The sequence below is a fragment of the Streptomyces sp. NPDC049970 genome (genome assembly GCF_040660235.1).
Classification (GTDB): domain Bacteria; phylum Actinomycetota; class Actinomycetes; order Streptomycetales; family Streptomycetaceae; genus Streptomyces.
Genome location: NZ_JBFALP010000025.1, coordinates 1 through 57,490, shown reverse-complemented (window position 1 = coordinate 57,490; position 57,490 = coordinate 1). Strand labels below are relative to the sequence as shown.

49 protein-coding genes and 1 pseudogene (1 of these 50 cut by a window edge) are annotated in these 57,490 nt (G+C 69.6%); 20 read left to right on the top strand and 30 right to left on the bottom strand.

Annotation, left to right across the window (positions count from 1 at the left end; genetic code table 11):
* The 15 genes from AB0I83_RS29235 to AB0I83_RS29165 all read right to left on the bottom strand — a co-directional run.
* Nucleotides 1-1,098 carry the 5' portion of a dipeptide ABC transporter ATP-binding protein gene (locus AB0I83_RS29235; protein ID WP_363306788.1) on the bottom strand. The gene continues 159 nt to the left of window position 1, outside the view, so only the first 1,098 of its 1,257 coding nucleotides appear in the window; its start codon is at nt 1,096-1,098; the stop codon falls past the left edge of the window.
* Nucleotides 1,088-2,065: an ABC transporter ATP-binding protein gene (locus AB0I83_RS29230; RefSeq protein ID WP_363306787.1), complete on the bottom strand. Its 978-nt coding sequence runs from the start codon at nt 2,063-2,065 to the stop codon at nt 1,088-1,090. Before AB0I83_RS29230 ends, AB0I83_RS29235 begins: the two co-directional genes overlap by 11 nt.
* Nucleotides 2,066-2,078: 13 nt before the next feature.
* Nucleotides 2,079-3,071, bottom strand: a complete 993-nt coding sequence (locus AB0I83_RS29225; protein WP_363306786.1) for an ABC transporter permease — start codon at nt 3,069-3,071, stop codon at nt 2,079-2,081.
* Nucleotides 3,064-3,987: an ABC transporter permease gene (locus AB0I83_RS29220; RefSeq protein ID WP_356844256.1), complete on the bottom strand. Its 924-nt coding sequence runs from the start codon at nt 3,985-3,987 to the stop codon at nt 3,064-3,066. The genes AB0I83_RS29225 and AB0I83_RS29220 overlap by 8 nt, the downstream gene beginning before the upstream one ends.
* A 97-nt stretch (nt 3,988-4,084) precedes the next feature.
* Nucleotides 4,085-5,716, bottom strand: coding sequence for an ABC transporter substrate-binding protein (locus AB0I83_RS29215; RefSeq protein WP_363306785.1), 1,632 nt, complete (start codon nt 5,714-5,716; stop codon nt 4,085-4,087).
* A gap of 190 nt (nt 5,717-5,906) precedes the next feature.
* On the bottom strand, nt 5,907-7,046 hold the full coding sequence (locus AB0I83_RS29210) for a dipeptide ABC transporter ATP-binding protein (protein WP_356535751.1): 1,140 nt from the start codon (nt 7,044-7,046) through the stop codon (nt 5,907-5,909).
* Nucleotides 7,039-8,097, bottom strand: coding sequence for an ABC transporter ATP-binding protein (locus AB0I83_RS29205; protein ID WP_356535750.1), 1,059 nt, complete (start codon nt 8,095-8,097; stop codon nt 7,039-7,041). The genes AB0I83_RS29210 and AB0I83_RS29205 overlap by 8 nt, the downstream gene beginning before the upstream one ends.
* 11 nt (nt 8,098-8,108) lie before the next feature.
* Nucleotides 8,109-9,050, bottom strand: a complete 942-nt coding sequence (locus tag AB0I83_RS29200; RefSeq protein WP_356535749.1) for an ABC transporter permease — start codon at nt 9,048-9,050, stop codon at nt 8,109-8,111.
* Nucleotides 9,043-9,972: an ABC transporter permease gene (locus tag AB0I83_RS29195; protein ID WP_356535748.1), complete on the bottom strand. Its 930-nt coding sequence runs from the start codon at nt 9,970-9,972 to the stop codon at nt 9,043-9,045. Before AB0I83_RS29195 ends, AB0I83_RS29200 begins: the two co-directional genes overlap by 8 nt.
* Before the next feature lie 119 nt (nt 9,973-10,091).
* The gene (locus tag AB0I83_RS29190) at nt 10,092-11,720 is read right to left on the bottom strand and encodes an ABC transporter substrate-binding protein (RefSeq protein ID WP_363306784.1); all 1,629 of its coding nucleotides are present in this window, start codon (nt 11,718-11,720) and stop codon (nt 10,092-10,094) included.
* A gap of 441 nt (nt 11,721-12,161) precedes the next feature.
* On the bottom strand, nt 12,162-14,036 hold the full coding sequence (gene typA / locus AB0I83_RS29185; RefSeq protein ID WP_356535746.1) for a translational GTPase TypA: 1,875 nt from the start codon (nt 14,034-14,036) through the stop codon (nt 12,162-12,164).
* 335 nt (nt 14,037-14,371) lie between these two features.
* On the bottom strand, nt 14,372-16,618 hold the full coding sequence (locus AB0I83_RS29180; protein WP_363306783.1) for an ABC transporter family substrate-binding protein: 2,247 nt from the start codon (nt 16,616-16,618) through the stop codon (nt 14,372-14,374).
* A 195-nt stretch (nt 16,619-16,813) separates the two neighbouring features.
* Nucleotides 16,814-17,365, bottom strand: coding sequence for an isochorismatase family protein (locus AB0I83_RS29175; RefSeq protein ID WP_363306782.1), 552 nt, complete (start codon nt 17,363-17,365; stop codon nt 16,814-16,816).
* Nucleotides 17,366-17,442: 77 nt separating this feature from the next.
* Entirely contained in the window at nt 17,443-18,879 is a 1,437-nt protein-coding gene (locus AB0I83_RS29170; protein WP_363306781.1) for an MFS transporter, read from the bottom strand.
* Nucleotides 18,876-19,343 carry a MarR family transcriptional regulator gene (locus AB0I83_RS29165; protein ID WP_363306780.1) on the bottom strand — a complete coding sequence of 156 codons (468 nt, stop codon included), beginning with the start codon at nt 19,341-19,343 and terminating at the stop codon, nt 18,876-18,878. The genes AB0I83_RS29170 and AB0I83_RS29165 overlap by 4 nt, the downstream gene beginning before the upstream one ends.
* Nucleotides 19,344-19,564: 221 nt before the next feature.
* Here AB0I83_RS29165 and AB0I83_RS29160 point away from each other — a divergent pair, with 221 nt between their 5' ends.
* Entirely contained in the window at nt 19,565-20,617 is a 1,053-nt protein-coding gene (locus AB0I83_RS29160; RefSeq protein WP_356535742.1) for a LacI family DNA-binding transcriptional regulator, read from the top strand.
* 23 nt (nt 20,618-20,640) lie between these two features.
* Here AB0I83_RS29160 and AB0I83_RS29155 read toward each other — a convergent pair whose 3' ends face one another.
* Nucleotides 20,641-21,621, bottom strand: a complete 981-nt coding sequence (locus tag AB0I83_RS29155; protein ID WP_363306779.1) for an acetylxylan esterase — start codon at nt 21,619-21,621, stop codon at nt 20,641-20,643.
* A gap of 251 nt (nt 21,622-21,872) precedes the next feature.
* Here AB0I83_RS29155 and AB0I83_RS29150 point away from each other — a divergent pair, with 251 nt between their 5' ends.
* From AB0I83_RS29150 to AB0I83_RS29120, 7 genes are all read left to right on the top strand, one after another.
* A complete protein-coding gene (locus AB0I83_RS29150; protein WP_363306778.1) occupies nt 21,873-23,120 on the top strand; it encodes a sugar ABC transporter substrate-binding protein in 1,248 nt (415 codons plus the stop codon).
* Nucleotides 23,121-23,122: 2 nt separating this feature from the next.
* Complete coding sequence (locus tag AB0I83_RS29145; RefSeq protein ID WP_363306777.1) at nt 23,123-24,091, top strand: sugar ABC transporter permease; 969 nt, start codon at nt 23,123-23,125, stop codon at nt 24,089-24,091.
* A complete protein-coding gene (locus AB0I83_RS29140; RefSeq protein ID WP_363306776.1) occupies nt 24,088-24,963 on the top strand; it encodes a carbohydrate ABC transporter permease in 876 nt (291 codons plus the stop codon). Before AB0I83_RS29145 ends, AB0I83_RS29140 begins: the two co-directional genes overlap by 4 nt.
* Nucleotides 24,964-25,044: 81 nt before the next feature.
* Entirely contained in the window at nt 25,045-26,247 is a 1,203-nt protein-coding gene (locus AB0I83_RS29135; protein ID WP_363306775.1) for a family 1 glycosylhydrolase, read from the top strand.
* Nucleotides 26,248-26,433: 186 nt separating this feature from the next.
* On the top strand, nt 26,434-27,936 hold the full coding sequence (locus tag AB0I83_RS29130) for a glucoamylase family protein (RefSeq protein WP_363306774.1): 1,503 nt from the start codon (nt 26,434-26,436) through the stop codon (nt 27,934-27,936).
* 114 nt (nt 27,937-28,050) lie between these two features.
* Nucleotides 28,051-30,165: a TPM domain-containing protein gene (locus tag AB0I83_RS29125; protein ID WP_363306773.1), complete on the top strand. Its 2,115-nt coding sequence runs from the start codon at nt 28,051-28,053 to the stop codon at nt 30,163-30,165.
* 130 nt (nt 30,166-30,295) lie between these two features.
* Nucleotides 30,296-31,009: a PspA/IM30 family protein gene (locus AB0I83_RS29120; RefSeq protein WP_356535734.1), complete on the top strand. Its 714-nt coding sequence runs from the start codon at nt 30,296-30,298 to the stop codon at nt 31,007-31,009.
* 115 nt (nt 31,010-31,124) lie between these two features.
* Here the strand turns inward: AB0I83_RS29120 and AB0I83_RS29115 are convergent, their stop codons facing one another.
* The 6 genes from AB0I83_RS29115 to AB0I83_RS29090 form a co-directional block, all read right to left on the bottom strand.
* Nucleotides 31,125-33,719, bottom strand: a complete 2,595-nt coding sequence (locus tag AB0I83_RS29115) for a SpoIIE family protein phosphatase (protein WP_363306795.1) — start codon at nt 33,717-33,719, stop codon at nt 31,125-31,127.
* 193 nt (nt 33,720-33,912) lie between these two features.
* Nucleotides 33,913-34,350, bottom strand: a complete 438-nt coding sequence (locus tag AB0I83_RS29110) for an ATP-binding protein (protein WP_363306772.1) — start codon at nt 34,348-34,350, stop codon at nt 33,913-33,915.
* Nucleotides 34,351-34,778: 428 nt separating this feature from the next.
* Nucleotides 34,779-35,183, bottom strand: a complete 405-nt coding sequence (locus tag AB0I83_RS29105) for a (deoxy)nucleoside triphosphate pyrophosphohydrolase (RefSeq protein ID WP_356535732.1) — start codon at nt 35,181-35,183, stop codon at nt 34,779-34,781.
* Nucleotides 35,184-35,232: 49 nt separating this feature from the next.
* Nucleotides 35,233-35,415, bottom strand: coding sequence for an SPOR domain-containing protein (locus tag AB0I83_RS29100; RefSeq protein WP_363306770.1), 183 nt, complete (start codon nt 35,413-35,415; stop codon nt 35,233-35,235).
* A 210-nt stretch (nt 35,416-35,625) separates the two neighbouring features.
* Nucleotides 35,626-37,368, bottom strand: coding sequence for a hypothetical protein (locus tag AB0I83_RS29095; RefSeq protein ID WP_363306769.1), 1,743 nt, complete (start codon nt 37,366-37,368; stop codon nt 35,626-35,628).
* A gap of 182 nt (nt 37,369-37,550) precedes the next feature.
* Nucleotides 37,551-38,303: a GntR family transcriptional regulator gene (locus tag AB0I83_RS29090; protein ID WP_356535729.1), complete on the bottom strand. Its 753-nt coding sequence runs from the start codon at nt 38,301-38,303 to the stop codon at nt 37,551-37,553.
* Between the two features lie 306 nt (nt 38,304-38,609).
* On the opposite strand from AB0I83_RS29090, the gene AB0I83_RS29085 reads away from it, so the two are divergent.
* Nucleotides 38,610-39,983: a glycoside hydrolase family 18 protein gene (locus AB0I83_RS29085; protein WP_363306767.1), complete on the top strand. Its 1,374-nt coding sequence runs from the start codon at nt 38,610-38,612 to the stop codon at nt 39,981-39,983.
* Nucleotides 39,984-40,152: 169 nt separating this feature from the next.
* Entirely contained in the window at nt 40,153-41,268 is a 1,116-nt protein-coding gene (locus AB0I83_RS29080; protein WP_363306766.1) for a pyridoxal-phosphate dependent enzyme, read from the top strand.
* Between the two features lie 18 nt (nt 41,269-41,286).
* On the opposite strand, the gene AB0I83_RS29075 is transcribed toward AB0I83_RS29080, so the two are convergent.
* Entirely contained in the window at nt 41,287-41,769 is a 483-nt protein-coding gene (locus tag AB0I83_RS29075; protein ID WP_363306765.1) for a cupin domain-containing protein, read from the bottom strand.
* A gap of 306 nt (nt 41,770-42,075) precedes the next feature.
* Between AB0I83_RS29075 and AB0I83_RS29070 the strand changes: the two genes are divergently transcribed.
* From AB0I83_RS29070 to AB0I83_RS29060, 3 genes are read left to right on the top strand one after another with little or no spacing between them, the layout of a single operon-like run.
* Nucleotides 42,076-44,490, top strand: coding sequence for a glycoside hydrolase domain-containing protein (locus tag AB0I83_RS29070; RefSeq protein ID WP_363306764.1), 2,415 nt, complete (start codon nt 42,076-42,078; stop codon nt 44,488-44,490).
* 20 nt (nt 44,491-44,510) lie between these two features.
* Nucleotides 44,511-44,948 carry a hypothetical protein gene (locus AB0I83_RS29065; protein WP_363306763.1) on the top strand — a complete coding sequence of 146 codons (438 nt, stop codon included), beginning with the start codon at nt 44,511-44,513 and terminating at the stop codon, nt 44,946-44,948.
* Complete coding sequence (locus AB0I83_RS29060) at nt 44,932-45,618, top strand: hypothetical protein (protein ID WP_363306762.1); 687 nt, start codon at nt 44,932-44,934, stop codon at nt 45,616-45,618. Before AB0I83_RS29065 ends, AB0I83_RS29060 begins: the two co-directional genes overlap by 17 nt.
* Nucleotides 45,619-45,738: 120 nt before the next feature.
* Here the strand turns inward: AB0I83_RS29060 and AB0I83_RS29055 are convergent, their stop codons facing one another.
* Nucleotides 45,739-46,002 (bottom strand): Txe/YoeB family addiction module toxin, encoded by a 264-nt coding sequence (locus AB0I83_RS29055; RefSeq protein ID WP_363306761.1) that lies wholly within the window; start codon nt 46,000-46,002, stop codon nt 45,739-45,741.
* A 52-nt stretch (nt 46,003-46,054) separates the two neighbouring features.
* A complete protein-coding gene (locus AB0I83_RS29050) occupies nt 46,055-48,235 on the bottom strand; it encodes a DEAD/DEAH box helicase (RefSeq protein WP_363306760.1) in 2,181 nt (726 codons plus the stop codon).
* Between the two features lie 247 nt (nt 48,236-48,482).
* Here AB0I83_RS29050 and AB0I83_RS29045 point away from each other — a divergent pair, with 247 nt between their 5' ends.
* The 3 genes from AB0I83_RS29045 (at nt 48,483) to AB0I83_RS29035 (ending at nt 50,318) form a co-directional block, all read left to right on the top strand.
* Nucleotides 48,483-49,247: a class I SAM-dependent methyltransferase gene (locus AB0I83_RS29045; protein ID WP_363306759.1), complete on the top strand. Its 765-nt coding sequence runs from the start codon at nt 48,483-48,485 to the stop codon at nt 49,245-49,247.
* Between the two features lie 391 nt (nt 49,248-49,638).
* Nucleotides 49,639-49,914, top strand: coding sequence for a hypothetical protein (locus AB0I83_RS29040; protein WP_363306758.1), 276 nt, complete (start codon nt 49,639-49,641; stop codon nt 49,912-49,914).
* Entirely contained in the window at nt 49,911-50,318 is a 408-nt protein-coding gene (locus AB0I83_RS29035) for a PIN domain-containing protein (protein WP_363306757.1), read from the top strand. The genes AB0I83_RS29040 and AB0I83_RS29035 overlap by 4 nt, the downstream gene beginning before the upstream one ends.
* A gap of 238 nt (nt 50,319-50,556) precedes the next feature.
* Here the strand turns inward: AB0I83_RS29035 and AB0I83_RS29030 are convergent, their stop codons facing one another.
* Together AB0I83_RS29030 and AB0I83_RS29025 are read right to left on the bottom strand one after the other, a co-directional pair.
* Nucleotides 50,557-51,870, bottom strand: a complete 1,314-nt coding sequence (locus AB0I83_RS29030; RefSeq protein ID WP_363306756.1) for a replication-associated recombination protein A — start codon at nt 51,868-51,870, stop codon at nt 50,557-50,559.
* Between the two features lie 100 nt (nt 51,871-51,970).
* Complete coding sequence (locus AB0I83_RS29025) at nt 51,971-52,267, bottom strand: MmcQ/YjbR family DNA-binding protein (protein ID WP_363306755.1); 297 nt, start codon at nt 52,265-52,267, stop codon at nt 51,971-51,973.
* Between the two features lie 26 nt (nt 52,268-52,293).
* Between AB0I83_RS29025 and AB0I83_RS29020 the strand changes: the two genes are divergently transcribed.
* From AB0I83_RS29020 to AB0I83_RS29010, 3 genes are all read left to right on the top strand, one after another.
* Nucleotides 52,294-52,563, top strand: coding sequence for a type II toxin-antitoxin system Phd/YefM family antitoxin (locus AB0I83_RS29020; RefSeq protein WP_356535716.1), 270 nt, complete (start codon nt 52,294-52,296; stop codon nt 52,561-52,563).
* The gene (locus tag AB0I83_RS29015; protein WP_073736679.1) at nt 52,556-52,819 is read left to right on the top strand and encodes a type II toxin-antitoxin system RelE/ParE family toxin; all 264 of its coding nucleotides are present in this window, start codon (nt 52,556-52,558) and stop codon (nt 52,817-52,819) included. Before AB0I83_RS29020 ends, AB0I83_RS29015 begins: the two co-directional genes overlap by 8 nt.
* 105 nt (nt 52,820-52,924) lie before the next feature.
* Nucleotides 52,925-54,262 carry a hypothetical protein gene (locus AB0I83_RS29010; protein ID WP_363306754.1) on the top strand — a complete coding sequence of 446 codons (1,338 nt, stop codon included), beginning with the start codon at nt 52,925-52,927 and terminating at the stop codon, nt 54,260-54,262.
* An 85-nt stretch (nt 54,263-54,347) separates the two neighbouring features.
* Here the strand turns inward: AB0I83_RS29010 and ychF are convergent, their stop codons facing one another.
* A complete protein-coding gene (gene ychF / locus AB0I83_RS29005) occupies nt 54,348-55,436 on the bottom strand; it encodes a redox-regulated ATPase YchF (protein WP_356843577.1) in 1,089 nt (362 codons plus the stop codon).
* Nucleotides 55,437-55,688: 252 nt separating this feature from the next.
* Here ychF and AB0I83_RS29000 point away from each other — a divergent pair, with 252 nt between their 5' ends.
* The gene (locus AB0I83_RS29000; RefSeq protein ID WP_356535701.1) at nt 55,689-56,297 is read left to right on the top strand and encodes a DUF6542 domain-containing protein; all 609 of its coding nucleotides are present in this window, start codon (nt 55,689-55,691) and stop codon (nt 56,295-56,297) included.
* A 66-nt stretch (nt 56,298-56,363) separates the two neighbouring features.
* Here the strand turns inward: AB0I83_RS29000 and ppgK are convergent, their stop codons facing one another.
* Both ppgK and AB0I83_RS28990 read right to left on the bottom strand, forming a co-directional pair.
* On the bottom strand, nt 56,364-57,101 hold the full coding sequence (ppgK, locus tag AB0I83_RS28995) for a polyphosphate--glucose phosphotransferase (RefSeq protein ID WP_363306753.1): 738 nt from the start codon (nt 57,099-57,101) through the stop codon (nt 56,364-56,366).
* 172 nt (nt 57,102-57,273) lie between these two features.
* Nucleotides 57,274-57,490 (bottom strand): annotated as a pseudogene (locus AB0I83_RS28990) (4-hydroxy-3-methylbut-2-enyl diphosphate reductase); the annotation flags it as partial.

Here is a 57,490-nt window from a genome sequence, read left to right as displayed (position 1 = left end):
CTCCTCCGCGAAGTGGCAGGCCGAGTCGTGCCGGGCCGGTGTCCGCGAGTCCCGGAAGACCGCCGGCACGGCCAGCAGCGGCACCTCCAGCGCGCAGCGCTCCTGCGCCTTCCAGCACCGGGTGCGGAAGCGGCAGCCCGACGGGATGTTCGCCGGGGAGGGCACGTCACCGTGCAGGAGGATCCGCTCGCGGTACTCGCGGGCCGTCGGGTCGGGCACCGGGACCGCGGAGAGCAGGGCCTGCGTGTAGGGGTGCGTGGGGTGGTCGTAGATCTCCTCGTCCGTGCCGGTCTCGACGATGCGGCCGAGGTACATGACGCCGACCCGGTCGGAGATGTGCCGGACGATCGAGAGGTCGTGCGCGATGAACAGGAAGCTCAGGCCGAACTCGGCCTGCAGCCGGTCCAGCAGGTTGACGACCTGCGCCTGGACGGACACGTCGAGCGCGGAGACGGGCTCGTCCGCCACGATGATCTCGGGGTTGAGCGCGAGGCCGCGGGCGATCCCGATGCGCTGGCGCTGTCCGCCGGAGAACTGGTGCGGGTAGCGGTTGATGTACTCCGGGTTCAGACCGACGACGTCCAGGAGGTCCTGCACCCTCTGCCGGCGGCTCCCCTTGGGCGCCACCTCGGGGTGGATCTCGTACGGTTCGCCGATGATGTCGCCGACCGTCATGCGCGGGTTCAGCGAGGTGTACGGGTCCTGGAACACCATCTGGATGTTGCGGCGCACGGCCTTCAGCGCACGGCCGGACAGCTTGGTGACGTCCTCGCCCTTGTAGCGGATGACGCCCCCGGTGGGCGGCTCCAGGTGCACCAGCATCTTCGCCACGGTCGACTTGCCGCAGCCGGACTCCCCCACGATGCCGAGCGTCTCGCCCGCCGCCAGGTCGAAGTCCACGCCGTCGACGGCCTTGACCGCGCCGATCTGCTTCTTGAAGAGGATGCCCCGGGTGAGCGGGTAGTGCTTGACCAGGCCGCGCACCTCCAGGATCGGGTCCCCCTCGGCGTACGGCGGCCTGCGGTCGGCGCCGCGCGCCTCGGAGAGCAGTGTGGAGCCCCCTGCGGCGCCCTCGCGGCCCGTGTCCTCAACGTGCATCGAGCGTCTCCTTCCAGAAGTGGCAGGCGCTCCGGCGTTCCTCGTCCACGGTGTAGAGCGGGGGCACGTCCGTACGGCACACGGCCTGGGCCATCGGGCAGCGCGGGTGGAAGGCGCAGCCGGGCGGGATGTGCAGGAGGTTGGGCGGCAGGCCCTTGATCGCGTAGAGCTCCTGGCCCTTCTGGTCCAGGCGCGGGATCGACTGGAGCAGGCCCTTGGTGTACGGGTGGGCGGGGGCCTTGTAGATCTCGTGGACGGGCGAGGTCTCGACGATCCGGCCCGCGTACATCACGGCGATCTTGTCCGCGACGTCGGCGACCACGCCGAGGTCGTGCGTGATGAGGATCAGCCCCATGTTGAGCTCGCGCTGGAGCTCCGCCAGCAGGTCCATGACCTGGGCCTGCACGGTGACGTCGAGGGCGGTGGTGGGCTCGTCGGCGATGATCAGCGAGGGTTCGAGCGCCATCGCCATGGCGATCATGATGCGCTGGCGCATACCGCCGGAGAACTGGTGCGGGAAGTCCCCCACCCGGTCCCGGGCCGCCGGGATGCGCACCCGGTCCATGAGCTCGACGGCCTTGGCCTTGGCGTCCCCACGTGACATCCCCCGGTGCACGACGAACATCTCGCCGAGCTGCTGCCCGACGCTGAGCACGGGGTTCAGCGAGGAGAGCGCGTCCTGGAAGATCATGGCCATCTCCTGGCCACGGACCTTGCGGCGCGCCTCCGGCTTGGCCTTGAGCAGGTCGTGGCCCTTGAAGAGGATCTCGCCCCCGCTGATCCTCCCCGGCGGCATGTCGAGGATGCCCATGATCGCCTGAGCGGTGACCGACTTGCCCGAGCCGGACTCGCCGAGCACGGCGAGGGTCTCCCCCTCGGCGACCGAGTAGTTGACCCCGTTGACGGCCTTGGCCACACCTTCCCGGGTGTGGAACTCCACGTGCAGATCGCGCACTTCGAGCAACATGGCAGCGGGCTCCTCAGCGCAGCTTGGGGTCGAGGGCGTCGCGCACCGCGTCGCCGAGCATGATGAAGGCGAGCACCGTGATCGCCAGCGCTCCGGCGGGCCAGAGCAGCATGTGCGGTGCGTTGCGGACGTACTGCGACGCGGCGGAGATGTCGATGCCCCAGGAGACGGCGGGCGGTTTCAGGCCGACACCGAGGTACGAGAGCGTCGCCTCCAGCGAGATGAACGTCCCCAGGGCGATGGTCGCGACGACGATGACGGGGGCGATGGCGTTGGGCGTGATGTGCCGCAGCATCATCCGCGAGTCGGAGGCGCCCAGGGCCCGCGCCGCCTGGACGTAGTCGTTCTGTTTGGCGGTGATGACGGAGCCGCGGGCGATACGCGCGATCTGGGGCCACCCGAGCAGCACGATGAAGCCGATCACCGGCCATACGGTGGAGCTGGTCACCACGGAGAGGAAGACGAGTCCGCCGAGCACCACCGGGATGCCGAAGAAGACGTCCGTGATGCGGGAGAGGATCGCGTCCCACTTGCCTCCGTAGAAGCCGGCCAGGCCGCCGAGCACTCCGCCCAGCAGCGAGACGCCGAGCGTGGAGCAGACGCCGACCGTGACCGAGGTGCGCGCGCCGTAGACGGTGCGGGTGTAGACGTCGCAGCCCTGGCCGTCGTAGCCGAAGGGGTGGCCCGGCTGGGAGCCCTCCTGGGCCTTGCTCAGGTCGCAGTCGAGCGGGTCCTGGTCGGTGATCAGCTGCGGCCAGATCGAGATGACCACCAGGAAGAGGATGACCAGCGCGGAGATGATGAACACCGGGTTGCGGCGCAGGTCGCGCCAGGCGTCGGACCACAGGCTGCGCGGTTTGCCGGCGGGCCCCGTGCCGTCGGGGCCGCCGGGGGTCTTCTCCAGCGTGGTGCCCTCGTCCACGGCGAGGTCCATCGCCCCGCCCGCACCGGCCCCCGAGATCGCTCCGCTCCCCGTAGCGTCGTCCCACGGCTGCTGCTCAGGCATAGCGGATCCTCGGGTCGAGTACGGCGTACAGGAGGTCGACGATCAGGTTGGCGGCCAGGAAGACCAGGACCAGGACGGTGACGAAGCCGACGACGGTCTGGGAGCTCTGGCGCAGGATGCCCTGGTAGAGCTGGTAGCCGACTCCGTGGATGTTGAAGATGCGCTCGGTGACGATCGCCCCGCCCATCAGGGCGCCCACGTCGGTGCCGATGAAGGTGACGACGGGGATGAGGGAGTTGCGCAGCAGGTGCCGCACGACCACCCGGCGCCGGGGCAGGCCCTTGGCTGTGGCGGTGCGGACGTAGTCGGCGCGGGCGTTCTCGGCGATCGACGTACGGGTGAGCCGGGTGACGTAGGCCAGCGAGACGGAGGCCAGGACGAGACCGGGCACGATGAGTTCGTCGAGCGGCGCCTCGGAGGAGACGGACGGCTTGATGACGCCCCACTCCACGCCGAGGAGGAGCTGGAGCAGCAGGCCGGTGACGAACGTCGGCACGGCGATGACGACCAGGGTCAGGATCAGCACCGAGGTGTCGACGGGCCGCCCTCGGCGCAGTCCGGTGACGACGCCGAGGCTGATGCCGATGACGATCTCGAACACGATCGCGACGATGGTGAGCCGGATGGTGATGGGGAAGGCGGTGGCCATCAGCTCGGTGACCGGCTGCCCGTTGAAGGCGGTGCCGAAGTCGCCGGTGAAGATGTTGCCCAGGTAGGTCAGGTACTGCTGCCAGACGGGCTTGTCGAGTCCGAACTCGGTGCGCAGCTGGGCGGCCGTCGCCGGATCGCACTGACGGTCACCGCAGAGACCGGCGATGGGGTCACCCATCACGTTCACCATGAGGAAGATCAACAGCGTGGTGCCGAAGAAGACCGGGATCATCTGCAGCAGCCGCCGGATCACATAACGTCCCATGAGGGGCTCCGGGGGTCGGGGTGAACGGACGGGCGTGGGGCCGGGAGGCCGGGCGGCCGGTGCGCGCGTTCGGCACCGGCCGCCCGGCCTCAGCGGGTCACTTGACCTTGATCTGGTCGTACACCGGGACGCTGAACACGTTCAGCGCGACGTTCTCGACCCTGTCCGAGTAGCCGGCGCTGCCGTTCTGGTACCAGAGCGGGATGACGGGCATCTGCTCGGCGAGGACCTTCTCCGAGTCCTGGAAGGTGCTGACGGCCTTGGCCTTGTCGGTCTCCGCGTTGGCCTTGTCCACCAGCCCGTCGAACTCCTCGTTGCTCCACTTGCCGTCGTTGGAGGAGGCGTTGGTGTAGTAGAGCGGCTGGAGGAAGTTCTGGATCAGCGGGTAGTCCATCTGCCAGCCCGCGCGCCAGGCCCCGGTGAGCTTCTGGGTGGACACCTGGCTGCGGAAGTCGGCGAAGGTGCCGACGGGCCCGCCGACGCACGCCTTGTTGTTCCCCATGACGTTGTTGATGCTGTTGCAGACCGCGTCGACCCACTCCTTGTGGGAGCCGGTGTCGGCGTTGTACGAGATCTTGAGCTGGCCGCCGGGGATGCCGCCGCCCTCCTCGATCAGCTTCTTGGCCTGCGTCTTGTCGTACTCGCAGGGGGAGCCGCAGAGCCCCTTCTTGAAGCCGCCCTCGGCTCCGAGGACCGGTGAGGTCCAGTCGGAGGCGGGGGTGCGGGTCTTCCGGAAGATCTGGTCGGTGATCTGAGCGCGGTTGATCGCCATCGACAGGCCCTGGCGGACCTTGACCGCGTCCGCGGTGTCCCACGCCTTGTCGTAGAAGGGGAAGGCGAGGGTCTGGATGATGCCGGCCGGTGTGTTGATGTACCGGTCGCCCAGGTCGGACTGGACGTTCTTGAGCTGCGAGGCGGGTACGTCGTCCACCAGGTCGAGGTTGCCCGCCGTCAGGTCGGTGTAGGCGGTGTTGTTGTCGGTGTAGACCTTGAGGTCGATCCCGCCGTTCTGCGCCTTGTCCGCGCCCGGGTAGTCGTCCCACCTGCGCAGGTTCATCGACGAGCCCTTGGCGTACTGGTCGATGGTGTACGGCCCGTTCCCGATCGGCTTGGACAGCCAGGCGTCGTGGTCCGAGTAGAAGGCCTTGGGCAGCGGCGCGAAGGCCGCGTAACCGAGGGTGTCGGGCCAGAGGGAGAACTTCTGGGACAGCTTGGCGGTGAACGTCGTGGGGTTGACGACCTTGAGGCCGGAGAGCTTGTCCCCGGTGGCCGAGCCCGACTCGGGGTGGACCTCGTCGTAGCCGTCGATGTACTGGAAGAAGTACGCGTTCTTCTGGTTGTTCTTCAGGGCCGCGCCGTAGTTCCAGGCGTCCACGAACGACTGCGCGGTGACCTTCTCGCCGTTGCTGAAGGTCCAGTTGTCCTTGATCGTGATCGTGAAGTTCTGCGAGTCGGTCGAGTCGATCTTCTCGGCGATCTCGTTCTTCGCCTCGCCGGTCTTGGGGTCGTACCGCACGAGTCCCCGGAAGACCATGTCGAGGACCTTGCCGCCCTGGACCTCGTTGGTGTTCGCCGGCTCCAGCGGGTTCTGCGGGTCCCCCCAGGAGGAGCTCACGATCCCGTCGGCGCCGCCACCGCCTCCACCGCTGTCCCCGCCGCCGCAGGCCGTGGCCGTCAGACCGACGGCCACGGCACATGCGGCCCACCTGGCTCGTGTGGCTCCGCGCATGGAGTGCCTCCTAGGTGTCCCTCTATGTGTCCCTTGAGTAGCTCAATGCCTCATACCACCCCATATGACACTCCGTCGCATGTTCATGTCCGCCGTACGTGGCCCCCCGGAACGCGAGGACGCCCGGCCCCTCGCGGGGGCCGGGCGTCCTCGTGCGTGCGGAGCGGCGGACTACGCCGCCTGGACCGGGCTAGCCGACCAGAACGGCCTTCTCCTCGGCGAAGTGGCAGGCCGACTCGTGCGCCGCGGGCGTCTCCGAGGCCTTGAAGCGCTCGGGGATCGCCAGCAGCGGCACCTCGGTGGCGCACTTGTCCTGCGCCTTCCAGCACCGCGTACGGAAACGGCAGCCCGACGGCGGGTTCGCCGGCGACGGGACGTCTCCGGCGAGGATGATCCGGTCACGGCCCTCACGCGCGTCGGGGTCCGGAACCGGTACCGCCGACAGCAGCGCCTGGGTGTAGGGGTGCGTCGGGTGCTCGTAGATCTGCGTGTCCGTACCGATCTCGGCCATCTTGCCGAGGTACATGACGCCGACCCGGTCGGAGATGTGCCGGACGATCGACAGGTCGTGCGCGATGAAGAGGTAGGAGAGGTTGAACTCGTCCTGGAGCTTCTCCATCAGGTTGATGACCTGCGCCTGCACCGACACGTCGAGCGCGGAGACCGGCTCGTCGCAGATGATGATCTCCGGGTTGAGCGCGAGGCCGCGGGCGATCCCGATGCGCTGGCGCTGACCGCCGGAGAACTGGTGCGGGTACCGGTTGATGTACTCCGGGTTCAGACCGACGACGTCCAGGAGGTCCTGCACCCTGCGGCGCCGGTCACCCTTCGGGGCCACCTCCGGGTGGATCTCGAAGGTCTCCCCGATGATGTCGCCGACCGTCATGCGCGGGTTCAGAGAGGTGTACGGGTCCTGGAACACCATCTGGATGTTGCGGCGCACGGCCTTCAGCGCACGGCCGGACAGCTTGGTGATGTCCTGGCCCTTGTAGAAGACCTCACCGGCGGTGGCCCGCTCCAGGGTCATCAGGAGTTTGGCGACCGTGGACTTGCCACAGCCGGACTCCCCCACGATGCCGAGCGTCTCGCCCTGGTAGAGGTCGAACGAGATTCCGTCCACGGCCTTGACCGCGCCCACCTGCTTCTTGAACAGGATTCCCTGGGTCAGCGGGAAGTGCTTGACCAGGTTGCGCACCTGGAGGATCGGCTCCCCCTGCGACGCCGGGGCGTCGAGGGCGGCCACCGCCTCGGTCTCGGTGACCGCGTTGAGCGTGGCCACCTCGGTGACGTTCGGGGTGGCGTCCACGGACTCCTTCTTGAGCTCAGCCATGGATCGTCTCCTTCCAGAAGTGGCACGCACTGCCGCGGCCGACCAGATCGGTGCCGTCCTGCTCGGTCACCGGGCGCAGGGCCGGGATCTCCGTACGGCAGATGTCCTGCGCCATCGCGCAGCGCGGGTTGAAGGCGCAGCCGGACGGCACGTGCAGGAGGTTGGGCGGCAGGCCCTTGATCGCGTAGAGCTCCTGGCCCTTCTGGTCCAGGCGCGGGATCGACTGGAGCAGGCCCTTGGTGTACGGGTGCGCGGGGCGCTTGTAGATCTCGTGGACCGGTGCGGTCTCGACGATCCGGCCCGCGTACATCACGGCGATCTTGTCCGCGACGTCGGCCACCACGCCGAGGTCGTGCGTGATGAGGATCAGCCCCATGTTGAAGTCGCGCTGGAGCTCCGCCAGCAGGTCCATGACCTGGGCCTGCACGGTCACGTCGAGCGCCGTGGTGGGCTCGTCCGCGATGATCAGGTCGGGCTCCAGGGCCAGCGCCATAGCGATCATGATGCGCTGGCGCATACCGCCGGAGAACTGGTGCGGATAGTCGTTGACCCGCTCCTTCGCCGCCGGGATGCGCACGCGGTCCATCAGCGCGATGGACTTGGCCTTGGCGTCCTTCTTGGAGAGGCCCTGGTGCACCCGGAACATCTCGCCGAGCTGGTAGCCCACGGAGAGCACCGGGTTCAGCGAGGAGAGCGCGTCCTGGAAGATCATGGCGATCTTCTGGCCGCGGATCTGCCGGCGCTCCTCGTTGGACATCTTGAGCATGTCCTGGCCGCGGAAGAGGATCTCACCCTGCGGGATACGCCCCGGAGGCATGTCCAGGATGCCCATGATCGCCTGAGCGGTCACGGACTTGCCGGATCCCGACTCGCCGAGCACGGCGAGGGTCTCGCCGGCGCTGACGCTGTAGTTGACTCCGTTGACGGCCTTGGCGACGCCGTCGCGGGTGTGGAACTCCACGTGCAGGTCGCGGACTTCGAGCAGCGGGCCGCTCTCGTCGTTCGAACCACGCGGAGCAGGAACATCCGCCGTCTTGTCGATGATGGTCATGTACGCCTCCCTCAGCGCAGCTTGGGATCGAGGGCGTTGCGTACCGCATCGCCGAGCATGATGAACGCCAGAACGGTGATCGACACCATGACCGACGGGATGATCAGCACGAACGCGGCGTTACGCAGCTGCTCCTGGCCGGAGGAGATGTCCACACCCCACGACACGGTCGGTTCGGCGAGGCCGATGCCCAGGAAGGACAGGGTGGCCTCGGCCGAGATGTAGCCGCCGAGCGCGATGGTCGAGACGACGATCACCGGGGCGATCGCGTTGGGCAGGATGTGCCGGAGCAGGATGCGGCTGGTCGAGGCGCCGAGCGCCTTGGCCGCCATCACGTAGTCCGCCTGCTTGATCGTCAGTACGGAACCGCGCGCGACACGGGCTATCTGGGTCCAGCCGAGGAAGGCCAGCGCCAGGATGACGACCCAGATCTTGCGCTCCTCGAACGAGGTCAGGACGACCATCGCGCCGAGGATGAACGGGACCCCGAAGAAGATGTCGGTGACCCGGGACAGGATCGTGTCGATCCAGCCGCCGAAGTAGCCGGCGAGCATGCCGACCACGGTGCCCAGGACCGTCACGAGGACGGTGACGACCACGGCGACGGTGATCGAGGCACGGGCGCCGTAGACGACACGCGCGTAGATCGAGCGCCCCTGGATGTCGTACCCGAACCAGTCCTCCTGGAAGAAGTTCCCCCACTTGGGCTTCTGCAGGTAGTGGTGGGCCAGGTCCGCGTAGCGCGGGTCGGCACCGGTGAACAGACCGGGGAAGACCGCCATCACCAGCAAGAACACGATCAGGATCGCCGAGACGACGAACAGCGGACTGCGCCGCAGGTCGTGCCAGGCGTCCGACCACAGACTGCGGGGCTTGCCGACCGGAGCGGCGACAACGGGTGCGACCACGGCGCCGGGCGTGTCCGGGGTGGCTTCCTTGAGTGTCTCAGGCATAACGGATCCTCGGGTCCAGGACCGCGTAGAGCAGGTCGACGACCAGGCTGGCGACGAGATAGACGATGACGATCAGCGTCACGATGCCGACGACGGTGGCGCCCTCGCGTTGCCGAAGCGCGCCGAAGACGGCGGAGCCGACACCCTTGATGTTGAAGATGCCCTCGGTGATGACCGCGCCTCCGAGCAGGGCACCGAGGTCGGTGCCGAGGAAGGTGACCACGGGGATCATCGAGTTGCGCATCAGGTGGACGCCGATGATGCGGCGGCGCGGCAGGCCCTTGGCCACAGCGGTGCGCATGTAGTCGGAGCGCAGGTTCTCGGCGACCGAGGTGCGGGTCAGCCGCGCGACGTAGGCGAGTGACAAGGACCCGAGTACGACAGCGGGCAGGATCAGCTCGTCCGCACTCGCTTCGAGGCTCACGTTGGGTTGGACCCAGCCGAGCTGGAATGCGAAGAAGTACTGGCAGAGGAAGCCGAGTACGAACGAGGGGACCGAGATCAGCAGGAGCGTCAGGACGAGCAGTCCGCGGTCGCGGAGCGTGTCGGCCTTCAGCCCGGCGAAGACGCCCATGGAGATACCGACGACGACCGTGAAGACGAAGGCAAACAGAGCCAGCCGGACCGTGATCGGGAATGATTCCGAGATGATGTCGGCGACCGGCCGGCCACTTGCGATCTGCGTACCGAAGTCACCCTGGAACAAGTTCACAAGGTAGTTCCAGTACTGGTGCCAGAGCGGCAGGTCGAGCCCGAGCTCCTTCTTCATTTCCGCGATCTGCGTGGGGTCGACTGCCTGCTCGCCGGCGAGTGCGCGCACGGGATCACCGGGCAGCGCGTACATCATGGAGAAGACCAGCAAGGTGGACCCGAGGAAGACCGGGATCATCTGGAGCAGTCGCCGCGCGACATAACGCCCCATGTTTGCCTCCGATTAGGGGTAATGCAGCCCAGGGGCCGCCCTCCGGATACGGAGAGCGGCCCCCGGGACCTACTGCCTGTGTGGGCGGCTGATGGCCGAGTGGGGGCCCTCAGGCGTTACTACTTGGCGACCGTCACTTCGGTGATGTTGTAGTCACCGTGGAAGTCGATCGTCACGTTGTCGACAGCCTTCGAGTAGCCACCGTTGGTCTTGTACTCCCAGAGCGGGATCGCCGGCATCTTCTCGAGGACGAGCTTCTCGGCATCCTGGTACGCCTTGATGGAGTCGTCCAGGGTCGCCGCGTTGTCGCCCTTCTTGAAGGCCGCGTCGACCTCCTTGTCGGAGAACCGGCCGTTGTTGGCCTCGGCGGTGGTGCCGTACAGCTCCCGCATGAAGTTGACGTTCAGCGGGTAGTCGGCCACCCAGCCACCGCGGTACATCGCCTTGACCTGGTCGTTGTCACGCGCCTCCAGGTCGGTCTGGAAGTCCGGCTTGGCGTCCGGGAGGCAGTCGACCCCGGTCGAGTTGCGGATGGACTCGCAGACCGCGGTCACCCACTCCTTGTGGCCACCGTCGGCGTTGTACTGGATCCAGATCTTGTTCTCCGGAACGCCGCCGCCGTCCTTGACGAGCTGCTTCGCCTTCGCCGGGTCGAACTTGAACACGTCGGTGCCCAGGTCCTGGTTACCGGCGACGCCCGGAGGCGTGAAGCTGGTGGCGGGCTTGCGGGTGCCGTTGAGCACCGTCTTGGTGATCGTGTCGCGGTCGATGCCCATCGACAGACCCTGGAGGACCTTCGGGTCGATGTCCTTGAAGGTCTTCGAGTAGAAGGTCGGGACGAGCGACTGGATCGCCGCGTACGGCTGGTCGATCGCACGGTCGCCGAGGTCCGTCTTGTACTTCGGCAGGTCCTTCGGGCCGACCTGGCGGATCATGTCCAGGTTGCCGGACAGGAGGTCCTGGTACGCGGCCTCGACGGTCGCGTAGTTCTTGAAGAGGACACCCTTGTTCTTGGCCTTGTTCGGACCCTGGTAGTCAGGGTTGGCCTTGACGCGGATGAGCTTCTTGTGGTCCCACTTCTCGAAGACGTAGGGACCGTTGCCGACCGGAGCCTGACCGAACGCCTTGGTGTCCTTGTAGAACACCTCGGGCAGCGGGGCGAAGGTGCTGTAGCCGAGCTTGTACTCGTAGTACGGCACCGGGTTGTTGAGCTCGATCGTGAAGGTGGTGTCGTCGACCGCCTTCAGACCGGACATCTCCGTGCCCTTCGGGTCACCCTTCTCGGGGTGGACGTCCGCGTAGCCCTTGATGTCCTCGAACCAGAACGCGTTCTGCTGGGCGTTCTTGACGTTGGCGTACCAGTTCCAAGCCTTGATGTACGACTCGGAGGTGACCGGAGTGCCGTCGTGGAACTTCCAGCCGGCCTTGAGCTTGACCGTCCACGTCTTGTTGTCCGTCGACTTCACGGACTCGGCGTTCGTGTAGACGATGTTGCCCTCGGAGTCGAAGTCCAGGAGCTGGGTGAACAGCGACTGGATGACATAGCTACCGAGGGACTCGTTGGTGTCGGCCGGAATCAGCGGCTTCTGCGGCTCACCGACGTCGATGGAGACGTAGCCCGCGGGCTTGCCCTTCTCCGTCGAAGCAGCGTTGTCGCCGTCGTCGCTGTCGCCCCCGCCACAAGCCGTCGCGGCCAGGGCGATGATTGCCGCTCCCGCGACCCACTTGGCGCTCTTGGCACCACGCATGGGTTTCCTCCTCATGAGTCCACTTTTGACTACAAGAGGGGCACTGGAGAGATCCACCGACACCCCTGACGGCGATCGTTTCAGTGCCCCGAGTGTGCTCGTGAGTCCGCACTCCCCATAGTGCGTCGACCCATTGACCCGAGCTCAATGGAGCCAACTATTAAGTAACACCGGGCTGTAAACCACACTTAAAGGGTCTCGGTTTGACAACATAGGTAAGCCACGGTTGCCCGAAATCCGGACAAAGGGATCCCAGACAGACACCCGCGAAACGGACCGTTAACACATGTTCCGGAGAGCGACGCACGATATGCGGACACGCCGACCACGAAAACGGGTTGACGAAAGGCCCGGGCCCCCACAGTGTCCGTGGGGGCCCGGGCCTCGTGTCAATGGCTCGTTCAGGCGGTTCGCCGGCGGGAGCCGTCGGTCCCGATCGGATCAGCCGTTCTTGGCGCGCGAGGCGGTGCGGCCGCGCTGCTTCTGGTCCAGGACGACCTTCCGGATACGCACGGTCTCCGGGGTCACCTCGATGCACTCGTCGTCGCGGCAGAACTCCAGCGACTGCTCCAGGGACAGCTTGCGGGCGGGCACCACGTTCTCCGTGGTGTCCGCGGAAGCCGCACGCATGTTGGTGAGCTTCTTCTCCTTGGTGATGTTCACGTCCATGTCGTCGGAGCGCGAGTTCTCACCGATGATCATGCCCTCGTAGACCTCGGTGGTGGCCTCCGTGAAGATGACACCCCGCTCCTGGAGGTTGACCATGGCGAACGGCGTCACGACGCCCGCGCGGTCCGCCACCAGCGAGCCGTTGTGACGGGTGCGCAGGTCGCCGAACCACGGCTCGTGGCCCTCGAACAGGGAGTGCGCGATGCCCGTGCCACGGGTCTGGGTCAGGAACTCGGTACGGAAGCCGATGAGGCCGCGGGAGGGCACGATCCACTCCATGCGGACCCAGCCCGAACCGTGGTTCGTCATCGTCTCCATGCGGCCCTTGCGGGTCGCCATCAGCTGCGTGATGGCACCGAGGTGCTCCTCGGGGGAGTCGATCGTCATGCGCTCGATCGGCTCGTGCGTCTTGCCGTCGACCTGCTTGGTGACCACCTGCGGCTTGCCGACGGTGAGCTCGAAGCCCTCGCGGCGCATGGTCTCGATGAGGATGGCCAGGGCAAGCTCACCACGGCCCTGGACCTCCCAGGCGTCGGGGCGCTCGGTCTCCAGGACGCGGAGCGAGACGTTACCGACCAGCTCCCGGTCCAGGCGGTCCTTGATCTGGCGGGCCGTGACCTTGTGGCCCTTGCCGCCCTTGCCGACGAGCGGCGAGGTGTTCGCGCCGATCGTCATCGAGATGGCCGGCTCGTCCACCGTGATCAGCGGCAGCGCGATCGGGTTCTCGGGGTCGGCCAGGGTCTCGCCGATCATGATGTCCGGGATACCGGCGATCGCGCAGATGTCGCCCGGGCCCGCCTTCTCGGCCGGCTTGCGGGTGAGCGCCTCGGTCATCAGGAGCTCGGTGATACGGACGTTGGACATGGTGCCGTCGCGCTTGATCCACGCCACGGTCTGGCCCTTGCGCAGCTCGCCCTGCTCGACGCGGCACAGCGCGATACGGCCGAGGAAGTTGTCCGCGTCCAGGTTGGTGACGTGGGCCTGCAGGGGCGCCGCGTCGTCGTACTCCGGGGCCGGGACGGCGGAGAGGATCGTGCTGAAGAACGGCTCCAGGCTGTCGCTGTCCGGCGGGACGGTGCCGTCCTCCGGCTTGGTCAGCGAGGCGACGCCGTCACGGGCACAGGCGTAGACGATCGGGAACTCGATCTGGTCCTCGTCGGCGTCCAGGTCCAGGAAGAGGTCGTACGTCTCGTCGATGACCTCGGCGATCCGGGAGTCCGGACGGTCCGTCTTGTTGATGCAGAGGATGACCGGCAGCTTGGCCGTCAGCGCCTTGCGGAGCACGAAGCGGGTCTGCGGCAGCGGGCCCTCGGAGGCGTCGACCAGCAGGACGACGGCGTCCACCATCGACAGGCCGCGCTCGACCTCACCACCGAAGTCGGCGTGGCCGGGGGTGTCGATGATGTTGATGGTGATGACGTCGCCGCCATCCTTGGGGTGGTACTTGACGGCCGTGTTCTTGGCCAGGATCGTGATGCCCTTCTCACGCTCCAGGTCGTTCGAGTCCATCATGCGTTCGTCGAGGTTCTCGGCGGCGTGCGCGGCGAAGGCGCCCGCCTGCTTGAGCATGGCGTCGACCAGCGTGGTCTTGCCGTGGTCGACGTGGGCGACGATGGCTACGTTACGGATGTCGTGGCGCGTGGGCATGGGTGGCTTGCGCTTCTCTCGGATCGTGGGATCAGGCGTCTCAGTCGGTCTCGAGTCCTCGTACGCCCGCCGGGCGGCACGCCACGGCTCGTCCAATGGTACGGGCCCGACGGGTCCGGGGCTTCCCGGCCCGATCCCCGGGACGGGACTCCGGCCACATTTCAGCCGATATTCAGCCGTTGTTGCGTCAACATCCAGCCGGTGTCCGGCGGAACGGCAAGCGGTGTGAGAAGGCGGGCGGACACGCTCCCGGCGGACATGGACCTGCCCGCCGGAGACCCCGGCGGGCAGGTGGACCGAGCTGCGACCCGGCTTCGAATACGACTCTTGACCTGCTACTTCCCACGGTTCGCGGGGGAACCTGCCGCCTCTCGTCCGGTGAAGCCGATGTCCTCGTAGCGAGGCGAGGCGAAGCCGAAGGCACCGATGTTCCCGAGCTTCTTGTCGACGGCGACCAGCTGTGGCCTCTGATACAGCGGAATCGATCCTGCGGCCGCCCAGATCCGGGCGTCGGCCTGCCTGAGCAGATCCCTGGACGCCTTGGCGTCGAGCTCCGAGACCGCACGGTCGAACAGCTGGTCGATATGGTCCGAGCCCACCCGCGTGTAGTTCTGCTCGACGAGCAGCGAGCCGTCCGTGGCGGGCTCCGGCTTGGCGAAGATGGGCCGTCCGTCGGTCGCCGGGTAGGCGGTGGCGGGCCAGGAGTACAGCGCCAGGTCGTAGTCCCCGGAGGCGACGTGGTCCTTGAAGTAGCTGTCGTCGGAGACCTTGGTGATCTGGGTGCCGATGCCGATCGAGTCGAGCATCTCGACGATCTTCGCGCCGACGGTGCGCAGCGACTGCGACCCGGGACCCGACGGAAGGACGAAGCGCAGCATCAGCGGCTTGCCGTCCTTGCCGAGGCGGCCCTTGACCGAGGCGGGGGCGGGTGCCGCGGTACCGGCGGGGGCGTACGCGCCGGCGGCGCCGCCGGGCTGCTTGTCCTGCGCGGTGATCCCGATGTCACCCGCCGGGCGGTCGCCCGGCTTGTCGTCACCGACGACGTACGTGCCCTCGTCGCGCGAGGCCTTGTCGTCCTTCTCGGCGTCCGCGGACTCCTCGGCCTTCTTCTCCTTGTCCGTCTTCTCCGCGTCCGCGTCCGCGGGCTTCCCCGAATTCTGGGCCTTCTTCTTCTCCGCCTCGCTGCCCGCCTTGGTGTCCTCGGTCCTGCGGACGGCCCCCGCCGTGGTCCAGCCCGCGTCGGCCAGCAGCGCCTGCGCCTCCTTGGTGTCCTGGTCGCCGAGCGCGCCGCTGCCGTCCTTGTACCCGGGCTGCCCGGCCAGGGCCAGGTGGCTGCCGGGCGGCTTGGCCGGCAGGCCGAGCGGCTTCAGCACGGCGTCGGCGAGCTCCTGCCGGTCCAGCGTGCGGGCGATCGCGCGGCGGACCCGGTCGTCGGAGAGGGGCCCGGACTCGCCGTTCAGGGCGAGCTGCGTGTAGGCGGGCTCCAGGGACTTGCGTACGGCGAACGACTTCAGGGACTTCTGCTCGGCGGCGTACACCGCGACGGCCTGCCGGGTCTTCTCGCGGGCGGCCTGCGCCGTCTCGGCGGCGTCCTCGTCCGAGCCGTGGGCCAGCGCCCAGGACCGCAGGGCGGCGGCCGGGGTGATGTCGGCACCGGGTCCGTGGGCGGGCGGCTGACCGTTGCCGCCGCGGTAGCGGGCCGCGCGGACGATGCTGTCGGCCGTCCCCGTGTCGATGTCGGCGACGTCCACCGTGCCCCGGGTCAGCGCCTTGGTCCTGTCCTTGGGCTCGACGGCCCGGAACACCAGGGATTCGAGCTTGGCCTCGTTGCCCCACCAGCGGGGGTTCCGGTCGAGGACGACCGTCCCCTTGTCCTTGCTCACACTGCGCAGCCGAAACGGTCCCGCGGTGTTCTTGAGGGTGGTCCGGGCACCGTCGTTGAAGGTGGCGGGAGTCCCGGTGACCTCCTTCGGGTACAGCGGCGAGAAGAGCGAGCGCCAGTCCCCGTACGGCTTGGAGAACGTGACCCGGACCTGCAGGTCGTCCTTGCCGCGCTCGATCTTCTCGATCCGCTCGTACCCCGCGTTGCGCGCGGTCCAGAACGCGGAGTCCTTGCCGCTCAGCGCGCGCCACTGGGCGACGAAGTCGGGTGCGCCGATCTCGCGGCCGTCGCTCCACACCGCCTGCTGGTTGAGCTTGTACAGGACGACCTGCTTGGGCTCCTGCTCGATGACCTTCGCCGACTCCAGGAAGTCGGGGTTGAGCCGGGGCTCCCCGCTCGCGTCCATCGGGAAGAGGGAGGGCAGCAGGGCGCCGGTGATCCGCGTGGTCGCACCGTCGGCGTCGGCCTGGTAGGCGTTCAGGGTGGCGGGCACCGCGTCGATCGCCCAGTTCAGGGTGGATCCCTCGGTCACCCTGTCCCGGGCGGCGGGGGCGATGTCCTGCGGGGCGGCCACCTTGGAAGGGCTCTCGCTGTCCGAGGTGCAGCCCGCCAGCACCGGGATCGTGAGCACACCTGTCGCCAGGAGCGCGACCGAGCGGCGCTTTCGGGCCGTCCCGCGCGGGACGCCGACGTGGGCCATGGCTGATACCTCCGGGGCCGGCCCGGCCCACCCCGTAACCGGAATGGACCGGATGATGCGTTCTGGTGGCATTTGCAGTTGATCAGACTGGTTCGCTGATCCACTGAACGCACCTGCACGCGCGAGGAGGCGCGGACACGGCCGGTGGGGCCGCGGAAGTCACCCGTGCGGCCCCGGTCCGGCCCGGCCGGCGGCTCAACCCAGCAGCTCGACGATCTCGTCGGTGGTGCCCGTCTCGCCGAGCCTCGGGAAGATCCTCTCGACGCTGTTGAGGTGGGCGTCGGCGTCCATGTCGGTGACCGCGTCCACGGCGACGGTGACGTGGTAGCCGTGCTCGTGCGCGGCACGGGCGGTGGACTCGACGCCGATGCTGGTGGCCACACCGGTGAGCACGACCTGGGTGACGCCGCGGCGGCGCAGTTCCAGATCGAGCGCGGTGCCGTGGAAGGCGCCCCACTGCTGCTTGGTGACGACGATGTCGCCCTCCTGCCGGCCGAGCCCCGGCACCAGGTCCGCCCAGTCGGCGGCCGGTTCCCCGGAGCGGCCCGGCCCCTCGGTGCGGCCGGGGGCGCCGCCGGTCACACGGACCAGGAAGACCGGAAGGCCCTTGGCGCGGAAGGCCTCGGCGAGGGTCGCGGAGCGGGCGACGACGCCTTCGGCGGGGTGGACCGTCGGGAGGCCGACGATGCCCTTCTGCAGATCGACGACGACGAGGGCGGTGAGGGGGTCGAGGACGGTGGCGGTCATGTGCGTACTCCTTGCGATGGTGTTGTCACTTGCGTGCGGGGCGCGGTAGGTGGAGGCCGGTTCGGCCCCGGCCCCGGTCAGGTACGGGTGCGCAGGGCACGGTCGGTCAGGGTCAGGACCGTCAGCAGGACCGCCAGGACGACGGCCACGCCCGCCATGAGGTGCAGCCCGGCGTCCGTCGCCGCGTCGGCGTAGGCGAGGGCGATCAGGCTCGACGCCGTGATGGCGCCGATGTACTGCGCGGTCCGCTGGAGTCCGGCGGCGGCCCCGATGCTCTCGGGCGGCGCGTGGGCCTGGACCGCCGCCTGGTTGCTCGTGCCGATGAGGCCCTGCGGGGCGCCGAAGCACGCACCGGCGAGCAGCAGGACGGCGAGCGGGGTGTCGCCGGAGAGGAGGAGCAGGACCGCCGCACCGACCGTGAGCAGGAGGCAGGCGATCGTCAGCGGGGCCCGCAGACCTTTGGTGCGGGCGGCGAGCAGCGAGCAGACGAGCGCGGTCACGGACATCGGCAGCATGAGCAGCCCGGTGTGCCCGGAGGAGAAGCCGCGGACCTCCTCCAGCCACTGGGTGTAGCCGTACATGACGCAGTAGATGAGCAGGTAGCTCAGCCCGTGACGGACGTAGGTGCGCAGCAGGGCGCCGTTGCCCGCGAGCATCCGGACGTCTATGAACGGCTGCGGGGTGCGCAGCTGCCGGCGGACGAACACGGCGGTCAGTACGGCGAAGGGGGCGAGCAGCCACCACCGCGGGTGGGCGAGGTCGAGCAGGAGGAAGACCAGCACCGTCAGCGCGGCGGTGAACAGGCCCGTGCCCAGCGGGTCCAGCGAGAGCTTCGGTGCGCTCCCGTCGCCGGCCCGCGCGCGCGGCGGGTCGGCCGGGACCCAGAGCAGGGCGGCGCCGAGGGCGAGCAGCGCCAGGGGCACGTTGACCGCGAAGATGCCGCGCCACCCGACGACCGTCACCAGCAGTCCGCCGAGCGCGGGCCCGACCGCCGCGCTGCCGAGGGCCGCGAAGGAGAGCCGGGCGAAGACGGGGCGCGGGGTGGGGCGGCCCAGCCGGAGCGACTCGTCGCGCAGGACGGCCATGGCTGCGGGATAGGCCGCCGAGGTGCCGACCCCGAGCAGCAGCCGGGAGACGATCAGCGTGCCGAAGTCCGGGGCGAGGGCACCGACCACGCCCGACGCGACCACGACCACGAGACCGGCCAGGAAGACCCGGCGCGGGCCGAGGGTGTCGGCGAGCTTGCCGAGGACCGGCTGCGCCACGGCGCTGGCGAGGTAGAGGACGGAGATCAGCCACGCGGTGTCCGCGGCCCCGATGCCGAAGGAGTGCCCGATGGCAACCAGGGCGGTGGAGATCATGGTGGTGTTGAGCGGGTTGAGCAGGGAGCCCATCAGCAGCGGCGCGGTGAGGCGGGCGCTGAACCCGGCGTCGGGGGGTGCCAGGCGCCGCACGTCCTGCCCCGGTCCGGTCGCGGTGGCGCCGGGGGCCGTGTCCGGGCCGTACGGGCTCATTCGTCGACCAGGCGGCCGATGAGCTCGACCGCCTCGGCGAGCTTGCGCCGCTCCGCGCCGTCCAGTCCACCGGCGATCGCGTCCGCCAGCCAGCTCCGCTTGGCGGCCCGCACCTCGGCGAGGGTGGTGCTCCCCCGCCCGGTCACGGAGACGACCGACTTGCGGCCGTCGGCGGGGTCCGGGGCACGGGTGACGAACTCCTGGCTCTCGAGTGCGGCGAGGGTCAGCCGCATCGACTGGGGCCGTACGAGCTCGGCGCGGGCCAGGGCCGCGGTGGTGGCCGGGCCGTCGTCCTGGAGGCGGGCCAGGACCGACCGCTGGGAGGGGGTGAGCAGGCTGTCGGCCGACGAGCTGCGCAGCCGCCTGAGCAGCCTGCCGACCACCGCCGCGAGTTCCGTGGCCACGGCCTCGGCACCGGGGTCGGCGGCGAGGGGCGGCTTGGGGGCGTCGGGGCTCGTGGGCATACGTCCACCGTAAAGATGGACAGGGCATCTTGCAAGGTAACCTGCCTATCCGTGGTCCACGGTTCGGCGGAGCCACGGCGCCACGGGCGCGCGGCGCGCGGAGAACTGGCCGCTGTTGCCCGCTCCCGGGCGCGCGATCTAGGGTGAATGCGCTTTCAGGAGAGAGCTGCCCCCGCAGCGGCGGGTGGTGCGTACGGAGGAAGAAGCGGACGGTCGGTCGAGTGAGCGCCCCCACGGTGTACGACGTAGCCGAGCGGTCGGGCGTCTCGATCGCCACGGTCTCCCGGGTCTACCGCAATCCCGACTCCGTGCGCGCGCAGACCCGCGAGCGCGTCCTGGAGGCGGCCCGCGAACTGGGCTACGTACCCAGCGGGAACGCCCGGGGACTGGCCAGCCGCACCACAGGGGTGCTGGGCCTGTGCTTCCCGGACTACGCCGACGCGGAGGCCGAGGCCGACGCGGAGACCGACAGCGGCGCCGACGACGCGGCGATGCTGTACTCCGACCAGATCATCCGCGGGATGGAGCGGGCGGCCCGGCGCCACGGGTACGCCCTGCTGATCGCCGCCTCGCTGCAGGGCGGGCCGGAGAGCCTCGTCGCGAAGGTGGCGGGACGGGTGGACGGCTTCGCCGTGCTGGCGCAGACCGTGCCGACCGAGGACCTCGAGGTCATATCGCGCCGGCTGCCGGTGGTGATGCTCGCGGGCCCCCGCGAGATCGACCACCTCGACCACATCGTCGTCGCCAACGCCGCCGGGGAACGCGAGCTGGCCCGCCATCTGATCGAGGACCACGGGCTGCGCCGGCTCGCCTTCGTCGGGGGCGAGCCGGGGTCCCCGGACGCGGAGGCGCGGTTCCAGGGCTTCCGGGACGCGTGCCGCGACGCCGGACTGCCGGCTCCGGACGCACCGGACCTGCGGACCGGGATGATGACGCGCGCCGAGGGCGCACGGGCGGCCGAGGCGCTGCTGGACCGGGGCACCGAGCGTCCGGAGGCGGTGCTCTTCGCCAACGACCAGATGGCGGTGGGCGCGCTGCGGGCGCTGGAGCGGCGCGGGGTACGGGTGCCCGCGGACATCGCGGTGACCGGCTTCGACGGAATCCCGCTGAGCCGCATCGTGCGCCCGTCGCTGACGACCGTACGGCAGCCAATCCGGCAACTGGGCGAGCAGGCGGTGGAGTTGCTGGTGCAACGCCTGGCCGAGCCGGGCCGGGCCCCGGTGTCGCTGGAGCTGCCCGTCTCCCTGGCCCGCCGGGCGAGCTGCGGCTGCTGACCCGGGCGCGCGTACCGCCCGGCTCACGCCCCGAGCCGCGCCTCGAAGAAGCGCGTGCGGCGAGCCACGAGCTCGGCGGTGTCCGCCACGATCCCCCGGTAGGCGAAGTGCCCGGCACGCAGCACCAGCAGTTCCCGGGGGCCTCGCAGCGCGTTGTACACGGCGAACTGCCCGGGCGGCGGCACCGAGGGGTCGAACAGCGCGGCGGCGACGAACACCGGGACCTCCACCAGCGCGGCGGCCGTCGCGGCGTCGAAGTACCGCAGCACCTCGGCGGCCTCCGGGTGCCCGCGGTGGTGCGCCCGTACGGACTCACCGCTGCCGGCGCAGGGCAGGGTCAGCCGCAGCGGGTGGTTCCCGAAGGTGGGGACGGTGAGCTGCGCGGCCCCGAGACGCTCGTCCCAGGGCAGCGCGAGGGCTCCGAGTCCGCCACCGAAACTCTCCCCGAGGCAGCCGAGGCGACGGGGCCCTGACAGGCGGGGCAGCAACTCCTGGAGCGCGGAGGCCGCGCACCACAGGTCGGCCACGCAGTCGCCGATGACGTAGGTGTCGCGCGAGCCGATGCCGTGCAGGACGTGCCCGGCGGCGTCGTCCGGGATGCCCGGCACCAGCCCGCGGTCACCCATGCCGCGGACACAGGGCAGGATCGCGGCGGACCGCGGCAGCGGCAGCGGTACGTCGGCGCCCGCCGCCTGCCTGCCCCCGTACCCGTGGGCGATGACGAAGCCGTGCTCGGCGGGGCCGTCCACGGGCAGCGCGAGCCGGCCGCCGAGGCGAACCCCGGCGACGGAGGTGAAGGTCACGCCGTGCAGGCGGACCCCGTCGCGCTCCTCCTCGACCGGGCCGACCTCCGGGGCGGTGTCGACGGCTCGGGCCTCGGCGTACCGCGCCCGCCAGAAGGCCTCGAAGTCCTCGGGAGGGGGCGGCGCCGGTACGTCCAGCAGCTCGTCGAACGTCAGCCCGTACGCCGGGTCGAACGGGAAGTCGTGTGCGAACGGAGCCATGCCGGGACAGTAGCGGGCCGCCCGGGGACCGGCGAGGAGCGGCCAGGACCGCGAAACAAGCGGAATTGGTCACATCCACTTCTAATGCGCAAACGGCGTGCCTACGGTGCCGTCGTGGGGCCTCCGGATGTCGAGCACGTTGCACGAGTGTGACCCAGCACCCCCTTGCGGATTGCCGAATCACTGTCGCAGAGTGATGTATGCGCTTACAGGCAGCGCATACATCCGGATTGCTCGAGGAGGAGCCCTCCATGTCCCGCACCGCCAGAACCGCCTCCGCCGCCGTCGTCGTGGCGCTCACACTCGGCATCTCCGCCTGCGGCGGCTCCGGTGGCGACGACGTCGCCGCGGACTCCGAGCAGACGCTCACCGTCTGGGCCATGGGGGCCGAGGGCGAGAAGCTCGCGGAGGTGGCCGACGTGTACGAGAAGGCCAACCCCAACATCACCGTGAAGGTGACCCCGGTCGGCTGGGACGTCGCACACCAGAAGCTCGTCTCCGCGGCCGCGGCAGGCACCATGCCGGACGTGGCGCAGATGGGCGGCACCTACATGGGGGAGTTCGCCGAGCTCGGTGTCCTGGAACCGGTCGACACGAAGTCGTTCGACAAGAAGGACTTCTTCCCGGCCGGCTGGAACCAGGGCGAGGTGGACGGCACCGCGTACGGCGTGCCGTGGTACGTCGACACCCGGGTCCTCTACTACCGCACCGACCTCGCCGAGAAGGCCGGCGTCGACAAGGCGCCCGCCGACTGGCAGGAGATGCGGGAGCTCGCCACCGCCTACCAGGAGAAGGCCGGCACCAAGTGGGGCCTGTCCATCCAGCCCAGCGGCCTGGACACGGTGCAGAACTTCTCCTCCTTCCTCTACTCCGCCGGCGGCGAGATCCTCGACGACAAGGGCCAGGCCGCCATCGACAGCCCCGAGGCCGTCAGCGCGCTGAAGGAGTACGGCTCGTACTTCGAGAAGGGGCTCTCCAACAAGTCCGTGCAGCCGGGCTACGACGTCGTCAAGGACTTCGGCAACGGCCGGGTCCCCATGTTCCTGGGCGGCCCCTGGCACGTCACCCTGCTGAACGAGGGCCAGCCGCAGATCAAGGGCAAGTGGGCCGTCGCCCCCGTCCCGGCGGGCAAGTCCTCCGTGTCCATGGCGGGCGGCTCGTCCCTGGTGGTCTCCAAGGACAGCGAGCACAAGGCCGCTGCCACGAAGTTCATCAAGTACCTCACGGACACCGAGGGCCAGGCCGACTGGTACGAGCGCACCAAGGACCTCCCCGCGAACACCGCGGCGTGGGACTCCGGCAAGCTCGCCGACGACAAGGACCTCCAGGTCTTCAGGAAGCAGATGGACACCGCCAAGTCCTCGCCGTCCACGGCGAAGCTGACGGAGATCACCGACAAGGTCGACCAGGCCGTCGCGAAGGTGACGCAGGGCAAGGCCTCCGCCGAGGACGCGCTGAAGACCGCGCAGTCCGAGATCGAAGGCCTCGTGAAGCAGTAGCCATGAGCACCACGACCTCAGGCGCCGCGCAGCCGGTGAAGACGCGGGAAGCCCCCGGGGCTCCCCGGACCCGCGGCGGGCCGAAGCGCTCTATGGGCGTGCAGAACGCGGCGGGCTGGCTGTTCTCGACCCCCTTCCTCGTCCTGTTCACCGTCTTCATGGCGTTCCCGATCCTCGCCACGCTGTTGATGAGCTTCACGGACTTCGGACTGCGCAACGTCACGCGCCCGTTCGAGGCGAACTTCGTCGGCTTCGACAACTACACGGACCTGTTCGGCGACGAGAAGTTCCTCAGGTCGCTCTTCAACACCGCGTACTTCGTCGTGGTGGGCGTGCCGCTGACGATCGCCCTCGGGCTCGTCGTCGCCGTACTGCTGAACAACGGCGTCGACCGGGCGCGGACCTTCTTCCGGGTCGGCTTCTACGCCCCGGTGGTCACCACGATCGTGGCGGTCGCCGTGGTGTGGCGCTTCGTCCTGGACCCGAGCGACGGGCTCGTCGCGGGCCTCTTCTCCGAAGTGGGCCTCACCGCGCCGGACTTCCTCGGCTCGGAGACCCTGGCGATGCCGTCGATGATCGCGATGGTGGTCTGGCGGAACGTCGGCACGGTCATGGTGCTCTTCATCGCGGGTCTGCAGGCCATCCCGACCGAGGTCCGGGAGGCCGCGCGGCTCGACGGCGCGAGCCTGTGGCAGGAGTTCCGCGGAATCACGGTCCCCCTGCTCCGGCCGACACTGCTCTACGCCACGGTGATCACCACCATCGGCTACCTCAACGTGTTCGAGGAGCCCTTCGTGATGACGCAGGGCGGCCCCTCCGACTCCACTCTCACCGTGTCGCTGAACATGTACCGCGAGGGCTTCAACTTCTTCCACATGGGCTACGCGAGCGCCATGGCGTACGTCCTGTTCGTGGTGATCATGGGCATCACGGTGCTGCAGCTCCGACTGCTGAAGGACAACACCGAATGACCGTCGGCCAAGCGCCCGCCGCAGCGAGGACGGCGCCCGCGCGCACGTCCCGGAACCTCAGGCGTCCCCTGGTGTACGTCCTGCTCTCGCTGGGCCTGCTGATCATGTCGGCGCCGTTCCTCTGGATGGCGCTCTCCTCCTTCAAGACGACGAGCGAGCTGTCGGCCAGTCCGCCGGTGTGGATCCCCACCGAGTGGACGCTGGAGAACTTCCGGCAGCTGCTGGACAAGCTGGACCTGCCGCTCTACTTCATGAACTCCGTGATCGTGGCGGTGCTGGTCACCCTCTCGAACCTGGTGTTCTGCTCGATGCTCGGCTACGCCCTGGCGAAGCTGAGGTTCGTCGGCCGCAACAAGGTCTTCGGCGTCGTCCTGGGCGCCCTGATGGTGCCCGGCAACCTGATGCTGCTACCGCTCTTCGTGCTGATGAGCAAGCTCCGGCTGATCGACTCGTACGCCGGTCTGGTGCTGCCCTTCGCAGCGGGGGCGTTCGGCGTCTTCCTGATGCGGCAGTTCATGCAGTCGATCCCGGACGAGCTGCTGGAGGCGGCCAGGATGGACGGCGCGAGCGAGTGGTACATCTTCTGGCGGATCGTCATGCCGCTGGTGAAACCCGCCCTCGCGACGCTGTCGATCTTCACCTTCCTCGGCTCGTGGAACAACTTCGTATGGCCGCTGATCGCGACCAACGACCCGGACGGGTACACCCTCCCGGTCGCCCTGGCCACGTTCGTCACCGATCCCAACAAGGCGGGCGGGTCCAACGGCATGCTGATGGCCGGGGCCTTCCTGGTCGTGCTGCCGGTGCTGATCCTCTTCGTCGCCCTGCAGCGGCACTTCACCCAGGGCATCGCCACGGCCGGCCTGAAGTAGCCCGGCCGACCTCCGTACGCACACGAGGCCGTACCCCACCCCGCGGCCGCACCCCTTCACGCACAGAAAAGACACTCCGCGATGACGCACACCCCGGTCCCGTTCCCCGAAGGCTTCCTGTGGGGGGCCTCCACCGCCGCCCACCAGATCGAGGGCAACAACACCAACAGCGACTGGTGGGTCAAGGAGCACTCCACCGGAACCCACATCAAGGAACCCAGCCTGGACGCCTGCGACAGCTACCACCGCTGGCGCGAGGACATGGACATGCTGGCGTCGCTGGGCTTCACCGACTACCGGTTCTCCGTCGAGTGGGCGCGTGTCGAGCCCGCCGAGGGGCGGTTCTCCCGCGCCGAGCTGGCCCACTACCGGCGCATGGTCGAGGGCGCGGTCGCGCGCGGCCTGCGCCCCATGGTCACCCTGCACCACTTCACCGTGCCGCAGTGGTTCGAGGCGCGCGGCGGCTGGACCGCCGACGGGGCCGCCGAGCTGTTCGCCCGTTACGTCGCGGCCTGCGCACCGGTGATCTCCGAGGGCGTCGGCCACGTCTGCACGATCAACGAGCCGAACATGATCGCCGTGATGGCGGGCCAGGCGAAGCGGGGCGACATCGGTTTCCCGCCCGCCGGCCTGCCGACCCCGGACGACGAGACCACCCTGGCCGTCATCGCCGCGCACCACGCGGCCGTCAAGGAGGTGAGGGCGCTCGACGCGGGCATCCAGGTCGGCTGGACCATCGCCAACCAGGTCTACCAGGCCCGCCCCGGCGCCGAGGACGTCACCGCCGCCTACCGCCACCCGCGGGAGGACGTGTTCATCGAGGCCGCCCGCGGCGACGACTGGATCGGCGTCCAGTCCTACACCCGTACGGAGATCGGCCCCGACGGCCCGGTCCCCACGTCCGGTGACGCCGAACGGACGCTGACGCAGTGGGAGTACTACCCGGCCGCCGTCGGACACGCCCTGCGCCACACCGCCGACGTGGTCGGCGCCGGCATGCCGCTGATCGTCACGGAGAACGGCATCGCCACCTCGGACGACACCCGCCGGGTCGCCTACTACGCGGGGGCGCTGGACGAGGTCGCCTCCGCGATCGAGGACGGACTGAACGTCCGGGGCTACCTGGCGTGGAGCGCCCTGGACAACTACGAGTGGGGCTCGTTCGAGCCGACGTTCGGACTGATCGGCGTGGACCGGGAGACGTTCGAGCGGACCGCGCGTCCCTCGGCCGAGTGGCTGGGCTCCCTCGGCCGCTCCCGCGAGCTGCCCCGCACCGCCGGCTGACACCGGCCCCCGATCGGGGAGCCGCCTCGGCGCTCCCTCCGGCAGGGGCTCCGCCGGTACCTGACCGGCCGGCGGCGCCCCTCCCCCACCACCGGCGCCCGTGCACCGGCCGTGCCAGGCCACCGGGTGCCCGGACCAGCTCACCGTGCCAGTCACAGTCACCGACTCTTCCCCGAGAGGTTTCCGATGGACCGTCGCACGTTTGTCACCGCTGCCGGAACGGGGGCCGCGGCCCTGTCGCTCGGAGCCCTCGGCACTCCCCGGGCCACGGCGGATCCGGCCACCCGTTCCGGCCTTTCCGGCAGCTCGGACCGCTCGGACCGCGCCGACCGCGAGCAGCTGACGGCCTGGTTCCGCGACACCTACCGGTCGATCGAGGCGATGACGACCGGCTTCGGTCTCACCGCAGACAAGATCGACGTCAGCGGTGGCGCGCCCGTCGTGTCCCGCCAGACCTCACCCACCAACATCGGCTGCGGCCTCTGGTCGGCGGTGGCCGCCGCCGGGCTCGGCGTGATCGGTGAGGCCGCGATGCTCCGCACCCTGGAGCGCACGGTCTCCGCCGTGGAGAAGCTGGAGCGGCACCACGGCTTCTGGCTCAACTGGTACGACGCCCACGACGGTTCGGTACTGACCGAGTGGCCCGGCACGGGGGACCCGGTCCGGCCGTTCCTCTCCTCGGTCGACAACGCCTGGCTGGTCACAGGTCTGCGGATAGCCGCCGACGCCGCACCGTCGCTGCGTGACCGCGTCGCCCGGATCCTCGCCACCGCCGACTGGTCGTACTACTACACGCCGTACGACCCGGCCGACCCCGTGGCGGGCCCCGGCCAGCTGCGCGGCGGCTTCTGGACGGACACCGGGGAGCCCACCGGACACCACTACGGCGCGCTCAACACCGAACCCCGCATGGCCAGTTACCTCGGCATCGCGGACGGCTCGCTGCCGCCCGAGCACTACTGGCACCTGCTGCGCACCATGCTGCCCGAGCACGAGCAGGAGCAGCATCCGCAGGGCGCGTACGCCGTCATGGGCGGTGTGCGCGTCTGGCAGGGGCACTACACCCATGGCGGGCGGAGGATCGTCCCCACCTGGGGCGGTTCGATGTTCGAGGCCCTGATGGTGCCGTTGTTCGTACCCGAGCCGGAGTGGTCGCCACGGTCCTGGGGCCGCAACCACCAGCGGTACGTCCGCAGCCAGATCGAGCACGGCCTGCACGAGGCGGGGTACGGGTACTGGGGCTTCTCCCCCGCCAACGTGCCGGAGGGCGGCTACCAGGAGTACGGCGTCGACGCGCTCGGCATGCAGGTCGACGGCTACGCGTCCAACACCGACCGTACGTACACCACGGACGGCGCGCCGCTGCCGGACCCCTCGGCGTTCACCAACGGCGTGGTCACCCCGCACGCCTCGTTCCTCGCCCTGCCGTACGCCCGCCGGGAGGCGGTGGACAACCTCCGGGCGCTGGACCGCGACTTCGGGGCGTACGACGAGGGATACGGCTTCCGGGACTCGGTCAACGTGTCCACCGGCCGGGTCAGCGACTTCATGCTGGCGCTCGACCAGGGCATGATCGCAGCGGCGCTGGCGCAGGAGCTCCGTCCCGGGCTGCTGCAGGGGCCGTTCCGGGCGGGCGGTTTCCGCTCCAGGGTGCGTCCGCTGCTCGCCGGGGAACGTTTCAGCATCTGAGGGGCGCGTACGCGTACGGCCCGCCACGGTGGTTCGCACCGTGGCGGGCCGGTCGCACCAGGTGCGGGTCGCGCCGGGTCGCGGGCGGCAGTGGGCGGACATAGCCTCCCAGATGTGACGCCGCCCGCGAGCCGTACCAGGACCTCCCGGCCTTCGATACCCGGCCGGGTGCTCCTCGCCGCACTGGCGGCGGTGCTCTGGATCGCCCTGCCCGGCAGCCCGTCCGCCCGGGCGGACGACCCCGTCCGGCTGTCCCGCGACGGACAGATCACCGACCGGGTGGGGGCCCTGGGCGACCGTGAGCCACAGGTCGAAGCCGCACTCGATCGATTGTTCGAACAGCGTCGGACGCAGCTGTTCGTCGCGTACGTCCGTGACTTCTCCGGCCGGAACGCGCAGACCTGGGCCGACGAGACCGCGAACCGCAACGGACTCGGCCAGGAGGACGTGCTGCTGGCCGTGGCCACGCACGACCGGCAGTACGCCTACTCCGTCGACCAGGGCTCGCGCCTCACGGACGCCCAGCTCGGCGAGGTGGCGAACACGGCGATCGAGCCGGCGCTCCGGGAGAGCGACTGGGCAGGCGCCGCGATCGGAGCCGCGGACGGCTACACCGCGGTCCTGGCCGGCGAGCCCGTCCCGGCTCCCGCCCTCACCCCCGGCGAGAAGGACCCAGGCGGCACCGACAGCGGCGGCGCCTCGGTCAACCTGATCGTCCCGCTCGCCGTGGTCGTCGCCGCCGTCGCGGTCGCCGTCTTCGCGTTCACCCGCCGCAGGCGGCGTGCGACGACCCGGACGACCCCGGCGCCGGGCGGCTGGGGCGGCGGCAGGGGAGCGGCGGGCGTGCCGCTGGTACCGCTGCCGGAACTCGACACCCGCGCCAAGTCGGACCTGGTCGACACGGACGACGCCGTACGCACCAGCGAGGAGGAGCTCGGCTTCGCCACCGCACAGTTCGGCGAGGAGGCCGCCGCCCCGTTCGCCGAGGCCGTGCAGCGCGCGAGGACCGAGCTGACCGCCGCGTTCCGGCTGCGGCAGCGACTCGACGACGCGTTCCCCGAGGACGAGGCGACACGGCGCGGCATGCTCGACGAGATCGTCAGCCGCTGCTCCGACGCCAACGAGCGTCTGGACGCGGTGGCCGAGGACTTCGACCGGCTCCGCGCGCTCGAACAGACCGCACCGGAGGCCGTGACCTCCGCCGAGATCGCGTTCCGCGAGCTGGCCGGACGCGTGTCCGCCGCGGAGACGGCCCTCGGCGCGCTGAGGGAGCGGTACGCGGAGTCGGCGTCGGCACCGGCGGCCCAGGACGTCGAACGGGCCAAGGACCGGCTGGTCTTCACGACCTCCAGCCTCAACCGGGCACGCCAGGCGGTGGACGGCGGGAACAACGCGCAGGCCGCGGTGTACGTACGGGCCGCCGAGGGATCGATCCAGCAGGTCTCCACCCTCGTGGACGGGGTGGACCGGCGGGCCCGGGAGCTGGCCGAAGCGGCGGACAGGCTGCCCGGGGCGCTCACCGAGATGGAGACGGACCTCGCCGACGCCAGGGGCCTGCTCCAAGGGACCCAGGAGGGTGTGTCCACGGCGGATCTTCAGGGAAGGGTCGCCCGCGCCGAGTCGGTGGACGCGGATGTGCGGGGTGAGCTCGGCTCGGGCCCGTACGACCCGGTCGACGCGCTGCGCAGGGTGGAGGAGGCGGACGCGGCGCTCGACGAGGCACTGGCCGGTGCCCGCGAGCGGGAGCAGGGCGGCCGGAGGGCACGCTCGCTCCTCGACCGGTCGACGCTCACCGCGCGGGCGTCGATCGGAGCCGCCGCCGACTACATCACCACCAACCGCGGTGCGGTCGGCAGCCAGGCCCGCACCCGGCTCGCGGAGGCGCAGCGCCGGTGGGAGCGGGCCCAGGAGCTCTCGGAGACCGACCCGCAGAGCGCCCTGGCCGAGGTGCGGCAGGCGGACGCGCTGGCCACGCAGGCGCGGAGCCTGGCCGAGCAGGACGTACGGAGCTACCGCGACGGCAGCGGCCCGGGGGGCACACGTGGAGGCGGGGGCATGGGCGGCGCGGTGCTCGGCGGCATCATCCTCGGCGGCCTGATGGGCGGGGGCGGCCGTGGCGGGGGCTTCGGCGGCGGGTTCGGCGGGGCCGGCGGCGGGTTCGGCGGCGGGCCGGGCAGCTTCGGCGGCGGTGGGACGCGCGGGCGGCGCGGGGGCGGGGGCCGCTTCTGACGGCTGTCCGCCGGGCCCGCCCCGCCGCCCTTCCGGAGTTCCGGTCCCGGTCCCGCACCATGGTTCCCGGTTTCGGGTTCCCGGTGGCGTTTCGCGTCTTTTCGTTTCGCTTCGTACAAGGAGAGGTGCCATGACCAAGCAGACCGTCCTCGGCCGCGTCACTCAGCTCGCCCGGGCCAACATCAACGCCCTGATCGACCAGGCCGAGGACCCGCAGAAGATGCTCGACCAGCTGATCCGCGACTACACCGACAACATCGCGGAGGCCGAACAGGCGGTGGCTGCCACCATCGGGAACCTCCGGCTGATGGAGGAGGACCACCGGGAGGACGTGGACGCGGCCAGGGAGTGGGGCCAGAAGGCGCTGGCGGCCAGCAGGAAGGCCGATGAGCTGCGGGCCGCGGGGGCGGGCGCGGAGGCCGACAAGTTCGACAACCTCGCCAAGGTGGCGCTCGGCAGGCAGCTCCGGTCGGAGCAGGAGGCGAAGGCCGCCGAGCCGACGATCGCCTCGCAGACGGTGGTGGTGGACAAGCTGAGGACCGGCCTCGACCAGATGAAGGAGAAGCTGACCCAGCTGAAGTCCAAGCGGGACGAACTGGTCGCGCGCGCCACGTCCGCGCAGGCGCAGAACCGGATGATGGACGCGGTCAAGAGCATCGACGTCATGGACCCGACGAGCGAACTCGGCCGGTTCGAGGACAAGGTGAGGCGCGAGGAGGCGAAGGCGGTGGGCAAGCAGGAGCTGGCCGCCTCGTCACTGGACGCGCAGTTCGAGCAGTTGGACGGCCTCGGGGACAGCGCGGAGATCGAGGCCAGGCTCGCGGCCCTGAAGTCCGCCTCGTGAGAACGGCCGGTCCGGGGGCAGGTACCGCCCCGGTGGGGGGAACCGCGCCCTGACGGGCTCCCCCGCGGACGGGGGCAGGGCCCGCCCTCCCTTCGAGACCCCTTCCGCCCGCGGGTCAGTACATGCTCAGCAGTTGGTCCACGGAGAGTTCCGCGGCCGGTGCCCCGTCGGGCAGCGCGAGCTCGAACCACACCGTCTTGCCGCGCGGGGTTCGCCGCGACCCCCAGGCCGCGCTGAGCAGTCCGACGAGTTGCAGCCCGCGGCCGCCCTCGTCGGTGTCGCGCGCGCGCCGGCGCCGTGGCTGGACCAGACCCGCGTCCCACACCTCGCAGACGAGCGTACGGTCGCGCAGCAGCCTCAGGCGGATCTCGCCCTCGCCGTACCGCAGGGCGTTGGTGACCAGTTCGCTGACGAGCAGTTCGGTGGTGTCGACCAGGTCGCCCAGATCCCAGGCGGCGAGCTGCTCGCGCGCCAGTTCACGGGCACGGCCGACGGAGCGCAGCTCGCGCGGAAGCCGCCAGTCGCCGACCGCGTCCGGCCGCAGCCCCTGGATACGCGCCATCAGCAGGGCGATGTCGTCCTCGCCGTGCCGGGTGTCCAGGGTCGACAGCACGTGGTCGCAGACGTCCTCGAGCGGCTGCGACGGCTCGGCGAGTGCCTGCCGGAACGCTTCGAGGCCCTCGTCGAGGGGATGGTCCCGGGACTCGACGAGCCCGTCCGTGTAGAGGGCGAGGAGAGAGCCCTCCTTGAGCTCGATCTCGACCTCCTCGAAGGGCTCGCCGCCGACACCGAGGGGCATGCCGGGCGGTACGTCGAGCAGCAGGGCGGGCTCGCCCGGTTCGGCCACCACGGGCGGGAGGTGACCGGCGTTGGCGAAGGTGCACCGCCGGGTGACGGGGTCGTACACCGCGTACACACAGGTCGCCAGGTACACCTCGGAGAGGTCCGCCTCGCGCGACTTGTGGGCCACGCGCGAGGGCCACTGGGCACCGCCGCCCGCGCCGAAGCCCTCGCTCCGCTCGCCCCCGCCCGGGGTGCCGAGACCACGCGCCACCTCGTCGAGGGCGGAGAGCACCTCGGCGGGTTCGAGGTCCAGGAGCGCCAGCGTGCGTACGGCGGTGCGCAGTTCGCCCATGGCGACGGCGGCGCGCAGTCCACGGCCCATCACGTCGCCGACGACGAGGGCCGTGCGGTGGCCCGGGAGCTCGATCACGTCGAACCAGTCGCCGCCGACCTCCGTGGCCGTGTTGCCGGGAAGGTAGCGGCAGGCGATGTCGAGCCCCGCCGCCTCGGGATCGCCTGGCGGGAGCAGGCTGCGCTGGAGGATCAGCGCCCGCTCGTGCTCCCTGCGGTAGAGGCGCGCGTTGTCGATGCACACGGCGGCACGCGCCGCGAGCTCGGTGGCCAGGGCCCGGTCCCGCTCGCCGAAGGGCTCGCTGCCCTTGGTGCGGGAGAACTGGACGAGGCCGACGACGACGTCGTGGGCGACCATCGGCACGGCGAGCGTGGAGTGGACGAAGGCGCGTTCGTCACCGGGTACGTCCTCGACCCGGCTGGTACGCAACGCCACGGCGCAGGGCGAGTGGAACGGATAGCGGTGCACGGAGCCGAGCTCGGGCTGCCCCGCGTCCGGGCCGGCCGACGCGCCCTCTCCGGCACCGGGCCCCTCCGCCGTTCCCCGGAGGATCCCGGGGAGGGCGTCGGACACGGCGCTCGCGTGGGCGACCCGGCGCATCTCCGCCGAGCCGGTACCGGACTCCGGGTCACGCCGGCCCCAGCTGGCGGGCGAGGCCTCCTCACCGGTGAGGAGGCCCTGGTAGAGGTCGACGGAGGCTATGTCGCAGAAGCCGGGCACGGCGACGTCGAGCAGTTCCCTGGCGGTGGTCTCCAGGTCGAGCGAGTTGCCGATGCGCGCGCTGGCCTCGTTGAGCAGCGCGAGGTTGCGCCGGGCGCTGGCCGCCTCGCGGGCGGCGAAGTGCCGTTGTGTGACGTCGGTGGCGAGGCCGGCGATACCGATGGGACGCCCGGAACCGCTGTGCACCCGGTAGAGGTTCATGGACCAGTGGCGGCGGCCGATACCGCCGGGAGGGACCCCGATGAGCTGAAGATCCGTGACGGCCTCGCCCGTCTCCAGGACGCGCCTGAGCGTGGCGGCGAGCCGTTCGGCCTCGGGCCGGGCCAGGTAGTCGTCCACGGTGCGGCCGCAGTGGTCGTCGGCCTCGCCGCCGAAGACCGTGGCGAAGCGCTGGTTGGCCCGCACGACGGTGAAATCGGTGCCGAAGAGGACGAATCCGAAGGGAGATTGACCGAATATCGCCTGCGAGGCCGCCAGGTCCGTCTCGACGCGGCGCAGCGCCTGGACTTCTACGACGATGCAGAGCGCGGCCCGGTCGCCAGTGCCCGTCTCGCTCGGCATGACGTAGATCTCGGCGAGGCCGCTGACCCCGTTCTCACCAGGGATCCGGAACGGGACGAGTCCCGTCCACTCCTTGCCGTCGAGGATCTCGCCGACTCTTCTGTGGGCGTGGGAGCGCAGCTCGGCGGGCATGAAGGCCTCGACCGGGTCCTTGCCGACCACCTCGTCGGAGGCCATGCCGAACAGACCGGCGGCGCGCCGGCTCCACTGCTCGATCAGCCCGTCCGCCCCGATCGAGAAAGAGGCGACCTTGATGTATTCATAGATCGAGCCAGGCGGGCTGCTCTGCCACATGACGTCGCCCGCTGTCCCAGGTATCTCGCTCACGCGACCGTCCCCTCCAGCTCACACACCGGACCGGTCCTGCCCGCAGTATCCAGGACTACGGGCCCAACCGGCACGGCGTTCACGATCACAGCACGGTCTCAGTCCCTTTCAGCCAGATTCTGCCCGACCTCCGGTGATCGCTGTGCGTTCCTCCCCACTCCTAACCAGGCAGAGCGAGCTCGAACCACACCGTCTTGCCGGTCTTTCCGCGCCGGGTCCCCCAACGGCGCGCGGAACAAGCCACCAGTTGCAGTCCTCGCCCGCCCTCGTCCTCCGGTCCGGCATCGCGTTCGGTGGGCGGATCCGGAACCGGATCGGATACTTCGACCAGCAGAGCCTGCCCGTCGTCCCGCGCGCCGGGCCCGGCTCCTCGGGGATGCGGACGCACCAGCCGGACCCCGATGGGGCCGGACGCGTGGCGCAGGGAGTTGGTCACGAGTTCGCTGACGAGGAGTACGGCGACATCGCCCACCGATCCGTCGTAGCCCCACTGGTGCAGTGCGTCACGGACGGCGTGTCTGGCGCCGCGCACGGAGCCCGGGGCCGCCGGGAAGCTCCACTCGGCACAATCGCCTTCGGTGTCGGTCACGCCGATCACTTCCCGGGGTCGACTGCGGGGACGCACCCCTCTTGAAGGGTCCAATCGGCACATAACCGATATTTGTCGCACCCTATCGCGCGGAGCAACAGGCGGGGGCGTACGGACCCATGCGCCCCCACCCCGTGGCACAGAGGCGTCACGGGGCACCGACCGGACAGGCTCCCACCAGCACGCCGCCGAAGAACCCTTCGGGCGAACAGGGATGCGGGGGCCGTCCCCAACGGGCCACAGGCTCGGCAGAGATGGCCGGACGGCACGCACGGGGGCGGGGCGGGGCGGCGCCTCCCGGCGGGGCGAGCGGCGAGATACGCGCCCTGACCCGCATGCCGGGACCGGGTCGGATGGGGTGTACGACCGACTCAGGGGGCGCACGGCCGGGCACATTCCCCGTGACGGGCAAAGGAGACGCACGTCGGCGGCATCTGTCAGGTGTGCGGCTCTTCGCGCAGGCGCCGGACCGCCTCGGCCACCGCGGGGCGGTCCTGGTCCAGCCAGTCGACGGTGTCCGCCTCGTCCGCACCCAGCCAGCGCAGTTCGTCGTGGTCCTCCAGGGGGCTGGGCTCGCCCGACACCAGACGGACCGTCCACACCCACAGCACGTAACCGGGCTTCAGCGGCCACTCCCCCGGGATGCGCTCCAGCGGTTCCGCCTGCACGCCGAGCTCCTCACGGAGTTCCCGTACGAGCGCCTGCTCCCCGCTCTCGCCCGGCTCCAGCTTGCCGCCCGGGAGCTCCCAGCGCCCGGCCAGCTCCGGCGGGGCACTGCGGCGGGCGGCCAGGAGCCGCCCGCCGCGACAGACGGCTCCTGCGACGACCACGGAATCACTCATGCGCCGGAGCGTAGCCGGTGGGTGCTCCACAGCCGGTGGGCCTTCGTCGCTACGGGCGCGCGCTCCGGCCGGAGCGTTCCACCCAGTAGAGCTGCTTGTGTCCATGACGGTCCAGGCCGTCGGCGATCTTCTGTGCCTCGTCCTGCGTCGCATAGCGGCCGACGCGATACCTGTTGCCGTTGTCGTCCTGTCTGATCACCAGCCAGGGGAGCACGGCACCGCTGTCGGTCATGGCGCCCCTCCCCAGCATCTCGCCCCTCTCCCCACTGGCGTGCACGTCTCTAAGGATCCCCAGGAAACCGCAGTACGCATATGCCCGAGCGTACGCCTGACCTTCACTCAGCGGATGCGTGTTTACACAAAGAGATACGTATCCGGCCACACCAACAGGGGGCGCACTCCGGTGAGTACGCCCCCTGCTCCCGCCGTCAGCCGTCAGTTGTCACGGCGTGACCGGCGTGGGCGGTGCCCCCGGTGTCCGCATCGTCGGCATCGGCAGTGACACAGGGCCGTTACCGGGGTCCTTGCGGCAGACGTCCCCGCACTCCGCGTCCAGCGAGCAGCACAGGGAGCAGATCGGGCCCTGTCGGACCGGGCAGTCGGCGATGTCCGGCAGCTCGTAGGCGATCTCGCACACGGCGCAGCTGTGGGTGGCGGTGATGTCGGGGACCTCGACGTCAGGGCCGTTCACCGGGTTCGGGCGGGCCAGGTAGTACTTCCCCTTCGTGAGCCAGGCGATCAACGGGCAGAGGACGAGGGAGAGTCCGGCCGCGATGAACGTCGAGAAGGCCTCGGCGTACCTGCCGAACAGCCCGAAGAACGCGAGGATCGAGACGGTCGACGCGATCACCATCGCCCCGAAGCCGGCCGGGTTGACCGCGTGGAGGTAGGCGCGCTTGAACTCGATGTAGCGGGGGCTCAGCCCGATGCGCTTGTTGATGACCAGGTCGGCCGCGACGGCCACGATCCAGGCGATGCCGACGTTGGAGTAGAAGCCCAGGAGCTTGTTCAGGGCCGCGAACATGTTCATCTCCATCAGCGTCAGCGCGATGGCGAGGTTGAGGAAGATGTACCAGACGCGGCCCGGGTGCTTGTGCGTGATGCGGGAGAAGAAGTTCGACCAGGACAGCGAACCGCTGTAGGCGTTGGTCACGTTGATCTTGACCTGGGACACGATCACGAAGACCGCCGCGGCCGGGAGCGCGAAGGAGCCGAGCCACGGCTTCAGGGCCTCGATCTGCGGTGCGATCGGTTCCAGGGCGTGGGTCCTGCCGACCGCCTCCAGCGCGACGAAGGCCAGGAACGCGCCGCCGATCTGCTTCGCGGCCCCGATGACGACCCAGCCGGGGCCGGCGGCGAGGACCGCGAGATTCCACCGCCGCTTGTTGGCCTCGGTCCTGGCCGGCATGAAGCGCAGGTAGTCGGCCTGTTCCCCGATCTGGGCGATGAGCGAGAGCGCGACACCCGTACCGAGCCCGAAGGCGACCCAGGAGAAGCCCGAGCCCGCGCCCTCCGTACCACCGAAGGAGCTGAACGCGCCCCAGGAGTCCGGGGCTTCGAAGGCCAGCACGACGAACGGGAGCACCATGCCGATGATCCAGACCGGCTGCGTCCAGGCCTGCACCTTGGCCAGCGCGCCCATGCCCCGGAACACGATCGGGATGACGATCAGCGTGGTGATCAGATAGCCGGCCTCCACCGGCAGCCCGATCGCCTGATGCATGGCCTGCGCCATGATCGAGCCTTCGAGCGCGAAGAAGATGAAGGTGAAGGACGCGTAGATCAGCGAGGTCAGGGTCGACCCGAAGTAGCCGAACCCCGCCCCTCGGGTGACCAGATCCATGTCCAGGCCGTACTTCGCGCAGGCCCGGGCGATCGGGATGCCGGTGAGGAAGATGATCGCCGCGGCGGCCAGGATCGAGGCGAACCCGCTGGTGAACCCGTAGGTGAAGACGATCGACGCACCGATGGCGAAGTCGGCCAGATACGCGATGCCGCCGAGCGCGGTCCCCGCGACCATGGAGGGCGACCAGCGCCTGAAGGAGTGCGGCGCGTAGCGGAGGGAGTAGTCCTCACGGCTCTCGTCGGCCGCGAGCTTGGCGTAGCTGCGTCGGGGCGCCGAAGGGCCGTCCTGCGGGGCCGGTCGTGGCGCCTCGCCCGTCGTGGGCGTTGCGATGTCCGTCATCGGTGGCTTCCCGTTCGTCGGTCCGGTGTGCGGGTGACGAACGGGAAGGTAGGAGCCGGACATGACAAGTCATCACGGCGGGCGGTTGCCCGCCGGTTAAGTGTGGTGAGCGCGCGTTAACTCCGCATCACGGGCGGCGGACGACCGGTCGCTCCCACCGGTCGTCACAGCCGCCCCACCTGTCACTTGACCGGCAGATGGTAGGCGATCCGGTAGCGGTCGGCGGGCACGACCACGTCGGCGGTCTCCACCGCGAGCCCCGAGGCGTAGTACGTCCGCCCGATCACCATCACCACATGACCGGGCACCCCGCCCAGTGCGAGGAGCTCCTCCGCCAGACCTGGCCGGGCGCCGACCTCCTCCGCGACGTTGTCCACGACGACGTCGATGGCCGCCATGCGGTCGACGACACCGCAGCCGCCCAACGGGCCCTCCTCCGGCAGCATCACCGGTGTGCGCCCCGTGACGGCGAGGGGCTCCCAGGAGGTGGACAGCATGACCGGCTCACCCGCCTCCCGGAAGACGTACCCCGTGCGCATCACGCGGTCGCCGGGCTCGATACCGAGACGCTCGGCGACCTCGGGACTCGCCCCCTCCTGCTCGCTGCGGGACTCCCAGGTCCCCCGCACCCCTTCCTCCGCCTGCTCCTGGCGGAACGGGCTCGCCCCCGCACCCGGGCGGTATCCGGAGCGGGCGACCCGTCGCGGGACGGGGCGCTCGCGCACGTACGTCCCCGAGCCCGACCGCCCCTCGACGAGACCCTCGGCCATCAGCACCTTGCGCGCCTCCAGCGCGACCGTGTCCGAGACCCCGTACTCCTCGCGGATGCGGGCCTGCGAAGGCAGGCGGGTAAGGGGCGGCAGCGCGCCGTTGACGATCTTCTCCCTGAGATCGCTCGCCACGCGCAGATAGGCGGGCTGCTCACCGAAAGGCACTGGCCACTCCCAACAGGTTGACAGACAGCAACAGCGTCGCAACCGTGGGTTCGATACCGCAAGCAACGGCCAAAGTTTCACTCGAAGTGATGATCCCTCGCCGACCAGCGCATACCTGGCATGGGTATACCACTACACACCATTTCGGCGACACCCCGCGACCGCCGGGCACCCCCGAGGCCTTGACCATATTTGGTCCAGACCAATACCTTCCTGTGCACAGCACGGCTCCCGCCGCCCTCCGGCACCGGAACACCCGGGCACGCGCCCGGACCACATCCCGGCATACGCACAGGAACGAGCCCCATGCGTCGAAGAACCCTGACCGGCCTGACCACCGCAGCCTGCGCCCTCACCATGCTGGCCGGCCTCGCCCCGGCGGCGACCGCCGGAGGCAGCGGCCGGGACCACGGCGCCGGCCACGACGACCGCACGTACCGAAGCGTCGGCTACTTCACCCAATGGGGCGTCTACGGACGGGACTTCCAGGTCAAGGACCTGGACACGAGCGGGGCCGCGGCCAGGCTCACCCACATCAACTACGCCTTCGGCAACGTCAGCGCCGAGGGCAGGTGCTTCACCGGCAACGTGCCCGGCGAGGCGGACGCCTGGGCCGACTACGCCCGCCCGCTGGACGGCGCCGGATCCGTGGACGGGGTCGGCGACACCGGCACCCAGCCCCTCGCGGGCAACTTCAACCAGCTGCGCGAACTCAAGGCCGCGCACCCCGGCCTCAAGGTGATGATCTCCCTCGGCGGCTGGAGCTGGTCCACCCACTTCTCGGACGCCGCCCGCACGGCCGCCTCCCGCAAGGCCCTCGTCTCCTCGTGCATCGACCTCTACATGAAGGGCAACCTGCCCGTCGACGGCCCGCGCGGAGGTGAGGGGGCAGCCGCGGGCCTCTTCGACGGCGTCGACCTCGACTGGGAGTGGCCCGGCTCGGCCGGCGACACGGACACCGTGTACCGCCCCGAGGACAAGCGGAACTTCACCGCCCTGGTGCACGAGTTCCGTACGCAGCTCGACGCCTACGCGAAGAGCCGCGCGAAGAACGGCGCGAAGGGCGGGAACCGGGCGAAGCCGAAGCACTACGAGCTCTCCGCCTTCGTCCCCACCGCCCCCGCCAAGATCGACGCGGGCTTCGACGTCCCGCGCATCATGCGGGACTTCGACTTCGTCAACCTCCAGGGCTACGACTTCCACGTGTCCGGCGAGGCGACGACGGCCCAGCAGTCCGCACTCCGCGCCAAGGGCGACTTCAGCGTCGACCAGACGGTCCGTGACTGGATCGAGCGCGGCGCACCGGCCCGCAAACTGGTGATGGGCATGCCGTTCTACGGCCAGGGCTGGACCGGTGTCACCGGTGGCGGCGACGGGCTCGGGCAGCCCGCGACGGGCCCCGCTCCGGCCACCTGGGCCGCCGGTTACGAGGACTACAAGGTCCTCAGGAAACTGGCCGAATCCGGGAAGTACAAGGTGCACAGGGACGCCAGGAACGGGCACGCCTGGCTGTTCGACGGCACGACCCTGTGGACCTACGACGACCCGCAGGTGCTGCGCGCCAAGACCTCGTACATCCGTGAACGAGGGCTCGGCGGCGCGATGTTCTGGTCGCTGGACGGCGACACGGACGACGGCGAGCTGATGGCCGCGGTCGCCCGGGGTCTCGGACGGCGCTAGCGGACACGACGGTCGAGGACCGCGCGGGCCCCTGCCCCGCGCGGCCCTCGACCGGAGCCGGGACCGGCGCCGGGGCTGAGGTCGGCCGCATGCCGCACCGCGGACGGACCGGGGCACGTACCGCACCGCGGGCTGGATCGCAGGTGTGACGGGGCAATAGATTCGCCCCATGCCCGACACTCTCACGCCCACAGCGACCTACCTCTGCCCGCGGGACGGCGCGCGGGCCGATGCCACGACCCTGATGTGGTGCTGCCCGGTCTGCGGCGGCCCGTGGGACCTCGACACAGGGCCCATGCCCCCGGTCGCCCTCGACGCGCTGGGCGGACGGGTCGGTTCGCTGTGGCGCTACGAGGAGGCCCTCCCGCTGGACGGCGCGGCCGTCACCCTCGGCGAGGGCCGGACCCCGCTCGTCCCCCTCACCCCGCACGTCTCAGCCAAGCTCGACTTCCTGATGCCGACGCTCTCCTTCAAGGACCGTGGCGCGGTGATGCTGGCCGAACTGGCCCGCAGACTCGGCCCGGAGCAGGTGGTCGCGGACAGCAGCGGCAACGCCGGCACGGCCGTCGCCGCCTACTGCGCGCGGGCGGCCCTGCCCTGCACCGTGTACGTCCCCGAGGGGACCTCCCCGAAGAAGACCGAGCAGATCCGGGCACACGGCGCGCGCCTGGAGGTCGTGCCCGGAGGCCGTGAGGCGACGGCGGCAGCCGCCCGCACCGCAGCCGGCGCACCCGGCACCTTCTACGCCTCGCACGTCTTCAACCCGTACTTCCTGCACGGCACCAAGACATACGTGTACGAGATCTGGGAGGACCTCGGCGGGACCCTGCCGGACGCCATCGCCGTGCCGGTGGGCAACGGCACCCTGCTCCTGGGCGCGGCGCTCGCCACCGCGGAACTCCTCGCCCACGGACTGATCGACCGCCGCCCGGCCCTGATCGCCGTACAGGCCGAGGCCGTCTCCCCGCTGGCCGCGGCCTTCCGGGACGGGGCCGACGAGCTGCCCGACGACACGGGGACGGTGCGGCCCACTCTGGCCGAGGGGATCGCCATCCCCCGGCCGCCACGGGCCCGGCAGATCCTCGCGGCCGTACGGGAGTCGGGCGGCACGTTCCTCACCGTGACGGAGGAACAGATCCGCGCGGCGCAGACCGACCTGGCCGCCCGGGGACTCTTCGTCGAGACCACGGGGGTGGCCTGCTGGGCCGCCGTGGGGGCCGAGACCGACCGGAGCGTCGTCGTCCCGCTCTGCGGGGCGGGCCTCAAGACTGGCCTGGCACCCTGAACACCGGCGGGCCGCCCGTCAGTCCGTCCAGTACGTGTCGTGCCTGATGAAGAACTCCGCCCGCTCCTTCTCAGGCCAGTCGGAGACCTGGGCGACCTTCTCGAAGTACTCCTCGCGGGGCGCCCCCGGGGTGAAGAGCAGCAGCATGGAGGCGGCCTCGTCGGAGTCGTTGCGGAAGGCGTGCAGACCGCCCTGGGGCACGTACAGGAAGTCACCCTCCTCCGTGTCCGTCCAGCGCTCGCCGTCGTAGATCCGCACCGTCCCGCCGAGGATGTAGAACGACTCCGAGATGGACCGGTGGAAATGCGTCGGGGGGCCGCCCGCCCTGGGGCCCATGCTGATCCGGTAGAGCCCGAACTCCCCGTGGGTCGATCCTGCCGTGGCCAGGTAGTCGGTGCTGCCGCCGTCGCGCGTCAGCAGATTCGGGGTGGTGTCCGTGGGGCGGTACCGCGCGGTGATCTCGCCCTCACTGCCGGCGTAGACACGTTCCGGGTACGACATGGCACTCTCCCTGTCCCGGTTCCAGCCTTGCGCACTTCCCGCGGCGCCGACGCGGCCGGCCTCGCTGCCTCCGCGCGCGCCGTCCTCCCGGCCCCGCTTCCACCACCGTACGACGGTGTCGCCGCCGGCGGCATCCCGGGCGTGCGGCCCCGCACCCCGAGGACACGGCTCGGTGGCGGAAGAGGGAACGGAGACCCGCGGTGCGTAGCTTGCCGTGGCAGAGCATCACGCCCTCGGCGTGCCGTGATCGCATTCGCGACCCGGCCACGAGGCCGGGTGCCGCCTGTTGCCGAGAAGGGATCGACATTGGACGACAAGGTCCTCGACGCCCAGACGTGGGTCAACGCAACCTACGGCAGCGTCGCCGGGTACGTAAGGTCTCCCGAGGACGGCCGAACCGGCTGGTCCACGATGAACGCGCTCGTCATGGGCCTCCAGCACGAACTGGGCATCAGCCCGGTAGTCGCCAGTTTCGGTCCGGGCACCATGGCCAAGCTTCAGGCTCTGGGTGACATCGGCTTCGGCTGGGACAAGAACTCCAACATCGTCCGCATCATCCAGCACGGCCTGTTCTGCAAGGGGTACTGGGGAGCGAACGGCTACGGTGGATACGGCGCCGTGACCACCGAGGCGGTCAAGAGCCTCCTCCTCGACATGGGTCTGCCCGACGGCGGCACCGGCACCGCGGGTGGTGTCACCACGCCGAAGATCTTCAAGTGCATCCTGAACATGGACGCGTACACGAAGGTCATCGGGGGCACGGACGACATCCGGTCGATCCAGCGCTGGCTCAACGGCAGTTACTGGACCAGGGACGCGTACACCATCGGCCCCTGCGACGGGATCTACTCCCGTGACGTGCAGAAGTCCATGATGATCGCCATCCAGTACGAACTCGGCATCGCCGCCCCCAACGGCAACTTCGGCCCGGCCACCCAGGCCGGACTCCAGACGAAGAACCTCGGCGAGGGCAGTTCCGGCCTGTGGACCCAACTCTTCTCCGCAGCCTGCGTGTTCAACTCACCGGTGCCGACCGGCTCCAGCGATGCCGGCACTCCCACCACCTGGCGCAGCACCTACGACTCCAAGCTCCGCGAGTGGGTCGAGATCTTCCAGGGCTTCTGCAAGCTGGAGGTCAGCGGCCGCTCCGACTACCCGACCTGGGCACAACTCCTTGTCTCCATGGGTGATCCGGACCGCCCTGCAACGGGCTCCGACACCCGTTTCGAGATAACCGCCTCCCGCGCCCAGTGGCTGCGCAACAACAAGTACGAGGTCGTGGGCCGCTACCTCTACGATCCCCCGGGCTCCACGCTGGACAAGGAGATCAAGCCGGGCGAGCTGAACACGATGTTCAGCAACGGGCTGAACGTGTTCCCGATCTATCAGGACAACGCCCGCCAGCTCTCCGACTTCACTTACTCCCATGGCTACCAGCACGCCCTCAACGCCCACCAACTGGCCGCGGGCTACGGATTCAACCGCGGCACCGTCATCTACTTCGCGGTGGACTACGACGCCACCCGCGAAGAGATCGACGCGGCGATCGTGCCGTACTTCCACGGCATAGCCGCCGGCCTCTCCTACAACGGAAAGCGCTACGTACACGGTGTGTACGGGTCGCGGAACGTGTGCACCGTGGTCAGCCGGCAGACCGGAGCCCGCTACTCCTTCATCTCGGGCATGTCGTGGGGCTTCTCCGGCAACCTCGGCTTCCCCATCCCGGCCAACTGGTCCTTCAACCAGATCAAGGAGTTCAAGGTCACGAACGGGTCGGACACCTTCGACCTCGACCGCGACGTGGTCTCCGGCATCGACCTCGGCCAGAGCAGCGTGAACAGGCCTTCCGGTCCTGCTGACGGTTTCATCAACTACGTCCAGCGCCTGTACGACCACGCGGTCGCCTACACGGGCGACCGCAACCCGAACCAGCTCGTGATGGAGTACATCCGGCACAAGGCGTACGGCGGCGGTGACTGGGAATTCCTCATCGGCTCGTACGACAAGGCGTTCGTCGAGTACGCCAACGGAAAAGGTATGTCGGTCATGACCGACTTCACCGATCCCTACACCGCGTACGAACTGAACGCCGAACACCTCATGGCGTCCGCCAACGGGCACTTCGTCGCCTGGATGCCGTCCAACCCGCGTTCGGTGAACGAGGGCGACGTCGCGGGCTGGGGCGGCGACCTGCTCACCCTCTACGTCGACTGGCGCCGCGCGACGGACGAGTACCCGGACGGCCGCAACTTCGTGCAGTTGAAGATGGCCAAGGTCGGGGTCGCCTCCAGCTTCGGTTACAACGACCTGATCGAGGACGCCGACGCGTGGTTGCTGGCCAAGGCGGTCCGCGACGGCAAGACGATCGTCGAGGCCGTCCGCGATCTGTACAACGGGGGCGGTGGACTGACGCGGTTCGGCCGCTACTGGAGCGGGCGCTTCGGCGGCAACGCGGAGGACGCCAAGTTCCTCGCACACAATATTCTTACCGCGGCGGACGACAAGGAGGTCGTAGCCGCCCAGGTCGGCCTCGTGACCGTTCGCGGCGGGATCAAGACGTTGCCCGCCCTGCTCGGGTACGACGAACTGGAGCCGTTCGAGCAGGGCTTCGTCGATGTGCTGCTGGCCCGCACGGGGACCGAGCAACGCCTGCGCGCCAGCTACGAGCAGAACCACGCGAAGTACCTGAAGGCCGCCAGGAATCGCGCTACTCGCAAGTGAACGAAGGGACCACCCCGTAAGTGAACGTCGTCTCGGCACTGGCCGCCATCGCACTCCCCCCACTCGTACTGGCCGTGTTCGTGCTGAGTGTCTGGAAAACCGCACGCGGGCTGTCCACCCGCCGGTGGCGACGCCCCGGGTGGTGGGCGTTCCCCGCAGTCGTACTGACCGGTGTCGGCTGCGTCGTCTGGTTCGTCGGGGCCTTCTCCGGCGGTCTCGACGTCCGGGAGGCCTGCGCCGCTCGCGGCGTCCCCTATGACGACGCCTACCGGTCGGAGCAATGGCGGGAGCCCTCCCAGTGGTTTCCGTTGCACAACAGGTGCAACGCCGATCACGACCTGGTCCCCGCCTGGGTCAACCCCTCTCTCGTCGCCCTCGCCCTGCTACTCGTCGGCTGTGCCGCAGGTGCCGTGGCGGCTGCTGTCATCGGAAGGAAAATGAGTGAGAAAGCAGATTGACAGACGTGGTGTCCTCCTCGCGGGCGCCGCACTCGGGGCCACCACAGCCCTGGCCGGCGTCCCTGGCACCGCGCAAGCCGCCCCCGGCGTACCGTCGGCCGACGGTACGCCGCAGGGCCGGCGCTGGTCGGGCAGGACATCGGCGAACGGCTGGCCCGTGCTGGACGAGGCGGAGCTCTTCACGGTGGAGGGGTCGGGCCGCTCCGTGCGTCTCGCCGGCGGGGACGCGGCGGTGATCCTGCTGCACGTGGCCCGCCGGTTCCACTACGAGATCGACGAGCTCCGCGAAGACGACGTCACCGGCCACTCGACGACACGCAAGGCCCTGCAGGACTACGAGTCCAACTATCTGTCGGGTACCGCCCTGGCGATCCGGCCCCTCGCGTACCCGGTGGGTGTGAAGGGCGGCCTGTACCCGCACGAGCTCGTAGTGGTGCGTGACATCCTCGCCGAGCTGGACGGCGCTGTCACCTGGGGTGGAGACCTGGCCACCCCGAAGGAGTCCCATTTCGAGCTCGCGTACAAGCCGGGCCACCCGAAGGTGAAGGGCGTGGCCCGCAAGATACGCGGATGGCACGCGGGCCCCGGCAGTGCGGGCGCAGGCACCGTCGACGCCTTCGACCCGGAACGCCGAAGCAGGGCGCAGGCGTTCGCCCGTCGGGCGGCGTAGCCCGACTGCGTACGACGCGGACGGCGGGGCCCAACCCCGACGTCCGCGTCCCCAGAGGTCACCGAGGAAGCCACCGCCCAGCCCGGACGCCTGTGCACGGCCCGGGAATCGCACCCACGGTCAGCAGTGACAGCGAGCCGCGAGGATGACGGTCCCCATGCCCGTGATCGGGTGGACAAGGCGTCGCTCGTCATCGATCCGCCTCGACCACACCCCGGGCAAGTGGTGCTCCAACTGCTCGGGCTTGCCGATGCCCGTGAAGGGATCGCGCTCGACGTCCTCGATGAGCTTGTTGATCCGAGCGAGCATCTTGCGGTCGTTCTTGAGCCGGGACGTGTGGTCCTTCCAGCCCTGCCCCTCGGAGACATGACCTGACCCTTCCATCACGTGGTACGTACACACCGGCGTGACCTGCAAAGGCGCGACCGTGCCCGATTCACTCGGCCGACGTGAGCCGCTCGTCCGTCATACCCAGACGAGCCTGTTCCTCCTCGACGATCCGACGTGCCAGCTCGGTGTCCGACACGTCGACCGCGTCCGGGGTGGCTTCTGCCATGGTGCTGCGGCGGGCATAGGCGTCGAAGAGGCGCGTCTTGGTTTCCAGCATCTTCACCATGCGTTCGTCGACACCTCCGGTGGCCAGGAGACGGTGCACGCGAACCGGCCTGACCTGGCCCATACGGTGAGCCCTGGCCACCGCCTGATGTTCGATGGTCGGCTTGATCTGGGGTTCGCAGATGACGACGACGGAGGCAGCCTGCATGTTGAGGCCGACGCCCGCGGCCTGGATCTGCCCCAGGAGCACCGCCGGGCCCTGGACGGCGGCGAAGTCGTCGACGATCTCCTGGCGACGCTGGGCCGGGACGCCGCCGGTCAGCGGACCGAACACCGGAGTGGCCTTGGCGCTTCCGGCCGCGAGGGCCTCCTTGACCACCCTCAGTACGTCCTTGAAGTTGGAGAAGACCACCGTCTTCTGCCCGTTCTCGCCGGACTCCTGAACGATCTCTCGGAGCCGGTCCAGCTTGGCCGACTTCTCGGGGCACATGTACGCGGCCCTGCGCATGGCCATGAAGTTGCCCGCGCGCACGGCTTCGCGGTACGCCTCCTCGTCCGAAGCGCTCAACTCCTCCCACTCGTCGGTCTGCTGAAGGCTCGGGAGTTCCGTCAGCACGTCCTCCTGGTTGCGCCGCAGGTAGACCGGGGCCACGGCCTTGCGGAAGGCGACCGATCCGGCCAACGCGTCCCGTTCGCCGAGGGAGTCCGCGACGTCGCCGTCGAGCATGTGGACCAAGTTGCGGAACTCCACGACCCTGTTCTCCATCGGGGTTCCGGTCATGAAGAGGGTGCGCTCGGTACGCTCCGCCCACAGGCCGACCGTCTGGGAGCGCTTGGCCTTCGGGTTCTTCACGGAGTGCGCTTCGTCGACCACCAGCAGCCCGACCTCCCCGCCGCCCGGTGCGGGAAAGCCGCGCAGCGCGTCGAACGTGGTCACCCCGACGCCGCCCCGCCCCTTCCAGTCGGCGAACTCGTAGTGCCGGTCGGGACCGTGGAGCACCACGACGCGCAGGGCGCTGCGGGCCTCGATCTCCCGTGTCCAGTTCACCAGGACGCTCGCCGGGCAGACGACCATGAAGTGACTCTGTCCCTCGGCTGCCAGGTGGGCGAGGACGGCGATCGCCTGGATGGTCTTCCCGAGGCCCATCTCGTCGCCGAGTATCACCTTGCGCTGCGCCAGCGCGAACCGTGCGCCGAACGCCTGGTAACCGCGCAGGGAGACCCGCCGGTGCGTGTCGTCGAGGTGCTGGTTCCGTACCCGCTCCGCAATCTCGTCCGGCAGGAAGCCCTCTGCGGCAGCCGCGTCCGGCAGCCGCCCGGAGATATCGGCGAGCAGGCTGTAGTACTCGGCGGAGCGGAGTTCGAAGTCCACCCAGGCCGCGACGTCGGACGCGACCCCCCGGAGCAGGTCCACCGACGCCTGGGCGAGCAGTTCGGGCAGGCCCGCCTGATCCGCCTCGTCCACCATCGACCGGATCCCGGCCACCGCCGCCCACGCGCGGGCCTTCTTCTCCCGGCCGGCCAGAAGCATCCGGACCCTACCGGCGGCGGGCCTCGCGTCGGCCAGCAACGGACCGAGCCGTTCCGCCAGGACGGTCGCCTTGTCGACCGCACGCCGAGCGTCCGATCCGGCCGCAACCAGGACGTGCAGGGCCATGACGAGCGCGGTGGTGCTCGGTTCCGGCCGGTCCAGGTCGATGTGGACGGCCACGGTCTCGTGCACAGCCTCGGAGAGCCGGCGGGCGGCGGCGAGCATCTGGTCGACAGTGCGCTGCCCGACACCAGGAATCTGGCGCAGCCGGTAGGGGCCCGTTTCGAGCACACTGCCCACAGTGCGCAGTCCGCTCTTCTCGACGCTCCCCAGCCGCAGCCGCCCTTCGGTGACGTCCTGCAGCCGGGCGACGGGAATGGCGTCGAGCTCCCGCTTCACCGCCGCATCGTGGATCGGCTTCAGCGCCGCCCGTACCGCCTCCACCGCCCTTCCGTGGTCACCGACCACAGCCTGCGCCGCTTCATGCAGTCGCGCTCCCCTCGCGACTGTGTCCCGCTCCCCACGCCCCACGCTTCCCGCCCTCTCCCCGACCCTTCCCACATCTTCCCACCGCCCCACAGGGGCCTGGACGGGCTTTCGCAGCTCACTTCGGGATCGAACCGACGTCGGGGCAGTCATTCACATCGCAGGCTTACGACCACCGTGAGCATCTGCGGGAGATCGTCGCCGCCAGCAGGCGGGTCGGGCACAGGTATTGGCACGGCCTGGCATCAGGCGCTGAAGCGGAACTTCACCGCAACCGGTCTGAAATGCGGTTATGCGGGTGACCGCAGAGGCGTTCAGCCGCGGCCACGCTCCAGACGGCCGGTCAAGCTATGAGATCTTGTGCGATCGGGTAGCTGGAAGCATGCGCGTGCTGGACCTCGGCTGCGGCGATGGCCTACTGCTCGAGTTGCTTGCCCGGCCCGGCAGACACCTCTCGGGGGTGGACCTGTCCTCGCACTCTCTGACGCTGGCACGACGTCGACCGGCGCTTTTCGAAACGAGGCTGGAAGAGGGCCGAGCCCAACGGCTTCCTTTCGCCGACGACAGCTTCGACGCCTGCGTTTCCCACATGGCGCTGATGCTGATGAGCGAGATCGAGGAAGTGGCAGCAGAGGTTGCCCGAGTGCTTTCTCCTGGAGGGGTTCTGGCATGCGTGGTGGGAGGCGGGGCCGTGGGCGGCGAGGCTTACGAACGGTTCCTCACGCTGCTGCGGCGCTCGATTGAGGAAACGCCGGCCTCGCAGCGCATCCCTGCATTGGGGGACAAAAGGACACGCAGTCGCGAAGGGCTCGATGAAATCCTCGGGCCGGCAGGCTTCGCGGCGGTGGACTGGGAGACCGTTCCCATCGATCTGAGCGGGCCGGTGGAGCAGGTATGGACTGCTGTTTCCGGCCTTTATGATCTTGCCCCGCTCGATCCCGCGAGGGTGGAGCGGTTGCGCAGAACCTTCTTTGCCGAGGTGACGGACATGACGACGCCGGACGGGCATGTCCCCTGCGCCTTCAAGATCCGTCTCGTAACGGCGCGACTGCGTTAGGTGGCTCCTTCGACGAGACCGGCTCCGTCGCAGTGGAGGATCCCGCAAGCGGCTGCCCGATCAAGGACGTTTTCGACACCGCCAAGCGGCCGGCGGGATCGGGGCGCGGTGCCGTCCGGGCCGGCGGGGAGGTAGAGGTAGGGCCCGACCCCGAAGAGTCGGACCCTCTATGCCCTGCGTGTTCGCCAGACCGGCCACGTGGCGCCGAGCCACCCGCTACACGTTGAACCGGGATTCCACCACAAGGCTCTGAACTGCGGAAATGCAGGAGCATCCCAGCACTGGAGACCCGACAAAGTACAAGAAGATCCGGAGCGCCAAGACTATGCGCCACCGACGCAGCCCGCACAGCGCCCAGCGGTGTAATAGTTCCTGTACTAGGCTGGGTCTCATGAAGTCACCCCGCCCCGGAGGGACGGAGAACATCTCCGTCTCACTGCCCTCGGAACTCCTCGGTGCTCTGCGCACGCGCACCGGCAAACGCGGCGTGTCCGCCTACGTAACCGCGGCGGTCAGACATCAGCTGGCAATGGACAGCCTCTTCGAGATCGTGGCCGCCTACGAAGCCGAGCACGAACCGCTCAGCGAGGCCGAGATCCAGGCCGCGCAGCGCGATTTGTTCGGTGACGCACCAGCGCCGTACGCGTCGAACGACAGCGCCGCATGAAGGAGCCCGCGGCCAGGTCCATGGTTCTGGACTCCCAGGCGCTGTCGCTCCTCCTGCGCAACGACCGCCAGATGGTCACCCGGATCGAGGCCGCTCGGCGCACAGGCGTGCCCGTCCTCGTATCGGCTCTGACGGTGGTGGAGGCCGTCTACGGGAAGACGGACACCGCCCGGCTGCACTGGCTGCTCTCCCGCCTCCAGGTCCAGGACGTCACCCAGGCGGACAGCCTCACCGCCGTGCAGCTACTGAGCGATGCCGGTGGCCTGCACGGCCACAAGTACGCCATCGCCGCCCTCGTCGCCGCGATGGCACTCCGCTCCCCGGCGCCCGTCCTCGTACCGACCTCGGACCATGACGACTGGGCCGAATTGTGCGGCGACCGCGTACAGATCAAAGACGTCTGACCTCGGGATTTACCCCTTCCAACGAAGACGACTCGCGACCCGAGAACGGCTAACGCCGATGTTAGTAACATCGGCGTTGGCCCCATACGTGGGGAATCCACTTCGCCGGCTGTCCCTCACGGTCGCGAGTCGTGGATCCGCAGACCTCCGGACCGCGCGGCATCGAATGCGCGGATCGCACGACGACTCATCACCCTTCTGTCGTGTGCGGGCTCTGTCCGCTGCCCGTACGTCCACGTCAGCCGCTGCGCCTACGAGCGCGCAAGCCGGTCCAGTGGCGCAGGCGCTCGGATATCTGGGACTCGTAGCCGTTGCGGGTGGGCTGGTAGTAGGTCTCGTGGTCCATGCCGTCGGGGAAGTAGTCGGCGCCGGAGAAGCCGTCGGTGGTGTCGGGGTCGTACTGGTAGTCCTTGCCGTAGCCGATGTCCTTCATCAGCCGGGTCGGGGCGTTGAGGATGTGGGCGGGCGGCATGAGCGAGCCGGTGCGGCGAGCGGATCGGTGGGCCGCATTGAAGCCGCGGTAGACGGCGATGGACTTGGGGGCCGTGGCGAGGTAAACGACGGCCTGCGCGATCGCCAACTCGCCCTCGGGGGAGCCGAGTCGCTCGTACACGTCCCAGGCGGCGAGTGCCTGCTGGATGGCGTGCGGGTCGGCGATGCCGATGTCTTCGTTCGCGAAGCGGACCAGGCGGCGGGCCACGAACAGGGGGTCCTCCCCACCGTCGAGCATCCGGGCGAGCCAGTACAAGGCCGCGTCCGGGTCGGAGCCACGCATCGACTTGTGGAGCGCGGAGATCAGGTTGTAGTGGCCCTCCTGTGCCTTGTCGTACAGCGGGGCGCGCTGCTGGATGTGGTGGGCGAGCGCGGCGGTGTCCAGGGGGGTGCCGGGGTGCGGGAGGGCATGGAGCTGTTCGGCCATGTTGAGCAGGTAGCGGCCGTCGCCGTCGGCCATGGCGATCAGGGCGCTGCGGGCGTCGTCGTCCAGGGGCAGCCGGTGGCCGGTGAGCTGTTCGGCACGGACGAGGAGTGTGGACAGGGCGGCTTCGTCGAGGCGTTTGAGGACGAGGACCTGGGTGCGGGAGAGGAGTGCGCCGTTGAGTTCGAAGCTCGGATTCTCCGTGGTGGCGCCGACCAGGGTGATCGTGCCGTCCTCGACGTAGGGCAGGAAGCTGTCCTGCTGGGCGCGGTTGAAGCGGTGGATCTCGTCGACGAACAGCAGGGTTCCCTGGCCGATGGTGCGCCGGCTGCGGGCGGCGGCGAAGACCTTGCGCAGGTCGGCCACGCCGGAGAAGGTGGCCGACACCGGTTCGAAGGCCAGGTTGCTGCCGTCCGCGAGGAGGCGGGCGATGGTCGTCTTCCCCACGCCGGGCGGGCCCCACAGGATGGCGGAACCGAGGCGCCGCTGGGCGACCATGCGACCCAGCGGGGCGTCCGGGGCCAGGAGGTGGTCCTGCCCGACGACCTCATCCAGCTGGGTGGGGCGCAGGCGGTCGGCGAGTGGCCGGGCGGGCTCCTCGTCGAAGAGCGGCAGGGTCGCTTCGGTCGGTTCCATCGGTCTCTCAGATTGCGGGCGGAGCTGTGCGGGCGTGGCGAGCCTTGCACGGGGCACTGACAAGCGCGGGCTCAGCGGCTCGTGCGCGCGCTTGCGGTGCTCATCGGGCACGGGGGCGGTCGCGTTGCGGCAGCCGCGCGACGGCCAGGTCGTAGGAGTCCTCGACTGCGCCGGTGACCAGCCGCTTGGTGATGCCGGGGCCTGGTCCGAGCGAGATCCAGTGCCGTTTGTCGAGGTAGCGGCCCGGTGTGATCGAGACGTAGCCACGTACTTGCGCGCGGGCATGTTCGGGTTCGCACTTGACCGTGATGATCTGCTCGTCCGGGTCGTCGGTGACGATCAGGAACACCTTGCCCGCGATAAAGACCAGGACCGATCGACTGCGCTTTGTGTACACATGGGACTCTTGGTACTCTTGAGCGCATGACGCAGCCCTTGCCCATAGAGACCATCCGCGATGTACGCGCACACCTGGCCGAGGTCGTGGATCGGGCCGACCGGGATGACGTGCCCACCGTGATCACGCGCCGAGGCAAGGAGGTCGCCGCCGTCGTGTCCATCGAGGTACTTCGGAAGTACCAGGAGTGGGAAGAGCGCGAGATCAACCGGATCATCGACGAGCGCATGGCGAATCCGGCAGCGGGCATTCCGATTGAGGACGTCATGAGGGAGACGCTGGCGCGCAATGAGTGAGTACCGCACCGTCTTCCGGCCTGAGGCCCAGGCCGAACTCCGCAAGATCCCTCGCGACATGGCGCTGCGCATCTTGGCCAAACTGACCGAGCTGGAAAGCGACCCGCTCGGGTTCAGCACCACTGCACTCGTATCCCAGCCGGAACGCCGCCGCCTACGAGTGGGTGACTACCGGGTCGTCTACACGATCGACAACGGTGAGCTGGTGGTGTGGGTAGTGCATATCGGGCATCGCTCCACCGTGTACGACACCTGATCCTGAGCCAAGAAACGTGCGGTCGGCCAGAATCCACTGGAGCCAGGGACACCACCGTCCGCACCAGCAGGCCGGGTTGTCAGTGGCGACCGCTTTCATGAAGCCATGAGCACTGTGCACGCGATCGCCACCCTCCTCCCCACCCCCGTCGAACTCCGCGCTCACCTGCGCGCGTTGGCTCTCCTGGAGACTGCGGTCGCCGAAGATCCCCAGTACTGCTACTACACCTTCGGCGCCTCCTGGGGCCCTGGCGAGGAGGCAGCATTGATGGAGAACGGTTCGGGGGACGACTTCTCCGTCCTCTTCACCCCGGCCGGCGTGCTCATACGCGGCTTTGACCACGGCTCGGCGATGAGCCCGTACGGAACGGACGACAAGCAGGTCTGGCCCGGAGTCATCGACGAAGTGCCCGCCGTACTGCGCCCGCCCCTGGACGAACCCGCCTTCTGCGATGAGGGCATCGACGCCCCTCGGGTCACCGCCTGCCTGTGGCGGGAGACCGGCGACACGGCATGGCGCACGGGCTCGGGCATCGGCTTCCCTCCTGGCAGCGAGGACCCGGACGGCTCCGGTTTCCTCTTCCGCCTCCTCGCCGACCGCTCCCCCGAGGCCGTCCAGGCCCACTTCGAGGACTGCTACGAGCGCCCCGTCCACCTCGAAGGAGTCCGCCACGTCCTCGCCGGACATCCCCTCACCCCTGCGGTCGCAGCAGCCCTCAACCCGGCCGCCCTCTCGGACAACGCCCTGCTCCGCAGGATCGCCGCGCATCCGGAGGTCGCTTCCCACCTGGCCTGCGACGGTGAGTTCGACCTCGCCCGCACCGACCCGAGCGAGCCGATCGCCCTGCCCAACGGGCTCCCGGTGGAGCCGGTCGCCGGCTGCAACGCGGGCGGCACCCACTACCTCTGCGGCCCATCCGTCCCTGGCGGCCCCCGCCCCGTCCTGTACACCGACTCCGAGGGGCAGGCCTCCCTGATCGCCGAGTCGCTCGCCGAGGCCCTGACCCTCGCCGTCGTCCTCCTGTCCTGGCATGACGCACTGGCCGGCTTCCGACCCCTGGCCCTCAGTTCCGACTACCTCGACGAGCGCCCGGACCACCCCGCCGTCCGCGACCGTTGCCTCGCCGCCCTTCGGCTCCCCCTGCCACCGAGCAGGAAGTCCTGGACCGCCTACTCACCACTGCCGCCCGCACCGTCCCCGACGGCTTCCTCCCACACGATCCCGACGAAAAAAGCCTCGCCTTCCAGCCGATGCTCGAACCTCTTGCCGACCAAGGCGCCCGAGGGCGCACAGGTGACAGAGCGTAAGAAAGCTCCGGCATACGTCCGGCACGGGAACCGGCAAGCGGTCTGCTCCCGAAAAGGCCGACCCCTTGCCACCTGTCGACTTGACGAACCGACCAGTCCGCAGTACAACGCCCGGGACTTTCAGCTTCCGGTTTGAACGCACCAAGGGCCCGACCCCGAAGAGCCGGACCCTCTTTGACCTGAGTATTCGCCAGATCAGCGACGTGGTGATACGCCAGCCGCTACACGTTGAAGCGGAACTCCACCACGTCGCCGTCCTGCATCACGTAGTCCTTGCCCTCCATGCGCGCCTTGCCCTTGGAGCGCGCCTCGGCGACCGAGCCCGTCTCGACCAGGTCGTCGAAGGAGATGATCTCCGCCTTGATGAAGCCCTTCTGGAAGTCGGTGTGGATCACACCGGCCGCCTCGGGGGCCGTGGCGCCCTTCTTGATCGTCCAGGCGCGGGTCTCCTTCGGGCCTGCCGTGAGGTAGGTCTGAAGGCCCAGGGTGTCGAAGCCGACGCGGCCGAGGGTGGCCAGGCCGGGCTCCTCCTGGCCCATCGACTGGAGGAGCTCGAGTGCCTCCTCGTCGTCGAGCTCGATCAGCTCGGACTCGATCTTGGCGTTCAGGAAGATGGCCTCCGCCGGGGCGACCAGGGCTCGCTGCTCGTTCTTGAAGTCCTCGTCGACCAGCTCGTCCTCGTCGACGTTGAACACGTAGAGGAAGGGCTTCGTCGTGAGCAGGTGCAGCTCGTGGAGGAGGCGGCCCTTCTCGGTGCCGGCGGTGATGCCGCGGGAGAAGAGGGTGTCGCCCGCCTCGAGGATCTTCTGGGCCTCCTCGACGGCGGCGAGGACCGCGACCTTCTCCTTCTGGAGGCGGGACTCCTTGGTCAGGCGCGGGACCGCCTTCTCGACCGACTGGAGGTCGGCCAGGATCAGCTCGGTGTTGATCGTCTCGATGTCGTCCTTGGGCGAGACCTTGCCGTCGACGTGGACGACGTTCTCGTCCTTGAAGGCGCGGATGACCTGGCAGATCGCATCGGACTCGCGGATGTTCGCGAGGAACTTGTTCCCCAGGCCCTCGCCCTCGCTCGCACCGCGCACGATGCCCGCGATGTCGACGAAGTCGACGGTGGCGGGGAGCAGCTTCTGCGACTTGAAGATCTCGGCGAGCTTGTTCAGGCGGGGGTCGGGGACGCCCACGACGCCGACGTTCGGCTCGATGGTGGCGAACGGGTAGTTGGCCGCCAGCACGTCGTTCTTGGTCAGGGCGTTGAACAGGGTCGACTTGCCGACATTCGGCAGGCCGACGATTCCGATCGTGAGCGACACTTTGGCGACTTCCTGAAGTGAGGAGAGGAGGGCTGTGCGGGAGGGCCGGAGCTGACCCGATTCTCCAGTTTACGGGCGGGGCGGTGCGGCCCGTCACGGGTGCGCAGGAGACAGGCGCCCCGCCGGCCGGGGGTGGTGCTGCGGGGCCGAACGGTGGAGTTTGGGCCCTACGGGATCGAACGCAACGCCAAGGTAGGCCAAAACGCGTGTCCAACCCCCGAAAGGGCCGACCCCGCGACCTAGGTTGTCGGGGTGGAGCAGCACAGGACACGTACCCCGCAGCGCAGGCAGCCCCAGCAGGTCCCGCCCGGCTTGCCCGGCGGCCTCGGCGAGGCTCCGTCCGGCTACCCGGTGTCGGTGGTGGTCGCCCCGTCGCCCGCGGGCGGGCCCGCACCGGGTCGTCGGCCACGTACCGTCGCGCCCCTGGTGCTGGCGCTTCGCAGGTTCCCGAACCCGCGGCTGACGGGCATCGGCGCGGGGCTGTTCGCGGCTCTGGCCATGTTCCTGCTGGCCGGTCTGGACCGGCTGCTCCTCGGCAGCTCGGAGGTCGTGTACGGGGTGCTCTTCCTGCCCGTCAGCGCGCTGACCGCCCTGTGGGTACGCCCGGCCGACCTCGTGACCGCGCCGATCATCGTGCCCATCGCCTTCGCGGTCGGGGTGATCCCCGTCGCCGGGGGCACCGGCGGCTTCGGCGGGCAGACGATGGCCGTCGTCACCGCGCTGGCCGTGCACGCCGGCTGGCTGTACGGCGGCACGCTGATCGCGGGTCTCATCGCCACCGTGCGGAAGATCCGGCAGATGCGGGAGCGGCAGCGTCACCTGGTCAGGACCGACCAGGGCGCGCGCCGCCCCCGCCCGTAGTCAGGGCTGCCCGGGACGAGGCGACGGGCCGCGGTTCGCTCCGGCCCGCCGGTCCGGGCGTGCGGGCTACTTCCCCGCGGCCGCCATCGCCGCGCCGACGATGCCCGCGTTGTTCTGCAGCTGGGCCGGGACCATCTCGGCCCGTACGTGCTCGATCAGCGGCAGGAACTTCTCGGCCTTTCGGCTGACGCCCCCGCCGATGATGAAGAGCTCGGGCGAGAACAGCATCTCCACGTGGACCAGGTACTTCTGCACCCGGTGCGCCCAGTGGGTCCAGCTGAGGTCCTCGTCCTCCTTGGCCTTCGTCGAGGCGCGCTTCTCGGCGTCGTGGCCGTGCAGCTCCAGGTGGCCGAGCTCGGTGTTCGGGACGAGCTGCCCGTCCGTGAAGACGGCGCTGCCGATGCCCGTGCCCAGAGTCAGCATGATCACCGTGCCCTTGCGGTCACGACCCGCGCCGAAGGTCATCTCGGCGATGCCCGCGGCGTCGGCGTCGTTCAGGATCGTGACGTTCTGGCCGATGCGGTCGCTGAGCAGCGCCCGGGCGTCCGTGTCGATCCAGCCCTCGTCGACGTTGGCCGCGGTCCTGGTGATCCCGCCGGTGACGACTCCGGGGAACGTGATGCCGACCGGCCCCTGCCAGTCGAAGTGGCCGACGACCTCGGCCACCCCGTCGGCCACGCTCCGGGGCGTGGCCGGGTGGGGTGTCAGTACCTTGTGGCGCTCCTGCGCCAGCTCTCCACGGTCCAGGTCCACGGGCGCACCCTTGATCCCTGAACCGCCGATGTCCACACCGAAGATCTCCATGGACACACGGTACGGGCAGGTGGCGCGGATCACTCCCCGGAGGGGGCGGTACGACGGGTGGGCGCCATCGTCGCGCCACCCCGTGTGGAGCCGTACGACGGGCGCGCACCGTCGTCACGCCGCCCCGCCGGCCGTGCACCGGCGTTCCCGGCGGAGAGCCGGGTGCGCCGGGCTACTCCGCGGAGAGCGCGGCGGCCTCGGCGCGCAGGTCCCGCCTGAGCTCCTTGGGCAGCGAGAAGGTGATCGACTCGTCGGCGGTCTTCACCGTCTCGACGTCCGCGTACCCCCGCTCGCCCAGCCACTCCAGCACCCCGTCGACCAGGACGTCGGGCACCGAGGCGCCCGAGGTGAGGCCGACCGTGGTGACGCCCTCCAGCCATGCCTCGTCG

Coding starts and splice junctions, on each gene's coding strand:
- AB0I83_RS29230 (WP_363306787.1), bottom strand. CDS start 2,065: ATGTTGCTCGAAGTGCGCGATCTGCACGTGGAGTTCCACACCCGGGAA.
- AB0I83_RS29225 (WP_363306786.1), bottom strand. CDS start 3,071: ATGCCTGAGCAGCAGCCGTGGGACGACGCTACGGGGAGCGGAGCGATC.
- AB0I83_RS29220 (WP_356844256.1), bottom strand. CDS start 3,987: ATGGGACGTTATGTGATCCGGCGGCTGCTGCAGATGATCCCGGTCTTC.
- AB0I83_RS29215 (WP_363306785.1), bottom strand. CDS start 5,716: ATGCGCGGAGCCACACGAGCCAGGTGGGCCGCATGTGCCGTGGCCGTC.
- AB0I83_RS29210 (WP_356535751.1), bottom strand. CDS start 7,046: ATGGCTGAGCTCAAGAAGGAGTCCGTGGACGCCACCCCGAACGTCACC.
- AB0I83_RS29205 (WP_356535750.1), bottom strand. CDS start 8,097: ATGACCATCATCGACAAGACGGCGGATGTTCCTGCTCCGCGTGGTTCG.
- AB0I83_RS29200 (WP_356535749.1), bottom strand. CDS start 9,050: ATGCCTGAGACACTCAAGGAAGCCACCCCGGACACGCCCGGCGCCGTG.
- AB0I83_RS29195 (WP_356535748.1), bottom strand. CDS start 9,972: ATGGGGCGTTATGTCGCGCGGCGACTGCTCCAGATGATCCCGGTCTTC.
- AB0I83_RS29190 (WP_363306784.1), bottom strand. CDS start 11,720: ATGCGTGGTGCCAAGAGCGCCAAGTGGGTCGCGGGAGCGGCAATCATC.
- typA (WP_356535746.1), bottom strand. CDS start 14,036: ATGCCCACGCGCCACGACATCCGTAACGTAGCCATCGTCGCCCACGTC.
- AB0I83_RS29180 (WP_363306783.1), bottom strand. CDS start 16,618: ATGGCCCACGTCGGCGTCCCGCGCGGGACGGCCCGAAAGCGCCGCTCG.
- AB0I83_RS29175 (WP_363306782.1), bottom strand. CDS start 17,365: ATGACCGCCACCGTCCTCGACCCCCTCACCGCCCTCGTCGTCGTCGAT.
- AB0I83_RS29170 (WP_363306781.1), bottom strand. CDS start 18,879: ATGAGCCCGTACGGCCCGGACACGGCCCCCGGCGCCACCGCGACCGGA.
- AB0I83_RS29165 (WP_363306780.1), bottom strand. CDS start 19,343: ATGCCCACGAGCCCCGACGCCCCCAAGCCGCCCCTCGCCGCCGACCCC.
- AB0I83_RS29155 (WP_363306779.1), bottom strand. CDS start 21,621: ATGGCTCCGTTCGCACACGACTTCCCGTTCGACCCGGCGTACGGGCTG.
- AB0I83_RS29150 (WP_363306778.1), top strand. CDS start 21,873: ATGTCCCGCACCGCCAGAACCGCCTCCGCCGCCGTCGTCGTGGCGCTC.
- AB0I83_RS29145 (WP_363306777.1), top strand. CDS start 23,123: ATGAGCACCACGACCTCAGGCGCCGCGCAGCCGGTGAAGACGCGGGAA.
- AB0I83_RS29140 (WP_363306776.1), top strand. CDS start 24,088: ATGACCGTCGGCCAAGCGCCCGCCGCAGCGAGGACGGCGCCCGCGCGC.
- AB0I83_RS29135 (WP_363306775.1), top strand. CDS start 25,045: ATGACGCACACCCCGGTCCCGTTCCCCGAAGGCTTCCTGTGGGGGGCC.
- AB0I83_RS29130 (WP_363306774.1), top strand. CDS start 26,434: ATGGACCGTCGCACGTTTGTCACCGCTGCCGGAACGGGGGCCGCGGCC.
- AB0I83_RS29120 (WP_356535734.1), top strand. CDS start 30,296: ATGACCAAGCAGACCGTCCTCGGCCGCGTCACTCAGCTCGCCCGGGCC.
- AB0I83_RS29115 (WP_363306795.1), bottom strand. CDS start 33,719: ATGTGGCAGAGCAGCCCGCCTGGCTCGATCTATGAATACATCAAGGTC.
- AB0I83_RS29105 (WP_356535732.1), bottom strand. CDS start 35,183: ATGAGTGATTCCGTGGTCGTCGCAGGAGCCGTCTGTCGCGGCGGGCGG.
- AB0I83_RS29100 (WP_363306770.1), bottom strand. CDS start 35,415: ATGACCGACAGCGGTGCCGTGCTCCCCTGGCTGGTGATCAGACAGGAC.
- AB0I83_RS29095 (WP_363306769.1), bottom strand. CDS start 37,368: ATGACGGACATCGCAACGCCCACGACGGGCGAGGCGCCACGACCGGCC.
- AB0I83_RS29085 (WP_363306767.1), top strand. CDS start 38,610: ATGCGTCGAAGAACCCTGACCGGCCTGACCACCGCAGCCTGCGCCCTC.
- AB0I83_RS29080 (WP_363306766.1), top strand. CDS start 40,153: ATGCCCGACACTCTCACGCCCACAGCGACCTACCTCTGCCCGCGGGAC.
- AB0I83_RS29075 (WP_363306765.1), bottom strand. CDS start 41,769: ATGTCGTACCCGGAACGTGTCTACGCCGGCAGTGAGGGCGAGATCACC.
- AB0I83_RS29055 (WP_363306761.1), bottom strand. CDS start 46,002: ATGGAAGGGTCAGGTCATGTCTCCGAGGGGCAGGGCTGGAAGGACCAC.
- AB0I83_RS29045 (WP_363306759.1), top strand. CDS start 48,483: ATGCGGGTGACCGCAGAGGCGTTCAGCCGCGGCCACGCTCCAGACGGC.
- AB0I83_RS29040 (WP_363306758.1), top strand. CDS start 49,639: ATGAAGTCACCCCGCCCCGGAGGGACGGAGAACATCTCCGTCTCACTG.
- AB0I83_RS29035 (WP_363306757.1), top strand. CDS start 49,911: ATGAAGGAGCCCGCGGCCAGGTCCATGGTTCTGGACTCCCAGGCGCTG.
- AB0I83_RS29030 (WP_363306756.1), bottom strand. CDS start 51,870: ATGGAACCGACCGAAGCGACCCTGCCGCTCTTCGACGAGGAGCCCGCC.
- AB0I83_RS29020 (WP_356535716.1), top strand. CDS start 52,294: ATGACGCAGCCCTTGCCCATAGAGACCATCCGCGATGTACGCGCACAC.
- AB0I83_RS29015 (WP_073736679.1), top strand. CDS start 52,556: ATGAGTGAGTACCGCACCGTCTTCCGGCCTGAGGCCCAGGCCGAACTC.
- AB0I83_RS29010 (WP_363306754.1), top strand. CDS start 52,925: ATGAGCACTGTGCACGCGATCGCCACCCTCCTCCCCACCCCCGTCGAA.
- ppgK (WP_363306753.1), bottom strand. CDS start 57,101: ATGGAGATCTTCGGTGTGGACATCGGCGGTTCAGGGATCAAGGGTGCG.